Origin of the sequence: Microbacterium sp. M28 (assembly GCF_025836995.1) — a bacterium.
In the GTDB taxonomy this organism is placed as follows: domain Bacteria; phylum Actinomycetota; class Actinomycetes; order Actinomycetales; family Microbacteriaceae; genus Microbacterium.
This window is the reverse complement of the sequence record NZ_CP107546.1, coordinates 1,127,221-1,184,891: the sequence shown is the minus strand read 5'-3', so window position 1 is coordinate 1,184,891 and position 57,671 is coordinate 1,127,221. Positions and strand designations below refer to the sequence as shown.

The window sequence follows — 57,671 nt, the reverse complement described above, 5'->3', positions numbered from 1 at the left end:
ACGTGCACGCCGGTCCGGCTCTGCAGCTCGTCCGGGCGCAGCTCACCAGGGAACGTGATCGATCCGCGGCCGCGGACGATGCCGGCCCTGGTGCGGTCGTGCTCGTCCGAGACCTCGCCGACGATCTCCTCCACCAGATCCTCGAGGGTCACGACACCCGCCGTACCGCCGTACTCATCGACGACGATCGCGAGCTGGTACCCCTTGGCGCGCAGCTCCGAGATGAGGTTGTCCAGGTGAACGGTCTCCGGCACCCGCAACGGCTCGGTCGCGAGAGCACCGACGGGCACCTCGGCCCGGCGTTCGCGCGGGACGGACACTGCCGCCTTGAGATGCACGACACCGGTGATGTCGTCGAGGTCGTCGTCGTACACCGGGAAACGGCTGTGCCCGGTCCGCCGGGCCAGCTGAATCACGTCATCCGCCGAATCCCCGGCGGCGATCGCGTGCATGCTCGGTCGCGCCGTCATCACATCCGCCGCCGTCAGGCGGGCGAAGGTGAGGCTGCGATCGAGCAGGGACGCCGTGTCGGCCTCGAGCACGCCGGCCATCGCGGAGCGGCGGACCAGTGACGAGAGCTCCTCGGCGCTGCGCGCACCCGAGAGCTCCTCCTTCGGCTCGACGCCCATGCTCCGGAGCACCGCGTTCGCGCTGCCGTTGAGCAGGCTGATGACGGGCTTGAACACGGTCGTGAACGCGACCTGGAACGGGACGACGAGCTTCGCCGTCTGCCGAGGCAGCGCCAGGGCGAAGTTCTTCGGAACGAGCTCGCCGAGGATCATCGACAGCACGGTCGCCACCAGCATCCCGACGACCGTCGAGATCGGCGCGACGACGGCCTCGCTGAGTCCCCACGAGAGCAGTCCCGGTCCCAGGAGCCGCGAGATCGCCGGCTCCATGGTGTAGCCGGTGAGCAGCGTGGTCAGCGTGATGCCCAGCTGCGCGGAGGAGAGGTGGGTCGAGGTGTGCTTGAGCGCACCGATGGTCATGGCGAGGCGGGATTCGCCGCGCGCCTGACGCGCTTCGAGTTCCGCACGATCGAGATTCACGAGCGCGAACTCGCTGGCCACGAACAGGCCGGTACCGATTGTGAGCAGGAGCCCCACGCCCAGCAGGACGAAGTCCATCAGCTGTCCCCTTCCTCAGATCGGAAGGTCGGGCGGTGGGGCGAGATACTGCAACTGGGAGGGTCGTCCATAGTGCGACGATTCTATCGGTTCCTTCCCGAGCGCGCGTCGGGAACTCACCAACTGACCGGCAGCGCCTTGCCCTCCTCATAGCCGGCGGCCGACTGCAGCCCGACCAGGGCCCGATCGTGGAACTCCGGCACGCTCGCCGCGCCGGCGTACGTGAACGAGGACCGTACGCCGGAGGTGATCATGTCCAGCAGATCCTCCACGCCGGGGCGCAGCGGGTCCAGATAGATCTTCGACGAGGAGATGCCCTCGGCGAACAGCTCCTTGCGTGCTCGCTCGTATGCGTCCAGCCGACCGAAGCGCGCCTGCACCGCCTTGGTCGACGCCATCCCCCACGACTCCTTGTAGATCCGCCCCTGCGCATCCGTCTGCAGCTGCCCAGGCGCCTCGATCGTGCCGGCGAACCAGGACCCGATCATGACCGACGCCGCACCGGCGGCGAGCGCCAGCGCGACGTCGCGCGGGTAGCGCACTCCCCCGTCCGCCCAGACGTGCGCGCCGGCCGCGCGGGCGGCCTCCGCCGTCTCGAGCACGGCGGAGAACTGCGGCCTGCCGACCGCTGTCATCATGCGGGTCGTGCACATCGCGCCGGGTCCGACGCCCACCTTGAGGATCGTCGCGCCAGCGGTCACGAGGTCGCTGACCCCGTCGGCCGTGACGATGTTGCCTGCCACGATCGGGATGCCCAGGTTCAACGAGGCCACGGCCGACAGTGCGGCGAGCATCCCCTCCTGGTGCCCGTGCGCGGTGTCGACGACGAGCACGTCGACACCGGCCGCGGCGAGCGCCTTGGCCTTGGTCGCCACGTCGCCGTTGATCCCGACCGCTGCGGCGACGGCCAGGCGTCCGTCGGCGTCGACGGCGGGGCGATACAGCGTCGACCGCAGGGCGCTGCGGGCGCTGAGGGTTCCGACCAGGTGTCCGTGGTCGATGATGCTCACCGTCTCCACGCCGGCCTGCGTGATGAGGTCGAAGGCCTGTCGACCGTCGGTGACGTCCTCGGCGTCCAGAGCCGGAGTGCCGGCGTGCACGAGATCGCCGAGCTGGGCATCCGGCAGCGCAGTGGCCAGACGGGTCGCGGGAAGGATGCCGCGGACGGCCGCCGCGTCGATGCGGCCCTCCCCATCGGCGACGACGATGCCGCGGCCTTCGGTGGCCGGCAGCAGGGCGAGCGCGTCGGCGACGGACGAGCTCGGCGGCAGGACCAGCGGCGTGTCCCACGCGACGGGCTGCGCCTTGACGTCGCGGATCGCGGCGTCCAGCTCCTGCAGCGGCATGTCCTGCGGCAGCACGCCGAGGCCGCCGCGCCTGGCGAGCACCGCAGCCAGACGGGGACCGGTCACCGAGTTCATGTTCGAGGCGACCAGCGGCAGCGTCGCCGGTGTCCCGTCGTGCGGGGCGAGATCCACCTGCAGACGACTCGTGATCCCCGATCTGCGCGGCACCAGGAACACATCCGAGTAGGTGAGATCGACTGTGGGGTGCGCGCCGAGGAAGTCCATACCTCCACGGTAGCTTTCCGCACGTGCCCCGGTCATGCCGTGTCGACTATTCGGGGGACAAAACACGTTAGGCTTGATCTTCGAGAATGCATGGGCGCAGGGGACATCCTGACGCCGTGCATGGCACAGTGCTTCAGCGATGAAAGAGGGCGATCGAGCGTGTCGAGCCAAGGGACCGGCGTCGGATCGGGCGACGGGGGGTTCGGAGCCAATTCATGGCTCGTCGACGAGCTCTACGAGCAGTTCACAGCGGATCGGAACTCCGTCGACAAGGAGTGGTGGCCGATCCTCGAGAACTACCAGCCGGATGCCGCGGCGAAGGCCGCGCCGGCGGAGGCAGCCCAGACGCATCCCGTCACGGCACCCATCCCCGTGATCGGCTCGCAGCCGGTCGCGCGCACCACGGCGAAGCCGGCCGCGCCGGCTCCCATCCCCGCCCAGGCGCCGAAACCGGCCGCCAAGGCCACCGATGAGCCCTCCTCCGAGCAGGACAAGGTCACGACGCTGCGCGGCATGACCAAGACCCTCGCGGCCAACATGGACGAGTCGCTCACCGTCCCCACGGCCACGAGCGTGCGCACGATCCCGGCCAAGCTGATGATCGACAACCGCATCGTCATCAACAACCACATGTCCCGCACCCGCGGCGGCAAGATCAGCTTCACGCACCTCATCGGCTGGGCTCTGATCCAGACGCTGAAGGAGTTCCCGAGCCAGAACGTCTTCTACGCCGAGATCGACGGCAAGCCGTCGGTGGTCGCGCCGGCGCACGTGAACCTCGGCATCGCGATCGACCTGCCCAAGCCGGACGGTACGCGCGCGCTCATGGTTCCCAGCATCAAGCGCGCCGACACGCTGACGTTCAGCGAGTACCTCTCCGCGTACGAGGACCTCGTGACGCGCGCCCGCGGCAACAAGCTCACCGCGGCGGACTTCCAGGGCACGACCGTGTCGCTGACGAACCCCGGCGGCATCGGCACCGTGCACTCCGTGCCGCGCCTGATGAAGGGGCAGGGCTGCATCATCGGCGCCGGCGCCCTCGACTACCCGGCCGAGTTCCAGGGCGCGAGCGCCAAGACGCTGAACGAGCTGGCGATCGGCAAGACGATCACGCTCACCAGCACCTACGACCACCGCGTCATCCAGGGCGCGGGCTCCGGCGAGTTCCTCAAGAAGGTGCACGAGCTGCTGCTCGGGCAGCGCGGGTTCTACGACGACATCTTCGCCGCCCTGCGCATCCCGTACGCGCCGATCCGCTGGAACCCGGACATCGCCGTCGACCTCGCTGAGCGCGTCGACAAGCAGTCCCGTGTACAGGAGCTGATCAACTCCTACCGCGTACGCGGCCACCTGATGGCCGACATCGACCCGCTGGAGTACGTCCAGCGCTCCCACCCCGACCTCGAGATCGAGAGCCACGGCCTGACCTTCTGGGACCTGGACCGCGAGTTCGTGACCGGAGGCTTCGGCGGCAAGCGCGTCATGAAGCTCCGCGACATCCTCGGTGTGCTCCGCGACTCGTACTGCCGCACGCTCGGCATCGAGTACATGCACATCCAGGACCCGGAGCAGCGCCGGTGGTTCCAGGAGAAGGTCGAGATCAAGTACCAGAAGCCCGGCCACGACGAGCAGCTGCGCGTGCTGCGCAAGCTCAACGAGGCCGAGGCGTTCGAGACCTTCCTGCAGACGAAGTTCGTCGGGCAGAAGCGCTTCTCGCTTGAGGGCGGCGAATCGCTCATCCCGCTGCTGGACGAGATCCTGCAGGGCGCGGCGACCGCCGGTCTCGACGGCGCCGCGATCGGCATGGCGCACCGCGGCCGTCTCAACGTGCTCACCAACATCGCCGGCAAGACCTACGGCCAGGTGTTCCGCGAGTTCGAGGGCACGCAGACCCCCGGCAACCAGCGCGGTTCGGGTGATGTCAAGTACCACCTCGGCACGCAGGGCACGTTCGTGGCCGACGACCGCTCCGAACTCCCGGTGTACCTCGCCGCGAACCCCTCGCATCTGGAGACCGTCGACGGCGTCCTCGAGGGCATCGTCCGCGCGAAGCAGGACCGCAAGCCCATCGGCACCTTCTCGTGGCTGCCGATCCTCGTGCACGGCGACGCGGCGTTCGCCGGTCAGGGCGTCGTCGTCGAGACGCTGCAGATGTCGCAGTTGCGGGGCTACCGCACCGGCGGCACCGTGCACGTCGTCGTGAACAACCAGGTCGGCTTCACCACGACGCCCACCGACGCACGCACGTCGGTGTACGCCACGGACGTCGCCAAGACGATCCAGGCGCCCATCTTCCACGTGAACGGCGACGACCCCGAGGCCGTCATCCACGTCGCGCAGCTCGCGTTCGAGTACCGCGAGCGGTTCCACCGCGATGTCGTGATCGACCTGATCTGCTACCGCCGACGCGGACACAACGAGGGCGACGACCCGTCGATGACGCAGCCGCTCATGACGGACCTGATCCAGGCGAAGCGCTCGGTCCGCAAGCTGTACACCGAGTCGCTCGTCGGTCGCGGTGACATCACCGAGGAGGAGTACGAGCAGGCGAAGGACGACTTCCAGCGCCGCCTCGAGGTGGCGTTCGCCGAGACGCACGCGGCGGAGACGGGCGCGACGCCCATCGCCCCTGTGCTGGCCCCGGTCGAGGAGACCGTCGGCGCCCCCGAGGTGACCGGCGTCGCATCGGAGGTCATCCACCTCATCGGCGACGCGTTCAACAACAAGCCGGAGGGCTTCACGGTCCACCCGAAGATCCAGCAGCTGCTGGGCAAGCGCGTCGACATGAGCCGCAACGGCGGCATCGACTGGGGCTTCGGAGAGCTGCTCGCGTTCGGCTCGCTACTCGTGGAGGGCACGCCGGTCCGTCTCGCAGGACAGGATTCGCGCCGCGGCACGTTCGTGCAGCGCCACGCCGTGATGCACGACCGCTCGAACGGCCAGGAGTGGCTGCCGCTGGCGAACCTGTCCGACAACCAGGGCCGGGTGTGGGTGTACGACTCGCTGCTCAGCGAGTACGCCGCCATGGCGTTCGAGTACGGCTACTCGGTCGAGAACCCCGAGGCCCTCGTGCTCTGGGAGGCGCAGTTCGGCGACTTCGCGAACGGCGCCCAGTCGGTGATCGACGAGTACATCTCCGCCGCCGACCAGAAGTGGGGCCAGCAGTCCAGCGTCACGCTCCTGCTGCCGCACGGTTACGAGGGCCAGGGACCTGACCACTCGTCGGCGCGCATCGAGCGCTTCCTGCAGCTGTGCGCGCAGGAGAACATGATCGTCGCGCGGCCGTCGACGCCGGCATCCTATTTCCACCTGCTGCGCCGTCAGGCATACGCCCGCCCCCGCAAGCCGCTGATCGTCTTCACGCCGAAGGCGATGCTGCGCCTGCGCGGTGCGACCAGCCCGGTGGAGGACTTCACGCAGGGACGCTTCGAGCCGGTCGTCGACGACGCCCGCGGCCTCGACCGCTCGGCCGTCAAGCGCGTGCTGGTGCACTCCGGCAAGATCCATTGGGATCTGCGCGCCGAGCTCGACAAGAAGCCGAACCCGGAGATCGCCCTGGTCCGCCTGGAGCAGCTGTACCCGACGCCGATCGACGGGCTCAAGGCCATCACGGATTCGTACCCGAACGCCGAGCTGGTCTGGGTCCAGGACGAGCCCGAGAACCAGGGTGCGTGGCCGTTCCTCGCCCTCGCGTTCGCCGAGGTCCCCGGGCCGCGCCAGTTCCGCACGGTCGCCAGGACCGCGTCGGCATCGCCTGCCACGGGTTCGTCGAAGGTCCACGCGCAGGAGCAGGCCGAGCTCCTCAAGCGCGCCCTCACGGTCTGACATCACGACGAAGCCCACCCGCACGCGCATGGCGTCCGGGTGGGCTTCGTCGTCGTGCGGTGGCGGAGATCAGTACCAGATCGCCAGCAGCGGCGCCTCGGCCGTGCGGAAGGCGTCGTCCAGGGCTGCCGCGGTCCTCGCGGATGCCGTGAGCCGGCCGGCCGCACGCAGCTGGACGGCGTCCACTCCCCCGGCGTACAGCGCCGCGAGTGCGACCGCATCGAGCGATACGTCGGCTGTCGCGTCATCCGCGACGGGCGCGACCGCGGCCCGGCCGTCCGCATCGACGGACAGCCGCCACGAACCGGCGGCGAACCCGAGCGGGTCCTCGACCCGAAGGACGAGGTCCAGCGGGGCGCGATAGCTCCGTGCGCCCAGTGCCTTCGGTACGTCCAGCACGCGCAGCCAGCCGTGATCGTGCACCGTGACCTCGACCGCGCGCTGGTCGGCCACGAGCCAGACGATCGGATCGTCGATCGGGCGCAGCGAGGCGGACACCGAGTTGACGAGGTCGTGCTGCACCGCGAACCGCCACAGCGCGATGAGCGCGTCCGCCGTCACGGCCGAGAGATGCTGGACCTCGAGGTCGAATCGGAAGGAGCCGGGGATCTCCGTGAGCCGGTACGCCATGACGCCGCGAACCGCGCCCTCGGCGTCGCGGTAGCGCACCCCGCGGATCGCCGTGGCGTTCGGGTGCCCGACGGACAGGCCGGCCATGCGGCGCCAGCGGCCCTGCCATCCGGCGATCTGTCCCGTGCGCTGCGTCCTGGCGACCTCGTGCACGGTCCCGAGGTTCTCCTGCAGCGTCTCGCGGTCGACGTATTCCACCCGTCCCGCGACGTCCGGACCGACCCATCCTGCCCGGCGCGTGTCGATCCTGATCCTGGCCACCGGGATCGCCGGTGCGAACCCGTAGCGGCCGTAGATCGTCGCCTCCGATGCCGTGAGTCCCGCGATCGGAACGCCGGCGGCGGCCGCGGCACGCAGCTCGCCCTCGAGCAGTGCGCGCGCGACGCCGCGTCGTCGGTGGGTTCCGGAGACCGTCACCGAGCTGATCGCCCACATGTCGATCTCGCCGTCGGGCACCGTCAACGGCGTGACCCATGAGTTGACGGTCGCGATCGGCCAGGCGCCGACCGGGACATCGGCCTCGAAGACCCCGATGTTGCGGCGCTCGGCGAGAAGCGAGCGGTCGGCGCCCACCTGCTCGGCGGTCGGATCGGAATCGAGGAATCCGCGCGCATCCGCACGGAGGAAAGCCTCGGTGTCGGCATCCGATGCGGTGTCGATGAAACGGTAGGTCAGGCCCTGGGCCGCCAGCCGCTCGGCGGACGCGGAATCGACGGGAACACTGCGTGCGTCAGTCATGGCACCAGCCTATGGGTACCATGCGACGTCGATGCCGTCAGTGGGCGGTGGCCTGCACAGCACGGAGCCTGGCGAACACCTGGTCGCGCAGCTCCTCGGGTGCGGACTCCTTGCAGGCGCGGGCGAGCACCTCGGTCAGGGTCGTCGCCACCAGCGCCTCGTCACGGCACCCCGGGCAGTTCTCCAGGTGCTCGCGGATCTCGGCGTGCTCGGTCTTGCACACCTCGTTGCGGAGGTACTCCTCCAGATCCTGACGCGCCTTCTCGCAGCCGCAGTCGCTCATTTCCTGCTCCTCGTCGTGGCCGCGGCGATCCCTCGCTCGGCGGCGTAATCTGCCAGCAGCTCCCGCAGCATCCGTCTGCCACGGTGCAGACGGCTCATCACGGTGCCGATGGGGGTCTTCATGATGTCGGCGATCTCCTGATACGCGAATCCCTCGACGTCGGCGAGGTACACCGCGAGCCGGAAGTCCTCCGGGAGCTCCTGCAGGGCGTCCTTGACGACGGATGCCGGCATCCGGTCGATCGCCTCCGCTTCGGCCGAGCGGCTGTGCGACGCCGTGGTCGACTCCGCCCCGCCCAGCTGCCAGTCCTCGAGCTCGTCGATCGTGCCCTGGAACGGCTCGCGCTGCTTCTTGCGATAGATGTTGATGTACGTGTTCGTGAGAATCCGGTACAGCCACGCCTTCAGGTTCGTCCCCTGCGAGAACGACGACCACGAGCCGAAGGCCTTCACGAAGGTCTCCTGCACGAGATCGGCCGCGTCGGCGGGGTTGCGTGTCATGCGCATCGCCGCGGCATACAGCTGATCCATGTACGGGATCGCCTGTTCCTCGAACTCGCGCCGAGCGTCGCCGACCGTGTCGGCAGGTGCGGTGTCATCCATCACCGGCCAGTCTAGGCCGACGATGTCCGCGAATTCCTGATCGACCGTCGCGATCATCACCACTCCTTCTCGGTGTAGCCACCACCGTTCACTACAGTGGGAACCGATGAGAGACAATCGGTATTCCCCCGCCACCGCTCCCGAACGCGGCGCCTACGCCGCGCCCAGCGCCGACGGCCCGGTGCGCGCCGCGGTGACCGTTCCCGGTTCCAAGTCCCTGACCAACCGCGAGCTCATCATCGCCGCGATCGCGGACGGCCCCGGACGGCTCGTCTCCCCGCTGCACTCGGACGACTCGCGCCGCATGATCGAAGCGCTGCGGGCCCTGGGCATCGGCATCGAGGAGGTGGATGCCGGAGGGGAATTCGGCCCGGACCTCGTCGTCACCCCTGCTCCGCTCGACGGAGGCGTCACGATCGACTGCGGACAGGCGGGAACCGTGATGCGGTTCATCGCCCCGCTCGCCGGTCTCGCCCGCGAGGACGTGCACCTCACCGCGCACGAGACCGCTCTGCACCGTCCGATGGGTGCCATGATCACGGCCCTTCGTGACCTCGGCGTCGACGTCGACGACGAGGGGACATGGTCGCTTCCGTTCACGATCCGCGGCCACGGCCGCATCCGCGGCGGGCGCATCGAGATCGACGCCTCCGCCTCCAGCCAGTTCGTCTCCGGCCTCCTGCTGGCCGCTCCCCGCTTCGACGTCGGGTTGCACCTCGTGCACACAGGCGAGCACCTCCCGAGCCTGCCGCACATCGACATGACGATCGAGTCGCTCAGCCGCCGTGGCATCCGCATCGAGCGCCCCGCCACCGGCGAGTGGCTGGTCGAGGCCGGCGTTCCCCGCGCCAAGGAGATCGCGATCGAGCCCGATCTGTCCAACGCCGCGCCGTTCCTCGGTGCAGCCCTCGTCACCGGCGGCGAGGTCACCGTCAGGAACTGGCCCCTGCATTCGACGCAGCCGGGCGCGCTCCTGCCGGACATCCTCCAGTCCATGGGCGCCCACGCCAGCCGCCAGCACGGCGACCTGACCGTACGCGCCGGCTCCGGGATCAGGGGTGTGGATCTGGACCTGTCCGCGGCGAGCGAGCTCACGCCCACCATCGTCGGTCTCGCCCTCTTCGCCGATTCCCCGTCCACGATCCGCGGGATCGGCCACATCCGCCTGCACGAGACCGACCGCATCGCGGCCCTCGTGCGCAACATCCGCGCGCTCGGCGGCGAGGCGGAGGAGCTCTCCGACGGCCTGCGCATCGTTCCGCGCGAGCTCTCAGGCGGAACCTGGGCCGCGCACCACGACCACCGCATGGCGACCACCGGTGCACTGGTCGGGCTGCGGGTGCCCGGCGTGGAGATCGACGACATCGGCACGACCGCCAAGACCCTTCCCGAGTTCACCCTGCTGTGGGAACGGATGCTGGGGGCGCTGTGAGCTGGCTCGATCCCGACGACGACCTCGACGACGAGTTCGAGGACTTCGACGAGTCGAGCATCCGGGTCCGCCCGAATCCGAAGGCCAACCGCCCTCGCACCAAGCGCAGGCCGGCCCACGAGGACGCCGAGATCGGCCGGGTCCTCGGCGTCGACCGCGGCCGTTACGCGGTCATGATCGACGAGGGGACCCCGGACGAGCGCACCATCACCACCACCAGGGCCCGAGAGCTGCGCCGCACGCCCATCGTGACCGGCGATCGGGCGAGGGTCGTCGGAGACACCAGCGGCGACGAGGGCACGCTCGCCCGCATCGTCGGCATCGTGGAGCGCACCTCGCTCCTGCGCCGCAGTGCGGATGACACCGACCTCGTCGAGCGGGTCGTCGTGGCCAATGCGGATCAGATGCTCATCGTCGTCGCCGCGGCGGACCCGGAGCCCCGCCCCCGCCTGGTCGATCGATACCTGGTCGCGGCGCTGGATGCCGGCATCCGCCCCCTGCTGGTCGTCACGAAGACGGATCTGCAGGATCCGACGTCCTTCCTCGCGCACTTCGAGGGTCTGGACCTGCGCGTGTTCACCAGCGCGAGAGACGGCATGCCGGTGGACGAGATCGGCGAGGCCCTGGTCGGGCACTCCACGGTGTTCGTCGGGCACTCCGGGGTCGGGAAGTCGACCCTCGTGAACGCCCTCGTGCCGTCAGCCGACCGTGCCACCGGACATGTGAACCAGGTCACCGGCCGCGGCCGGCACACGTCTTCCTCCACGGTCTCGCTGCGCTACGAGGGCGCGGACGGGACCGGTTGGGTCATCGACACCCCCGGCGTGCGGTCCTTCGGACTCGGCCACGTGGACCCTGCGAACATCCTGGCCGCATTCACCGAGCTGGCCGAGATCGCCGAGGACTGCCCCCGCGGCTGCACGCACCTCACCGATGCCCCGGACTGCGCGCTCATCGAGGCCGCAGAGCGCGGCGAACTCAGCCCCGCCGAGTTGTCGCGACTGGACTCGCTGCAGCGCCTGCTGCAGACCTTCGCGGACAAGGCCGAGCAGACGCCGGGCAGATAGTCTGGGTGCGTGACTGAACTGCGCCTCGCCCCCGGATCGACCGCCCCCGACTTCACGCTGCTCGACCAGGACGGCTCACCCGTCAGCCTGGCGGACCTTCGCGGCGAGCGCGTCGTGCTGTACTTCTACCCGGCGGCGATGACCCCGGGGTGCACCACCCAGGCGTGCGACTTCCGCGACAGCATCTCGTCGCTGCAGGGTGCGGGGTATCGCGTCGTCGGGATCTCGCGCGATGAGCCGGCCAAGCTCGCGGAGTTCCGTGACCGCGACGCTCTCACCTTCACGCTTCTGAGCGACCCCGACCACGCCGTGCACACCGCCTACGGTGTGTGGGGCGAGAAGATGAACTACGGCAAGGTCGTCGAGGGCGTCATCCGGTCGACCTTCGTGATCGACGAACAGGGCGTGATCACCCACGCGCTGTACAACGTCAAGGCCACCGGCCACGTCGCACGGCTCCGCAAGGTTCTCGGCGTCGACGCCTGAACGCGCGCGGTCAGCTCTCGTCGGCCGGTGCGTCGCCTGTCGACGCTTCGCGGCGGGCGCTCGAGAGCAGCAGGACGAATCCGAGGATGCCCGGAGCTCCGACGGCGATCACGAACAGCCACGGCACGGGCTGCAGCGTGAGCGCAGCGAGCGCGAGGACAACGGCGAGGACCTGCAGCACCACTGCCCCTGACCGCGCCCAGGATCGCCCTCGGAGCGTCCCGACCGCGAACGCGATGAGGGCGCCGGCACCGATCAGCGTCAGCACGATGAGCGCCACGGCGGTCGTCGTGCTGGCGGCGCCCCCCGCACCGAGTCCGAAGGTCTCGATGAGGGCGATCACGACGAGCGCTGCACCCTCCAGGGCGAGGACGGCGGCCGCCGCGCGGGCGAGGCCGGGAGCGTGCACGTTTTCTCCTGAGAATCGGATTTGAATGCACAAAACCCTTGATTTCGTGCGGATGCTGTAACACAATGTTAACAGTCATGTGCTCCCACAGCGGCGTGGGGCGAGCGTTCGCTCGCATCACTTCACCAGGGTAGCGGAACCCGATATCTCCGCCGCCCGAATCAGAGCCATCGAAAATCCGCTGGTTCATCAAGAATCCACACCGAGGAGCCCCCATGGACTGGCGCGATAAGGCCGCCTGCTTGACCGTCGACCCCGAGTTGTTCTTCCCCGTGGGGAACACCGGACCGGCCGTCGACCAGATCGAGAAGGCGAAGGCCGTCTGCGCCACCTGCACTGTCACCGAGATCTGCCTGCAGTACGCTCTCGAGACGAGCCAGGACTCGGGCGTCTGGGGCGGCCTGAGCGAAGACGAGCGTCGCGCCCTCAAGCGCCGCGCCGCCCGCGCCCGCCGCGCCAGCTGATCGCAACGTCTACAGGAAATGCCCCTCCTCGGAGGGGCATTTCTCGTTGGTCGGCTTCGACGAGTTCAGCGGTGCCTGTCCACCAGGACCCGACTCACTTCTTGATCCAGCGCAGCGGGATGTCGATGGTCACCTCGGTGCCTTCGCCGTCGGTGCCCTTCCACTCGATCGTTCCCCCCAGTTCGCCCTGGATGAGGGTGCGGATGATCTGCGTACCCAGCCCCTGACCGATCCGGCCCTCCGGCAGCCCGTGGCCGTTGTCGGCCACCGTCACGCGCAGGTTCTCGTCCGTGCGGGTCGCATCGATCGTGACGAAGCCCTCCTGGCCGGCCAGACCGTGCTCGACCGCGTTCGTGACGACCTCGGTGAGCGCCAGGGCGAGCGGAGTCGCGTATTCGCTCGGCAGGACGCCGAAGTGTCCGGTGGACTTCGTGCGGGCACGCGTGTTGGGCGCTGCGGCGACCTCCGCCACGAGCTTGAGGACGCGGTCGAACACCTCGTCGAAGTCGACCTGCTGGGTGAGTCCCTGCGCGAGGGTGTCGTGCACGACCGCGATCGAGTCCACGCGTCGCATGGCCTGGGTGAGCGCTTCGCGTGCTTCTTCGGAGTGGGTGCGCCGCGCCTGGATGCGCAGCAGTGACGCGACCGTCTGCAGGTTGTTCTTGACCCGGTGGTGGATCTCGCGGATCGTCGCGTCCTTGGTGATGAGCTCCTGCTCCTGGTGGCGCAGCTCGGTCACGTCGCGGCACAGCACGATCGCGCCGATGCGGGTGCCGTGATCGCGCAGCGGGATCGCGCGCAGAGACACCGTGACGCCGCGCGCCTCGATGTCGGTGCGCCACGGAGCACGCCCGGTCACGACGACGGGCAGCGACTCGTCGACCTGGCGCGTCACCGGGAGGATCCGGGTGGTCACCTCGGCGAGCGACTCCCCCTCGAGTTCGTCGTCGAAGCCCATCCGGTTGAACGCCGACAGCGCGTTCGGGCTCGCGAAGGTGGTGACGCCGTCGACATCGATGCGGATGAGCCCGTCGGAGGCACGCGGAGCGCCGCGACGAGGGGAGGTCGGGGCGGCGAGGTCGGGGAACTCGCCTGAAGCGATCATCCGGAACAGGTCGTTCGCGCATTCGTCGAACGTGATCTGCTGGCGCGACGGCGTCCTGGCCTCGCCGAGGTTCGTGTGCCGTGTCACGACCCCGATCACCCGCATCGGATCGTTCTTCGATCGGTTGGCGAGGATCGGGACGGCCCGCACCCTGGTCGGAGTCTCCTCGAACCAGTCCGGCGACGACGAATCGACGATCTCGCCGGATTCGAACGCCCCCTGGACCTGGGTCCGCCACTGCGGCCTGACCCGCTCCCCCACGATGTCGCGGTAGAAGAGCGTCGCGGCGCCGCTCGGGCGGGTGTGCGCGACGGCGATGAACGAGGCATCCTCGGTTCGGACCCACACGACGATGTCGGCGGATGCGAGGTCGGCGAGGAGCTGTCCATCCCCCGCCAGGCGATGCAGCCATTCGACATCACTGTCGGTCAGGCACCCCTGCGCGTGGACGAGATCACTGAGCGTAGACACCCCTCAAGCCTAGGGCTCGAGGACGCGGGACCCGCGCAGTCAGGACACCTTGATCGCGGAGATCTCGAACTCGAGGGTGATCTTCTCCGAGACGAGCACCCCGCCGGAATCCAGCGGAACGTTCCACTCCAGCCCGTAGTCGCGACGCTGCAGACGGCGCGTGCCCTCGAAGCCGGCACGCAGCTTGCCGTCAGCATCCGTCTCGATGCCGATGAGCGCGAGCGGGATGACGACCTGCTGCGTGACATCGCGGATGGTCAGGTCGCCCGTCACGGCGAACGCATTGTCGTCGACCTCTTCGATGTGCGAGCTGACGAAGGTGATCTCCGGCCAGCGCTCGGCGTCGAAGAAGTCGGGCCCGCGCAGGTGGTCGTCACGCTGCTTGTTGCGCGTATCGATGCTGGCCACACGCAGGATCACCCGAGCCGACGAGTTCGACGGGGTGCCGGTGTCGACGTGCAGGTTGCCCGCGATGTCGTTGAAGGAGCCGCGCACGGTCGTGACCATGGCGTGCCGCGCCGAGAATCCGATGCGCGTGTGCGCGGCGTCGAACTCCCAGTCGCCGTTGACTCTGTCGAGGTCGTTCATCAGGCTCCAACCCAATCACGGTGCGGATGCAACCGGTCGAGCATACCAAGCCGGATGGTCACGACCCGGCGCCGCGATCACAGCACGGCGAGCGACGTCGCCCGCCAACGGCGATCGAGACCCTCGAGCCGCATGGCGACGGCGCGCGTGCGCCCCGGACCCGCCACGATCACCACCGCCTCGACGACGCCGTCCGCGGGGGCCGTCTGATGCACGGAGAGGATCGCGAACACCGGCCGACTGGGACGCACGCCCCTGGCGCTGCGGGCACGGGCAGAGAGGTTCGCGCGCGTCACCAGCTTGCTGTACGCCTCCTCGCTGAACCAGCGGGCGAGCTGATCGACCTCCCGCACACCGGCGAAGACCTCGAGCGCGCCCTGCGTGAGACTGCGCAGCAGTGGTTCGGGGTCGGGCAGCTCGGCCGCGGGTGTCGGCTGATAGGAGAAGTACTCATGCAGTGTCATGTCCGGCCGTTCTCGTACGTCTGGTGCCGAAAGTAGACCACGTCGGCGGCGCCGCGTGCGGATCTCGGGGGCCCATTGTGGATAACTCGTACATGGCGGGTGCCGCGTCCTCTACGCTCGATGCCGTGCATTGGGATGGGCTGTTCGAGGACCTCGAGGGTCAGCTCGCTTCCGAGTGGGAAGCCGAGCGCGCGGCGCTGGATGCCGAGTCCGAGCGCCTGCGGATCTCGCGCATAGAACTGCGCGCCCGCCTGCGCACGTTGGCGGCGATGACGTCATCGGTCACCGTCGAGCTGCCGATCGGACAGGCTCTCACCGGTCGGATCGACGAGATCGGTGCGGACTGGATCGGCATGACGCCGCTCGCCGGTCGAGGGATGTCGCTGGTGCCGCTGACGGCCGTCCGCGGCATCCGGATGGACCACGGCGCGATGCTGGCGAGTCTCGACCCTGCGCTCCCCGCCTCCGACCTCCGCGAACGCATGACCCTGGGTTTCGTGCTGCGTGATCTCGCCCGCCGCCGCATTCCCGTGGCGATCGAGAACGTGGACGGACACCGACGGCACGGGACGATCGACCGCGCGGGGGCCGACCACCTCGACCTGGCCGTGCACGATGCGGGATCCCCGCGAAGAGCGCAGGACGTCCGCGCCTATGCCGTGATCGCGTTCGCCGCCGTCACCAGGATCGATCTCGAGCGGCGATGATGCGCCGAGGCCGTGAGCGGTTCACGGCCGGTGCGGAGTCGTACCCCACACCTCCGGGAAGCTGGCCTCGTTCGCCTGCCGCCACAGCGCCATGCGGCGCGCGTGCTCCGACTGCTCGGCGAGGTATTCGGCCAGGCTGCTCTCCTCGACGCGCCAACGCGCTGGAGACCCGAGCTGCGATCCGCGCAGTCGCCCCTCCTGAACGAGGGCGATGACTTCATCGACCTCCAGGCTCAGCAGCTCGGCGACCTCGGACGGGGCGAGGAAGCGCGGAGCGCGCGACGATGATTCGGGCATACCCCCTATTGTCCACGCTGCGCGGCTCGCGCGCCTGGGGCCGGCACCCCTGTGGATAACTTCCGCGGCATCGGGTCGATTTCTGTGACGATGTCGATCATGACCACGCACACGCGCATCCGCCGCACGCCATGGGGCGACGCCCGCTTCTGGATCGGCGTCGCCCTGGTCGTGCTCTCGGTCGTCGGAGTCTGGCTGATCGTGAACGCGTCGCGGTCGACCACGCCCGTGCTCCAGGCCGACCGCACGATCATTACCGGGGAGGCACTCAGCTCATCCGATTTCCGCGTCGTCGAAGTGTCGCTGGGCGCTGCGGCCGACGCGTACCTCGCGCCGCAGGATCTCACGGCCGATCAGATCGCGACGCGTGCACTGTCCGAGGGAGAGCTGCTGTCGTCGGCGGCCGTGGGCGACGCCGCCGACGCCCGCACGACGACGATCGTCGTGGAGAGCAGTGTCGGCCTCCCCGCCCGCGTGGCCCCAGGCACCGTCGTCGAGCTCTGGCAGGCGCCGCCGTTGGAAGAGGGGTTCGAGGAACCGCGCATCCTGGTCGCCGACGTCACCGTCGCTTCGCTCGTCGAGGAGGAGGGCATGATGGCGCAGGATCGACCGGCGGTCGAGATCGTGATCGATCGGGCGGACGTCTCCGCGGTGCTGTCGGCCATCACCGGCGGCGCCGCGCTGTCGATCGTTCCGATGGGCTCGCGATGAGCGCCGTCGTGATCGCGCTGGACCAGCCGCGAGCATCGGCGCTCGCGGAGGAACTCGCCGACCTCGGCGTGACCGTGATCGATGTGCTGCCCGTCGGCGCCGTGCCGGGCGCGGCTTTCGGCGAGATCGACGCGCTGATCATGCCCGCGACGCGGAACGCGCTGTCCGCCGAGGTCGTCGCCGCCTGCGACAGGGCCGGCATCCGCATCATCGCGCTCGGCGACGGCGACTCGCGACTTCTCAGCCGGTTCGGCATCACCGGTGCTCTCCCGGCCGATGCCGCGGCCACCGTCATCGCATCCGCCCTGGCGGACGACGCTCCCCCGGCGCCGATGCCCGCACGCACGGGCCGCACGCGCGTCGTGGCGGTCTGGGGACCGCACGGAGCGCCCGGCCGATCCACCGTCGCGATCCAACTGGCTGTCGAGCTCGCGCGTGCGGGGCATCGCACGGCCCTGTTGGACGCCGACACGGTGGCGCCGTCCCTCGCCCTGCTGCTCGGGCTGAGCGATGAGGCGCCCGGCCTCGCGGCCGCATGCCGACGGGCCGAGCTCGGCGGACTCGACCAGGCCGAGCTGAGCAGGCTCGCGGCGAGTGTCGAGACCTCGGGCGGCAGCGTGGAGGTGCTGGGCGGCCTGAACCGTCCGAGCCGTTGGCCGGAGCTCTCGGCCGATCGGCTGCGCGGGACCCTCGCCGCCTGCCGCGACTGGGTCGACCGGTGCGTGGTCGACACGTCCGCCGCGTTCGAAGCCGACGACGAGGTCACCTGGGATCTCGAAGGCCCGCGGCGGCATGCGGCGACGGCCGCCGTCCTCGCCGACGCGGACGAGATCGTCGCCGTCGCCTCGGCCGATCCGCTCGGCGTGGCGCGGTTCCTCCGCGACCACGCCGAGCTGCGCGGCATCGTCGGCGACACCCCGGTTCGGGTCGTGGTGAACCGGGTCCGGCCGGGTCCGCTCGGAATCGACGCGCGCGGTCAGGTCCGCCGAACGCTGGAGCGATTCGCCGGCATCACGGACGTCGGCTTCCTCCCGTACGATCAGCGCGCGACGGACGCCGCACTGCTGCATGCGCGCCCCGTCGCCGATGTGAGCCCGCGTTCGCCGCTCGTCGCCGGCATCCGTCGCCTCGCGCACGCCGGCGGCGAGACGACGGATGCCGCTGTCACTGCCGGTAGTCGGCGAGGAAGTTCCCCAGGCGTTCGATCGCGTCGCCGAGCACGCGCGGTTCCGGCAGGGTCACGACGCGGAAGTGATCCGGGGTGGGCCAGTTGAACCCGGTCCCCTGCACGAGCAGGATCCGCTCGGCCACCAGCAGGTCGTAGACGAACTTCTCGTCGTCGTGGATGTCGTGCACGTTCGGGTCGAGACGCGGGAACGCGTAGAGCGCGCCCTGCGGCTTCACGCACGAGACGCCGGGGATGGCTTCCAGCCCTTCCCACGCGACATCGCGCTGCTCATGCAGACGCCCGGACGGAGCGATCAGCGCGTCGATCGACTGCACGCCCGACAGCGCCGCCTGAACGGCGTGCTGCGCGGGGACGTTCGGGCACAGCCGTGTCGATGCCAGCAAGGTGATGCCCTCGATGAAGCCCTTGGCGTGCGCCTGCGGCCCGGTGATCACCAACCATCCCGAGCGGTATCCGGCGACGCGGTACGTCTTGGACAGGCCGTTGAAGGTCAGGCAGAGCAGGTCGGGAGCGAGCGTCGCGGTCGGGATGTGCACAGCGTCGTCGAAGAGGATGCGGTCGTAGATCTCGTCGGACAGCAGCAGCAGCTCGTTCTCACGGGCGATCTGGACGATGCCCTCCAGAACGGCCTTGGAGTAGACCACGCCGGTCGGGTTGTTCGGGTTGATGATCACGATGGCCTTGGTGCGAGGCGTCACCTTCGCCCGGATGTCCTCGAGGTCGGGCTCCCATCCGGCATCCTCATCGCAGAGGTAGTGCACGGGGGTGCCGCCGGCGAGACTGGTCATGGCCGTCCACAGCGGGTAGTCCGGTGCCGGGATCAGCACCTCGTCGCCCTCGTCCAGGAGCGCCTGCATCGTCATGGTGATGAGCTCGGAGACGCCGTTGCCGAGGTAGACGTCGTCCGGGTCGACCGCGGGGAAGCCCTCGATCTGCTCGTAGCGGCTCACCACGGCGCGCCGCGCCGAGATGATGCCCTTGCTGTCGCTGTAGCCATGAGCCGTCGGCATCGCCGCGAGCATGTCGTGAACGATCTGGTGCGGCGCCTCGAAGCCGAAAACCGCCGGATTGCCCGTGTTCAGCTTGAGGATGCTGTGCCCCTCGGCCTCCAGTCGCGCCGCCTCTGCGGGGACCCGTCCACGGATCTCGTACAGGACGTTCTTGAGCTTCGACGACTGGTCGAACTGGCGCGAGTGGGTCATTGAGAAAGCCTATCGCCGCGCAGACGGTGCTTCTCGCCCGGCGGCCAATGCGTGATCCACCGGCACCGGATCGGCTCGGACCCGCCGGCCGACCGAACGGTCAGCCGGCGGAATCCGTCACTTCTTCTTGCCTGCGCGGCGCTGTGCGCGGTTCTGCGCTGGAGCGTTCTGGTCGCCGGAGGTGGGCTGACCGAACGCACCGCGCTCGGCGGGGGCATCCTCGGCGGGGGCCGCTGCGGCCGCGGCCGCTGCGCGGCGCACCCGCTCGGTCGCCGCCTGCTGCACCTGGCCGCGCTCGTTGCGCACCTCGACATCGCCGGAGTCGCTCGGCGCGGAGTACTCCAGCCGCTGCTCAGGTGCGCCGTCCACCAGGCCCTTGGCCTCGACGGAGGCCGTCTCGGAATCGCCGGCGCGGCGTACCTCGACCTCGAGGTTGTAGAGGTAGCCGACCGACTCCTCCTTGATCTGGCCCATCATGGCCTGGAACATGGCGTAGCCCTCGCGCTGGTACTCGATCAGCGGGTCGCGCTGGGCCATGGCGCGCAGGCCGATGCCGTCCTTGAGGTAGTCCATCTCGTAGAGGTGGTCGCGCCAGCGGCGGTCCAGGACCTGCAGCACGACGCGGCGCTCGAGCTCACGGGTCGCCGGGGTGCCCAGCGTCGCCTCGCGGTTCTCGTAGGCGATCTTCGCGTCGGAGAGCAGCTCGCGGATGAGCCCCTCGGAGGTGATGCCGCCCTTGCGGCCCTGCGCCTCGGAGACGACCTCGTCGATCGTGACGCCGACCGGGTAGAGCGTCTTGAGCTCGGTCCAGAGCGCATCGAAGTCCCAGCTCTCGTTGTGCCCCTCGGCCGTGTGGTCCTTGACCACGCCGGTGATGGCATCCTCGATGAAGTGCTGCACGCGGTCGGCGATGTCGTCGCCGTGCAGGATCTGACGGCGGTCGGCGTAGATCGCCTCGCGCTGACGGTTGAGGACGTCGTCGTACTTCAGCACGTTCTTGCGCATCTCGGCGTTGCGCGCCTCGACCTGCGACTGCGCGCTGCGGATCGCACGGGAGACGAGCCCCGACTCGATCGGCACGTCGTCGGGGAAGTTCGTCCTAGCGAGGATCGCCTCGGCGGCGCCGGACTGGAACAGCCGCATGAGGTCATCGGTGAGGCTCAGGTAGAAGCGGCTCTCACCCGGGTCGCCCTGACGTCCCGAACGTCCGCGCAGCTGGTTGTCGATGCGGCGCGACTCGTGCCGTTCGGTGCCGAGGACGTAGAGACCGCCCGCCTCGACGACCTTCGCGCTCTCCTCCGCGACGATCGCCTTCATGGCCTCGTAGGTCTCATCCCAGGCGGACTCGTACTCCTCCGGCGTCTCGGCCGGGTCCAGCCCCTTGCCCTTGAGCTCCTGCACGGCGAGGAACTCGGCGTTTCCACCGAGCATGATGTCGGTTCCTCGGCCGGCCATGTTGGTGGCGACGGTCACCGCGCCCAGCCGACCGGCGCGCGCGACGATCTCGGCCTCGCGCGCGTGGTTCTTCGCGTTGAGGACCTCGTGCTTGATGCCCTTCTTCGCGAGCAGTCGCGAGAGGTATTCGCTCTTCTCGACGCTGACCGTTCCGACGAGCACGGGCTGGCCGTTGGCGTGGCGCTCGGCGATGTCCTCGACGACCTGGGCGAACTTCGCGGTCTCGTTCTTGTAGACCAGGTCCGCCTGGTCCTTGCGGATCATCGGGCGGTTGGTGGGGATCGGAACGACACCGAGCTGGTAGGTCGACATGAACTCGGCCGCCTCGGTCTCGGCGGTACCGGTCATGCCGGCGAGCTTGTCGTAGAGGCGGAAGTAGTTCTGCAGCGTGACGGTGGCGAGGGTCTGGTTCTCGGCCTTCACCGGAACGCCCTCCTTGGCCTCGATGGCCTGGTGGATGCCCTCGTTGTAGCGGCGTCCGACGAGGATGCGTCCGGTGTGCTCGTCGACGATCATCACCTCATCGTTCATGACGACGTAGTCGGTGTCCTTCTTGAACAGCGCGAGCGCCTTGATCGAGTTGTTCAGGAACGAGATGAGCGGCGTGTTCGCCGACTCATAGAGGTTGTCGATGCCGAGGTAGTCCTCGACCTTCTCGATACCGGGCTCGAGCACACCGACTGTGCGCTTCTTCTCGTCGACCTCGTAGTCCTCGCCCTCGACGAGGGTGCGGGCGATCTTGGCGAACTCGGCGAACCACCGGTTGGCCTCGCCGGAGGACGGACCGGAGATGATCAGCGGCGTCCGGGCCTCGTCGATGAGGATCGAGTCGACCTCGTCGACGATCGCGAAGAAGTGGTCCCGCTGGACGAGGTCCTCCTTGCGCCACGCCATGTTGTCGCGCAGGTAGTCGAAGCCGAACTCGTTGTTGGTGCCGTAGGTGATGTCCGCGGCGTACTGCTCGCGGCGAACCGCCGGCGTCTGGCCGGAGACGATGATGCCGGTGGTCATGCCCAGGGCGCGGTAGACGCGGCCCATGAGCTCCGCCTGGTACGACGCCAGGAAGTCGTTCACCGTGATGACGTGCACGCCCTTGCCTGCGATCGCGTTGAGGTACGTCGGGAAGGTGGCGACCAGCGTCTTGCCCTCACCGGTCTTCATCTCGGCGATGTTGCCCATGTGCAGCGCGGCGCCGCCCATGATCTGCACGTCGTACGCGCGCATGCCCAGGGTGCGCTTGGCAGCCTCCCGGACGGCGGCGAAGGCCTCGGCCATGAGCTGGTCGAGGGTCTCGCCCTTCTCGAACCGGGCCCGCAGCTCGATCGTCTCGTTCGCGAGCTCCTCATCGGTGAGCTTCTCGAAGTCCGCCTCCAGCGCACCGACCGCCTTCACGACCTGGTTGAGCCGGCGAAGGATGCGACCTTCACCCGCGCGCAGCAGCTTCTCAAGAGGATTCGCCACTTAAGTCATCTCCCTGTTCTGGGTCAGATCCCGGCCGCCCCGATGGGGCCGGTGCCGGGCATACTGTGCCATGTTACCGGCCTGTGACCTGCGCGTCGCCTGCATGGGATCGTCCGCGACCTTTCCGCGTATCCATATACTCGGTATGGCTTTCGCACTCCACCCGAAGGGGCCCGCATGTCCGTACGTCAGAGCCTGCTCGCGATCCTCGATCAGGGGCCGTGCTACGGCTACCAGCTGCGCGCCGAGTTCGATCGGCGGACAGGGTCGACCTGGCCGCTGAACGTGGGTCAGATCTACAACACCCTCGAGCGTCTCGAGCGCGACGGACTGGTCGCGCGCGGCGACGCCGACGACCAGGGACACGTCTACTGGCGGATCACGGATGCCGGATCCGCCGAGGTCGCGTCGTGGCTCTCCTCCCCCGTCGAACGCGGCAGGGCCCCGCGCGACGAGCTGGCGATCAAGCTCGCGGTCGCCGCGACGCTCCCGGGGATCGACGTGTCCGCCGTCATCGAGAACCAGCGCTTCGCATCCCAGCACCGGTTGCAGCAGCTCCACCGCGCCGCGGTCGCAGCTGGAGACCGCACTCCCGAGGAGCTCGCGCTGTCCCTCGTCGTCGATTCGATGATCTTCGCCGCCGAGGCCGAGCTGCGCTGGCTCGATCACGCCGAGCAGCGTCTGGCCGCGCATCCGCAGCACGCGATGGCTCTCGAGCTCGCCACTGAGCGCCCCAAGCGCGGGCGCCCGGCCAAGGTCGCGAGCGCGGGCGCACTCGCGTGATGCGCCCTCCCGCGATGCCGGGCCGACCGTGCGACCAGCACACCGTTCGCCTCAAGCGGATGCACAGCCGAACAATCGCCGAAGGAAAGTAGGATCGGCTCATGGCTGGATTCTGGGGCAGACGCAAGCGCGAAGAAGAAGCGGCGCAGTCCGCGCAGGATGCCGACCTCGCACGCAGGGCCGAGCAGGCGCTGGTCGCCGCCGATGAGCGCATCCGCACCGCGAGCGACGAACTGGTCTTCGCCGAGGCCGAGCTCGGGGCGTCCCTGACGTCGGACCTCAAGGCCGCGCTCGACGCCGTCCGCACGCACCTGCGCGAGGCGTTCCAGTTGCACCAGCTCAATCATGACGAGATCCCGGACACCGCGGAGGAACTGCGCACGCGCAACGCCCGCATCGCCCAGCTGTGCGAGTGGGCCGAGCAGCTGCTGGACGAGAAGACCGCGGCGCTGGCCCAGCAGATCGCCAAGGTCCGCCAGGCTCCGCAGATCATCGCGCAGCTGCGGCAGGATGCCGAGACGCTGACCGCTCGCCTCCCCCACGCCCGCACGACGATCGAACGCCTCTCGGCGCGATACTCGGAATCGGCGATGGATCAGATCTCCAACGCGGCCGATGAGGCCGAACAGCTCATCGCGTTCGCCACGCACGGCGCCGACGTGTCCGAGCGTCGCCGGGCCGCCAGGCAGAACGAAGAGGCCAATCTCGCTCTGGAGACGGCATCCGAGGCCGTCCGCCGCGCCGGTGTCGTGCTCGATGCCGTCGAGGACTTCGAGATCGAGGCGCTGCGGGCGGAATCCACGCTCGCCGAGGTCGTGGCCGACTCCCGCGGCGACATCATCGCCGCCCGTACTGCTCCTCAGGTCCCCGCGGTCGCGTCCGCGGTATCCGAACTCGAGAAGGCGCTCGCCTCCCTCGCGCCGTCGGGCAGCCGCAACGACCCGTTCGCGGAGCTCAGCCGGCTCCGCACGGCGAACACCGCGCTCGACGAGGCCATCGCGACAGCGCGCCACCGCATCGACAACCCGCTGCCTCCCCTGGAGCACGTGCAGCACGCGCTCGACGACGCCGACCGTCAGCTCGGCGTCGCCCGGAGTCTGATCGCGGGGCACCGCGGCTGGATCGGCGCGGACGCCCGCACGCGACTGGCCGAGGCAGAGCGTCTCCGGACGGACGTGCCGACCCTCCTGCCTGCGGAGGAGACCAGGGAGCAGGCACTCGCCGCGGCCCGTCGGGTCGCACAGCTCGCCTCCGAGGCCCTCCAGCTCGCCCAGCGCGACATCGACTCGGCCCGGCCGCAGCAGCAGGTCGACGGATGGGGCGGCGCACCGGGCTGGGGCGGCGGCGGACGTCGCGGCGGCGGAGGCGGCGACCTCGCCTCCGGTATCCTCGGCGGCCTCGTGATCGGCAGCATCCTCGACGGCATCTTCGACTGACGCCGCCGCGAGGCCTCGACTTTCACGAGACCTCCCGGCGACGACGAAACCTCCTCGTATTCGCGTGAATACGAGGAGGTTTCGTCATTCGGACGGGGTCTCGATGCCCCGACAGGTCAGGACGCCAGCGCCTCCTCAGGCGACGCCTGGGTCGTGAGCGAGATCACGCCGTAGTCCCATCCCTTGCGCCGGTACACGACGCTCGGGTGGTCGCTGCGGACGTCGACGAACAGGAAGAAGTCGTGTCCGACCAGCTCCATGCGGTCGACAGCCTCCTCCACGGTCATCCACTCCGCGTCGAAGTTCTTCGTACGGATGACGACCGGCGAATACGCTTCCTCCTCCTGCGGCTGCACGGGGACGGATCCCGTCGCGACCGCGTGCAGGACGTCGGCGGATGCCGGCTGCACGTCGATTCCCTCCAGGGCTCCGCTGCCCTTCTCGAAATGGGCACCTCTGGGGTGCTGGCGGCCGTCGACGCGCTTCTCCTTGGCGCGCCGCAACTGCTCCGACATCTTGTCGAGGGCGAGATCCAGGGCGACGAACTTGTCGCCGTCCGTGGCCTCCGCGCGCACGACGGGCCCCTTGCTCACGAGCGTGAGCTCGACGGTCTCGTCGGGAATGCGACCGCCTCGATACGCACGATGGGTGACCTTGACATCCAAGCGCTGCGCACGGGCCGCGAGCGTGGAGATCCGGGCGATCTTCTCCTCGACAACGGTGCGAAAGCGATCTGAGATGCTCACTCCCACGCCGACGATGCTCGTTTCCATTCCTGCCTCCTTGTCCCGGTCCTCCCGGCCAAGGGCGGACCGTGGTCGCCTTGTGAACCCCTACCGTAGTCCCCGTTCCGATGGATGTCACGGCCCATTTGCGCTGTGTCGGCCGGGTGTTCACCTCCGTCGCGGCGTGGCGGCGAGCGCGAGCGCTCCGCGGACCCGGAATCCCGCCTCGGCGAGCACGCCGCACGCCTCGGTGAGGGTCGCGCCGGTGGTGATCACATCGTCCACGACGACCACTTCCTCGCCTCGTCCGGAGCGCCGCGCGCGCATGCTCCCCTCGACGTTGCGCGCCCGCTGCGCACGTCCGAGCCCGCGCTGATCGTCCGTGCGGCGTCCTGGGACGAGCAACCGGGTCGGAGCGCGTCCGCACGCGTGCACCAGCAGCTCCGGCACGCGGAAACCGCGGCGTCGGAACGCCGTTCGAGAGGTCGGCACCGGCACGAGCAGCACACCGGGGTCCGACGGCACGATCGCCTGCAGTGCAGCGGCGAGGGGCTTCACGAGGCGGGTGCTCCCGTCGGCCTTCACCGCCCGGATGCAGCGCGCCGCGGTGCCGTCGAAGGACAGCGCGGCCGTGGCCGTCAGCGTCCCGGTCAGCGCACGGCGAAGCGGCGCAGGGCGCAGCAGGTCACGGCATCCGTCGCACAGCACGCGGCCCGGTGCGTCGCAGCCCGCGCACGAGGCCCCCAGCAGCACGCTGAGGACCTCGTCGAGCAGCCGTGGCCCTGAGTCCTGGATCGTCACCCGGCCAGTGTGCAGGGCCCGCAGCCACGCGCGCACACGCCAGGGCGGCCATCCCCGGCATCCGTGGAGAATCCGACGATGCCCGCTTCTGTGCAGAGCGGCCGCGCTCAATATCCGGCGCGGGTGCCGAGCACGAGCACGCCCTCGTAGAACTCCTGCCACGCCGAGGCGCGCGGCGCGAACAGGGTGCCTCCGGCCCCGAGCATCCGCACACCGGCCTGCGACTTCGCACCCGCGAACGCGATGCTTCCCGCGGGAGCGGTCCGCTCGCTGCCCGGCCCGCCGACGATCTGAGTCGTCAGGGTGGCATTCTCCCCCTCGACCAGGATGCCGAGGCTGTCGGATCCCAACCACACGACGCCCTGCGCCGGCGTGCTCAGCTCGACCACCTCGTGCGTGGGCCCGAGCCCGGTGGGGACGTTGTTGTCGTCACGCAGGATCACAGCCGTCACGACGCTCTGGCGTCCGCCGATGGTCACCAGCGCGGCGATGCGCACGCCGTCGGTCGAGACGCGCAGCGCCGAGACGGCGGATGCCTCCGGCCACGCGTCCGCGATGCTGTAAGGGGTGACGTCCTCCGTCCATGCGTACAACCGTTGCGGCGCCCCGGCCTGCGCCGACCAGATGTATCCGTACGGATCGATCGACGGGCGCACCAGACCGGCCCCGGCGGGGAGCTCGTTCAGCTTGCCGTCGGTGATCGCGTACACCGCGCCCGTGCTCAGCTGCACGGCGGCCAGCCCCTCGCCCTGGGCCAGATCGATCGCCGAGATCGGCTGTTCGATCTGCGCGAGCGCGTCGCTGATGCCGGCGATCGGCGTGACCTCGCCACCGACCAGGCTGCCGAATCCGTCCTCGGTGAGCACCACGGTGCTCACGTCTGCTCCGTCCGGGGCCAAGCCTGCCTCATCGGCATCCAGTTCGCTGCCGTTCACGGTGAAGCGCACCTCGCTGACGCCGGTCGCGACCAGGCTCTTCTCCAGCTGCGTGCGCATGCGCGCGAGCGTGCCGGCGTCCAGCGACAGCGCGGCGTCGGTGAGCGCGACGCTCGCGATCTGCTCGGAGACCGGGACGGAGTTGCCGTCGAGCAGGACGTCGGCCGGGAACGCGCTGTGCACGGCCGGCTGGAGCCAGTCGCTCGGGGTGCCCTCGATCGCCGCCTGCGTGATCGACGTCGCGACGTTGGAGCCGCGCGGATACCACCGCACGTCCGGCACGAGGTGGCGCCAGCTCTGGTCGTAGTACTGCAACGCGTAGCGGCTGAACACCTGCTGGAACGAGCCGTCGTCGAGCACGATTCCGTCCGGGGCGCTCGTGATGCGCCACTCGCCGTCGTCGTCTCGGGCCAGCTGGAACGCCAGTTCCGTGTTGCCCGTCGCCTCGGTGTAGCGTCCGTCGGCATCCACGCTCGCGCGCTGATCCAGATCGACCGTGACATCGGCGGTCTCGGCCTCCTCGATCTCCTCGGCGCTGTCGGCGCTCGAGGCGTACGCCCGGGAACCGGCGACGTCGATCGTGACGCCGGCACCGGGGCGCCACGTCTCCGCGAACTCGGGCGCGAGGAACTCCTTCGCGATCGACCAGTTGTCGGTGGGCGTGATGGAGGCCTCCAGGAACCCGGCCACGATCACCTCGGGTCCCGCGCCGGCGATCGGGCTGGACGCGCGCTCGGTGAACGGCGAGTCCGCTTCGACGTCGCCGACCGGAAGCCCCGGCAGCACGGGACCGGACGTCGGGAGTCCGGCGCATCCGGTCAGGACGGCGGCGAGTGCCACCACGACGACGCCACGCAGCACGGTCGAGAGCCTCATGATCCATCCTCCCGCTCTCGGTCGGTCTCCGGGTCGACCGCACCGTTCGCCTCAGCATCCAGTTCGTAGCGCACATGCGCTATGTGCAGGGGCTGGGTCGCGTCGGAGAGATCGCCCAGCACGTCCTCGGGTTCCAGCGACACGGGTGACGGGCCCTGGAGCAGCCCCGGCTGGCGAGGGATCGTGAGGACGAAGTGGGATCCCACGGCGAGCTCGGACCACACCGCAAGCGTGCCGCCGTGCAGACGCGCATCACCGAGCGCGATGGAGAGCCCGAGGCCGGTGCCGCCGATCGTGCGCTGCCGGGATGGGTCCGCGCGCCAGAACCGATCGAACACGCGCTCGGCGTCGGCCGGAGACATCCCGAGCCCGAAATCGCGGACGCCGACTGCGACGGCGTGCTGGTTGCTGTCCACGGTCACCACCACCGGACGCCCCTCGCCGTGCTCGATCGCATTGCCGATGAGGTTGCGCAGCACCCGGCGCACGCGGCGCGCATCCATGTCCACCGGCGAGTAGCCGCCCGGTGCGACCAGACGCAGTTCGGTGCCGTGGCCGTCGGCCAGCGGACGCATCTGGTCGATGACGTCCTCGGCGAGATGGGCGAGGCTGGTCGCCTCCAGCTCGAGCTGCACCGAGCCGGCGTCGTAGCGGCTGATCTCCAGCAGGTCGTTGAGGAGCGTCTCGAAGCGCTGCACCTGGGTGTGCAGGAGTTCGGCCGTGCGCGCCGTGGTCGGGTCGAAGTCGCCGCGCTGGTCGTTGAGCATGTCCGCGGCGAGACGGATCGTCGTCAGTGGGGTCCGGAGCTCGTGGGACACGTCGGACACGAACCGCTGCTGCACGAGCGAGAGCTCGCCCAGTTCTTTGATCTGCGCCTCGATGCTGTCCGCCATGGCGTTGAACGAGCTGCCCAGCGTGGCCAGCTCGTCTTCGCCGTGCACCGGGATGCGCACGCCGAGATCGCCGGCGGCGAACCGCGCACTGGTCTCCGCCGTCTCGACGATCGGGACCGACATCGATCGCAGCACGATCCACGAGATCGCCGCGATGATCGCGACGAGCGAGAGCCCGGCGACCCACAGAGTGCGCTGGACGAACTGCAGCGTCTGCTCCGAATCGGCCAGGTCGTAGGCGATGTACACCTCGTACGGCCCGACGCCCGGTACGAACATCTGCTGCCCGACGATGATGCCCGGCACCTCGGAGCCGTCCTCGGTGAGCGCCACGGACTGCCAGGACTGCACGTCGTCGAGCTTCTCGACGCGCGTGCGCAGGGTCTGGCTGACGAGGCCGTCATCGAGAAGCTCGATCGAACCGAAGGTCGGCGGTGCGTATCCGCCAGGGTCGATGTCGCCCTGGAAGACGGCGATGCGATCCGACGACGACGTGCCGCGGAGGTCGCGCTGCACCACGCGCCACAGGGCGACGAACGCGGCGCGGTCATCGCCGACCTCGGCCGCGTCCAGTGTGGTCTGCGCGGCGGCGACCGCGCGGCGGGCATCGGCCAGCGCCTGATCCTTGCGGGATTCGAACAGATCGTTGGCGATCACGAGCGCCATCGTGCCGCACGTGACGAAGACGGCGGATGCCGTCAGCAGCAGCGTGATCGTGAGAGTGCGGAAGCGCAGCGACCGCCGCCACAGCGCACTCGTGTTCGCCGGCCAGCTGCGCCAGTCGCGCCAGAGCCCGACCTGCGTGACCGTCGCGGTCGTCGCGATCACGCGGACTCCTAGACGACGGTGCCGGCGCGATAGCCGACGCCGCGGACCGTCATCACGATCTTGGGGTTGTCCGGGTCGAGCTCGACCTTGGCGCGCAGGCGCTGGACGTGCACGTTCACCAGACGCGTGTCCGCCTTGTAGTGATAGCCCCACACCTGTTCGAGCAGCATCTCCCGCGAGAAGACCTGTTGCGGCTTCGACGCCAGCGCCACCAGGAGCTGGAACTCCAGCGGGGTCAACGCGATCGAAGCCGTCCCCCGGCGCACCTCGTGCGCGTCGACGTCGACCACGAGGTCACCGATGCGCAGCACCTCGCTGGCCGCCTGGGTCGACGGCCGCAGGCGCGTGCGGATGCGCGCGACGAGCTCCTTCGGGTTGAACGGCTTGACGATGTAGTCATCGGCTCCGACCTCGAGCCCGCGCACCACGTCCGCCGTGTCGCTGCGGGCGGTGAGCATGATGATCGGGATGCCGGATTCGGCTCGGATCCGCGTGCAGATCTCGATGCCGTCCATACCGGGGAGCATCAGGTCGAGCAGGATCAGGTCGGGGCGCTGGGTGCGCCATTCCTCGACGGCACGTGCGCCGTCGGCGCAGAACACCGGCTCGAATCCCTCGGTGCGCAACACGATCCCGATCATCTCGGCGAGTGCGGTGTCGTCGTCGACAACGAGGATGCGTGAGGTCATGTGTGCCCAGCTCCGACTTTCTCCCAGGGCGACCGTCGGGAACACACCGACCGGTCGCAGATTTTCCCAGCGTACTTCACGACACGCCGGGATTCACGGAACCCTCGCCACCCCGTCGAGCGTCGTCAGGGGTATGACACGATGGGAACAGCACTGTCGGAGGGAGCGCCGTGAGCGGACAGACGTGGACACCCGCCCCGAAGCGGGGCATCGTCCCCCTTCACCCGTTCACCTTCGGGATGCTGCTCGGCAGGGCGTTCGCGGTGCTGCGCCACAACCCCAAGGTCGTGTTCGGCTTCGCCGTCGTGATGCAGCTGCTGATGACGATCGTGGCGAGCGCGATCATGGTCACGGTGCTGATCGTCACCATCCTGCGGCTCCAGAACGTGCGCCCCGGCTCCCCCGACTTCGAGCCGCTGCTGGTCGGTTCGCTCGCGATCAACGGCCTCGTCGCGTTCGGCGTCGGACTGCTCTCGCTCGGGTTCACCGCACTCGTGCAGGGCATCGTGGCCGCCGAAGTGCGCTTCGCCGCCGTCGGCGAGAAGGCGCGACTCGGACAGCTGTGGACGCAGGTGCGTCCGGTCTTCTGGCGCCTGGTCGGTTTCGCCCTGCTGCAGATGCTGTTCACGCTCGGCGTCATCGCGGTCGCCGGTGGCATCATCGTCGGACTCGTGCTCGGCGCCGTCGGTGGCTCCTCCGACTTCCTCGGGCTCGGGATCGGACTGATCCTGCTGGTCATCGCCGCCAGCATCCCCCTCTCGGTGTGGTTGTGGACCAAGCTGCTGCTCGTGCCGAGTGCGCTCGTGTTCGAGCACGCCACCCTGCGCGAGGCGCTCGTGCGCAGCTGGCGCCTCACCCGCGGCCGGTTCTGGGTCGCGTTCGGCGTGATGTTCCTGATCAACCTGATCATGGGATTCGCCGCGCAGCTGGTGAGCGTCCCGCTGTCGCTGCTGTCGAGCTTGCTGATCCCGATCATCGCGCCGACGGGCGCGTCATCGGACCCGGGGACCGTGATCGTGGCCGCCGTCCTGGCCACCGCCCTGCCGCAGATGCTCGTCCTCGTGATCCAGGCCGTCGCGCTGGTCGTGCAGGGCACCGGAGCCGCGTTCGTGTACATCGACTGCCGGTACCGCTACGAAGGGCTCGATCAGACGCTGATCGCGTTCCTCGAGCGGCGAGATCTCGGCTGGTCGCGCGAGCAGCTCGGCGATCCCTTCGCCGTCGATCCGACCCGTGCGGTCACGAACGCGCCACCGCCGAAGCAGGTCCCCGATCATCTCCTGACGCAGGCCGGCTGGGCGCAGGCTCCCGGGTACGCGCAGGCCCCGGGGTACGCGCCGTATCCCCCGCAGTACGGGGCGGGCCAGACGCCTCGCTCTCCCACCCCGGTCGCCGGTCCCGCCGCCGCTCCGAATCCGGTACCCGCCGCGCCGCCCTACGCTCAGCCGGTTCCGCCGCCCGCTCGCCCGCAGCATCCGGCCCCCGGACAGGACGCGGGCGCCGTGCAGCCGCAACCGCCCTCCGACAGCCCGTGGGCGCCACCGGGCGGCCGAGGATGACGCTGCCGTTCGAGCGCTTCGTGCCGGACGGCGACGAGGCACGGCGATGGGCGGAGCAGGAGCTCGCCGAGCCCCGCTACGACGAGGCGAGGCCGACCTGGTTCGACCTGCTCGCGCGCGACGTGCTGCGTTATCTCACCGACCTGTTCACGCCGGACGGCGGCGGGCAGGTCGGCCCGCTCGCGCTGGTGATCGTGTGCGTCGTCATCGTCTCCGCACTGATCGCGGCCCTCATCGTCTGGGGGCGGCCGAGGGGCTCGCGCGCCGTGCGTGCGGCCGGGCGCAGCCTTCTCGGCGAGCGCGACGATCGATCGGCGACGCAGCTGCGGTCGGACGCCGACCGGGCCGCGCGGGCCGGCGATTGGGATGCCGCGACGATCCTCCGCTTCCGCGCACTGGCGCGGGGGCTTCTGGAGCGCGATCTGATCGACCCTGCACCGGGAGCGACGGCGCAGGCGATCGCGCGCGACACCGCGCATGTCTTCCCGGATGAGCACGCCGCCCTCCGCGACGCCGCTGGGGCGTTCGACGATGTCCGCTATCTCGAGCATCCGTCCTCCGAGGCGCGCTACCGCGCGCTGTCCGCTCTCGACGAGCGACTCGCCGCGCGGCATCCGGAGGCGGTGCCGGCATGAGCACCCCCGCGACGAAGCCGACCGAACCGGCCGCATCCACGGCGGTCGCGCGGCCGCGCCGCATGCGCCGCGGACTGGGCTGGGTCGTCATCGCACTGCTGGTCGTCGGGGCGGCGCTGCTGATCATGCAGATCAGCGCGTCGACGACGGTGCCTTTCCGCGGCGGCGGGGACCCAGACGGCACGGGCGACAACGGCATGCTCGCGCTCACCGAGATCCTGCGCGAGCAGGACATCGAAGTCGAGGTGGTTCGGACGCGTGCGGACGCCGTCGCGGCCATCCACGACGACACCACGCTGGCGATGACGGATCCGTTCGCGCTGTCCGACGAGGCGGTCACGGACCTGCTGGAGCCGGCCGACCGGGTGGTGCTGCTCTCGACCAGCACGCGCATGCTGGACCTCCTCGAACTCGGCGAGCCCACGTCGGCGAGCACCTCGGCAGCTGTGACGGCATCCTGTGACCTCCCCGAGCTCGCCAGGGTCGGAGAGATCCGCCCCGGTCGTATGTTCGTCCCGGCCGCCGGTGTCACGGGCTGCTATCCGGATGCCGAGGGCAATGCAGCTCTCCTCGTCGACGACACCGACGGACGACGCGTCGCCATGATCGACGGCACGCGCCTGTTCGGCAACAGCTACCTCGCCGAGGACGGCAACGCCGCGCTGGGACTTGCCCTGCTGGGGCAGACCGGCCACGTCGTCTGGTACGTGCCGTCGATCGCCGACGGCGACGTCGAGGCTCAGACCGAGCCATCGCTGGGCGAGCTCACCCCGCAGTGGGTCACACCCGCGATCGTCATGCTGATGCTCGCCGGCATCGCCGCGGCCGTCTGGCGGGGGCGCCGCTTCGGTCCGCTGGTGGCCGAGACCCTGCCCGTCACCGTGCGGGCCTCCGAGACCATGCACGGTCGCGCGCGGCTGACCGCGAAGGCGGCCGATGCCGGCCATGCGGGGGCTGCTCTGCGCGACGGCGCCGTGCGTCGGCTCGCCCGTCGGCTCGGCCTGCACGATCGCGCGGGCGCCGCTGAGGTCGCCGACGCCGTCGCCGACCGGCTCCGGATCCCCCGGACGGGCGTCCAGAACCTGCTGAACGGCGCGCTCCCGGTGACGGACGACGCCCTGATCGACCACGCACGACGGCTCGCCGACCTGGAATCCGCCGTCGACCACGCCCTCCGCACCGAACGGGGAACACGATGACCCGCGCCGGCGCGATGATCGCCACCGAACCTCTGCCCGTGGAAGGGAAACCATGACGACCCCATTGACGAACCCCTCGGATGACGCGGCACTGCGTCAGGCGATGCACCGTGTGCGCCAGGAGGTCGACAAGGCGGTGATCGGTCAGGCGGGGACGGTGACCGGTCTGCTGGTCTCCCTGTTGGCGCGCGGCCATGTGCTGCTGGAAGGCGTCCCCGGCGTGGCGAAGACGCTCGTGGTGCGGTCCTTCGCGCGAGCGCTCGGCCTGGACACCAAGCGCGTGCAGTTCACGCCCGACCTCATGCCCGGTGACGTGACGGGATCGCTGGTCTACGACGCACGCACCGGCGAGTTCGAGTTCCGCGAGGGTCCGGTGTTCACCAACCTGCTGCTCGCCGACGAGGTCAACCGCACTCCCCCGAAGACGCAGGCCGCCCTGCTGGAGGCGATGGAGGAACGCCAGATCTCCGCCGACGGTGTGAGCCGCCCGCTGCCGGATCCGTTCCTCGTTGCCGCCACCCAGAACCCGATCGAGCACGAGGGAACGTACTCTCTGCCCGAGGCGCAGCTGGACCGCTTCCTCATGAAGCTCGTCGTGGCCATGCCGGAGCGCGACGCCGAGGTCGACGTCCTGCGTCTGCACGCCGGCGGCTTCTCGCCGCGGGCGCTCACCGGCATCCAGCCGGTCGTCACGCCGGAGGAGATCCGCGCCGCGCAGGATGCCGCCGGGCGTGTCGACGTCACGGACGACGTCCTGGGCTACGTCGTCGACCTCGCGCGCGCGAGCCGGCAGTCGCCGTCCGTCCAGCTCGGCGCGAGCCCCCGCGCCTCCACCGCGCTGCTCGCGGCGGCCAAGGCATGGGCATGGCTCAACGAGTCCTCCGCCGTAACGCCCGACCACGTGCAGACGATGCTGGTGCCGGTCTGGCGCCATCGTCTGCAACTGCGTCCGGATGCCGAGATGGAGGGCGTCTCGGCGGATGCCGTGCTCACCGCCGTCGTGCAGCAGACCAGGGTGCCGATCTAAGTGTTCGTCACCGGCCGCTTCCCCCTGCTCATCGGGTTGGGGATCATCCCCGTCGTCGTGCTCTCGTCGACGACGGGAACCGCGGCGTGGGCGGTCGTGGGCGGCTGGCTCCTGCTGTGCCTCGTGCTGCTCGCGGTGGACGTGCTCGCCGCCGCATCTGCGCGGGCAGTCGTCGTGACGCGGCGGGTTCCGCCGCGGGCCCGCCTGAACGAGCCCGTTCCGGTCAGCATCGCGCTGCACAACACCGGATCGCGGACACTGCATGCGCGCATCCGGGACGCCTGGCAGCCGACCGCCGGCGCCGGTGCGGACCGGCCTCGGCTGGTGGTGCCGGCCGGTGAGCGGCGCAGGATCGACGTCCCGCTGCATCCACGTCGCCGAGGGGAACTGGTCAGCGACTTCGTGATGATCCGGTCCATCGGCCCACTCGGCGTCGGTGGGCGACAGGCTCGGCATGATATCCGCGGCGCCGTGCGGGTGCTGCCCGCGTTCACGTCGCGCAAGCACCTGCCCTCCCGTCTCGCCCGGTTGAAGGAGCTCGACGGTAACACCAGCATCCAGGTCCGTGGGCAGGGGACGGAGTTCGACTCGCTGCGCGAATACGTCCGCGGCGACGACGTGCGATCGATCGACTGGCGCGCCACCGCCCGTGCGGGCACCACGATGCTGCGCACGTGGCGCCCGGAGCGCGACCGTCACGTCGTGATCCTCATCGACACCGGACGGACCGCGGCGGCGCGCGTCGGCGACGGCACCCGGCTGGAAGCCTCCCTGGAAGCCGCACTGCTGCTGGGCGCGCTGGCCTCCCGCGCGGGCGACCACGTGCATCTGGAGCTGTTCGACCGCGTCGTCCGGGGGCGCGTGACCGGTGTGGACGGCGCCGGTCTGCTGCCTGCGATGACGGATGCGATGGCGCCGGTGCACGCGGGTCTGGTCGACACCGACTGGCCGGCCGCGTTCGCGTCGTTGCGGTCGCTGACGACCCGTCCGTCGTTGATCGTGGTGCTGACCGCGCAGGATGCCGCCGAGTCGGCCCGAGGCTTCCTCGGCGCCTTCCCAGACCCCGGACGCGCCACCACGGTGCTCGTCGGCTCTGTGACCGACACGTCGATCGCGGAGATCTCCCGCGGCCGCGGGTCGCGGGAGGAGATCTACCTGGCGGCGGCCGCCGAACGCACGCTCCGCGATGCGGAGAACGTCGCCGATGCGGTGCGCCGTGCAGGCGGTGAGGCGATCGCCGCCGACCCCGAAGCCCTCCCCCCGCGGATCGCGGACCGCTATCTGGAGCTGAAGGCCGCCGGGCGGCTGTAGTCGGCGGCGAGCGATCGCTTCGGATGCGGTCTCGGCCCCGGCCGCGGTGTCGTTCTCGGTCTCGGCGTCCTGTCCGCCCACCGCCTCTCCCGCGTGTCCGGGTTGATGCGGGTGCGCGGGCTTCGCACTCTTCTCAACCCGGACATCTCCTCAGGGCGTGTCCGGGTTGATGTCGGCTGTCTCGCCGATCACCCGCGCGATCCCGGACACGCACTCGCCCTGCCCCGATCGGCACCGCGCACGAACTCTCCACCATTTCCGTGGAGACCGTCCATCCACAGGCACGATCACTCCGGCCCTTCGGTGGAATGTGGCGATGACCGCAAAACGTCCGCTTCCTCCGGCCCTCCAGAATCGTCCGTTCTCGGTGCGCGAAGCACGCGATGCAGGGGTTTCACGATCGCGATTGCGCGCCGGTGACCTCGAGATTCCGACGAGAGGCGCGCGGCGATTGATCCTCCCAACCGGAACACGAGCATCCGACGCCGGCTTGGAAGACCCCTCCTCGCACGCTGTCCGGCTTTCCCGGATGAGGGCCGATCTCATCGATCGCGCAACCTCTTTCGCACCCATGCTGACGGACGACCAGTTCGTCAGCCATTCGTCCGGCCTGGCGCTGATGGGCGCACCGCTGCCGTTCACGCATGATCGCGAGTACATCCTGCACATCTCCGCCCGACGACCGAGTGCCCAACCTCAACGCCGAGGAGCAGTCGGGCACCGCCTTCAGCAGCGCGACGCCGACCGTCTGATCCTGGACGGTGTCCCCATCGAGACTCCGGCGAGACTCTGGCGGCAGGCGGCCACCACCTGGAAACTCGACGATCTGATCGTCGCCGGAGACTTCCTGGTCTGCCCGAAGAACGGCCTCCTCAGCATCGACGATCTGTGGCGTGAGATCGAGGAGGCCGGCGATGTGAGACGCGGCATCCTGACCCGTGCGATGGAGGAGATCCGCGTCGGTTCGGAGAGCTCGGGAGAGACCGAGTTGCGCCTGGCCCTTGTCCGCGCGGGGCTTCCTGAGCCCGATCTCAACTGGACGCTGCTCGATGAGCGGGGCGGATTCGTCGCCCGCCTGGACATCGCGTACCGCCGGTACCGCGTGGCTCCCGAGTATGACGGGCGCGGACACGCCACCGGAGCGCAGTTCAGAAAGGATGCGGATCGATGGGACGCGATCCGCGCGCAGAACTGGGACCACGTGCGCATCCTCAGTCACCATCTGCGTCCGAATCCGCAGGTCGCGGTGGACAAAGTGGCTCGTGCCCTGATCGCCGCCGGCTGGATCCCCGGCCAGGGCTGAGAAGCATGTCCGCCTTCGTGCTGGTGTAGCCCTCCGCCACCCGCAACAGCCCTGACATGGATCCCCGGTATGTCCGGGTTCCGGCGGCCGAAACCCCTCCGCACCCGCAACAACCCGGACACGGCTCCGAGACGCGAGGTGCACCCCGCATACGGCGCACGGCTTGGGCATCGTCGCTCGGTTCGCCCGGTTCGCCCCGCATCCGCCCGCACGCCGCAACGCCGAACGGCCCCCGCCGCGAGGCGAGGGCCGTTCGGATCCGTCGGAGGGTCAGACCAGGTCGAAGCGGTCCAGCTCCGTGACCTTGCCCCAGGCGGCGACGAAGTCGCGCACGAACTTCTCCTTGGCGTCGTCGGAGGCGTACACCTCGGCGATCGCGCGCAGTTCGGAGTTCGAGCCGAACAGAAGGTCGACGCGGGTTCCGCGGCCGACGACCTCATCGGTGCCGTCAACCCGGCCCTCGAACGCGTGCGAACCCGGGTCCAGCGGCTTCCACGTGGTGCCGAGGTCGAGCAGGTTCACGAAGAAGTCGTTCGTGAGCACGCCGGGCGTCTCGGTGAAGACGCCGTACTGCGAGCCGTCCCAGTTCGCGCCGAGCACGCGCAGACCACCGACGAGAACGGTGAGCTCCGGCGCCGTCAGCGTCAGCAGGTTGGCCTTGTCCAGCAGCAGGTGCTCGGCCGGAATCGCCGCGACGTCCTTCGAGACGTAGTTGCGGAAGCCGTCCGCCGCCGGCTCCAGGAACGAGAACGAGTGGACGTCGGTCTGCTCCTGCGAGGCGTCAGTGCGCCCGGCGTGGAACGGCACGACCGTGTCGACTCCGGCATCCTTCGCCGCCTTCTCGACACCCGCGTTGCCGGCGAGCACGATCAGGTCCGCGAGCGAGACGCGCACGTCACCGGTCTGCGCGTCGTTGAACTCCGCACGGATGCCCTCGAGCACATTGAGGACACGAGCGACGCGCTGCGGGTCGTTGACCTCCCAGTCCTTCTGCGGAGCCAGGCGGATGCGGGCGCCGTTGACGCCGCCGCGCTTGTCGCTGCCGCGGAAGGTGGATGCCGCCGCCCACGTGACCGAGACGAGGTCGGCGACCGAGAGGCCGGACTCGAGGACCTTCGCCTTGAGCAGAGCAGCGTCGGTGTCCGAGATCAGCGCGTGGTCGACGGCGGGGACGTTGTCCTGCCAGATGAGCTCCTCGGCCGGAACCTCGGTGCCGACGTAGCGTGCACGCGGGCCCATGTCGCGGTGCGTCAGCTTGAACCACGCCCGTGCGAACGCATCGGCGAATGCCTCGGGGTCGTTCTTGAAGCGCTCCGAGATCGGACCGTAGATCGGGTCGAAGCGCAGCGCCAGGTCGCTGGTGAGCATGCGCGGTTCGCGACGGCCGTTCGAGTGCGCGAGCGGGACCATGTCCTCCCCTGCGCCGTTCTTCGGACGCCACTGGTTGGCACCGGCCGGGCTCTGGAACAGTTCCCAGTCGTACGCGAACAGGATGTGGAAGAACTCGTTGTCCCAGCGCGTCGGGTGGTAGGTCCAGGTGACCTCGAGACCACTGGTGATCTGGTCGTCGCCCTTGCCGGTGCCGTGGTTGTTCTTCCAGCCCAGACCCTGGCGCTCGAGCCCTGCCGCCTCGGGGTTCTCCTCGAGGTTCGAGTCGGGAGCCGCGCCGTGCGTCTTGCCGAACGTGTGACCGCCGGCGATCAGCGCGACCGTCTCCTCGTCATCCATCGCCATGCGCGCGAAGGTCTCGCGGATGTCGCGCGCCGACGCGAGCGGGTCGGGGTTCCCGTTGGGGCCCTCGGGGTTGACGTAGATGAGACCCATCTGCACGGCCGCGAGCGGACGCTCGAGGTCGCGGTCGCCCGAGTAGCGTTCGTCGCCGAGCCACGTCGTCTCCGGGCCCCAGTACACGTCGTCGTCCGGCTCCCACGCGTCGATGCGACCACCGGCGAAACCGAAGGTCTCGAAGCCCATCGACTCCAGCGCGACGTTGCCCGCGAGGATCATGAGGTCGCCCCAGCTCAGCGACTGGCCGTACTTCTTCTTCACGGGCCACAGGATGCGGCGCGCCTTGTCGAGGCCGACATTGTCGGGCCAGCTGTTCAGCGGAGCGAAGCGCTGCTGTCCGGTGCCTCCGCCACCGCGGCCGTCGGTCACACGGTAGGTGCCGGCGCTGTGCCAGGCCATGCGGATCATGAGCGGCCCGTAGTGGCCGAAGTCCGCCGGCCACCACGCCTGCGACGTCGTGATCGTCTCTTCGATGTCCTTCTTGACGGCATCCAGGTCGAGCGCCTCGAAGGCGGCCTTGTAGTCGAAGTCGACACCGAGCGGGTTCCGCTCCGCGGTGTTCTTCGCGAGGATCTTCAGGTTCAGCTGCTCGGGCCACCACACGCGGTTGGCCGAGCCCATGGTCGGATGCGGCTGGGCGTGGAAGACGGGGCAGGCGCCCGCCTCGCCGGGCTCGACGGGTTCGTCGGTGACGGTCTTCGACTGGTCGATTCCGGTGACGTCGTCACCGATACCGGGGACCTGTTCGTGAGCGGTCATGGTTGTCCTTCCGATGTGAGGGCAGATGGAGAGTGGAGGATCAGGAGTCTTCGGCCGCGCACGTCGCGCACAGGCCCCAGTAGGTGACCTCGGCGACCGCGACGCGGTAGCCATGGGTGTCACCCGGCACCAGGCAGGGGGCGTGCCCGGTGGCGCAGTCGACGTCTTCGACCGCACCGCAGCGCGTGCACACGAGGTGGTGGTGGTTGTCGTCGACGCGCAGCTCGAACAGCATCGGGTGGCCGGCCGGTTCGATGCGCCGCACGAGACCGGCGGCGGCGAAGTCGCCGAGCGCGTTGTAGACGGACTGCAGTGTGCAGTCGACGACCGGCTGCACCGCGGCGTGGATGTCATCGGCGCTCGCATGCGGATGCGAACGCAGGGCGCCGAACACGGCACGACGCGATTCCGTCACCCGCAGACCGGCGGCGCGGATCGCGTCGTCGATGTCGGAGGCGAGGAGAGGCATGTGTCGATCCTACTTGTTTTGAGTCATTCAAGAAAGCCGCCGCGCGTCGATCGCGCGGCGCGCCTTCTGAGAGTTCTCTGTGAACAGCGGAATCATGTGGTTCGCCGGGCCAGCTGGGCCGGTCTTGCGAAAGGACACAGATCATGAGTGATTCCACGTCGGCTGTGCCCACTCTCGGCGCGAAACTCGCCGCCGAGGGATTCGGCACCTTCCTTCTCGTCTTCGGTGGCGTCGGCACCGCGCTGTTCGCCTCCAACCTGTACACGGAGCCCGCTCCGAACGCCGCCGTCTACAGCGCGGTCGCTCTCGCCTTCGGCCTCACGGTCGTCGTCGGCGCGTACGCGTTCGGTCCGATCTCCGGCGGTCACTTCAACCCGGCTGTCACGCTGGGCGCCGCCGCGGCCGGTCGCATCGGCTGGAAAGACGTCCTGCCGTACATCGTGGCGCAGGTCGTGGGTGGCGCGGTGGCGAGCACCCTGCTGTTCCTCATCGGACAGTTCGGCCCCGAGGGGTGGCTGACCGGTGCGCAGAACGCCGGCTTCGCCAGCAACGGCTTCGACGAGCTCTCCCCCGGCGGTTTCGGGCTCGGCTCCGCGATCATCGCCGAAGTCATCCTGACCGCGATCTTCCTGTTCGTGATCCTCGGCACCACGCACTCCAAGCGCGGCACGCCGCTCGCGGGTCTGGCGATCGGTCTCACGCTGACGCTCATCCACCTCATCAGCATCCCGGTCGACAACACCTCGGTGAACCCGGCGCGTTCCATCGCCGCGGCGATCTACGGCGGTGTCGGGCCGCTGTCGCAGCTGTGGGTGTTCCTCGTGTTCCCGATCGTCGGCGCTCTCATCGCGGGCTACGCCTACAAGGCGCTGTTCGACAGCACCAAGCAGGCCTGACGTTCCCGAAAGGGCCGGTGCCATGGCACCGGCCCTTTCGCATGTCCGGATGCCTGTGCGCTCGGGCGCTCAGCCGGCGACGAGTCTCGGTGTGCCCGCTTCGTACTCCAGCAGGTCGCCCGTCTGCCCTCGACGGTGGGCGCGTCCGCCGATGACGAGCATGTAGATGAGGAAGACCGCCAGGGCCGCGGCGCCGATGCCGATCTTCACCGGCCACGGCAGGGACCAGCCGGTCACGAAGCCCTCGACGAGGCCGGACAGGAACAGCGCGAAGATGAGTCCGATCGCGACCGTCGCGAGCGACCGTCCCTCCTGGGCGAGGGCTTCGCCGCGGCTGCGGTGCCCTGGAGCGACCCAGGCCCAGAACACGTGCAGTCCGGCGGCGGCCGCGACGAAGAGGCACGTCATCTCCAGCATCCCGTGCGGGAGGACGTACAGCAGCATGACGTCCGCGCGGTCGTGCGCCGCCATCACGGCTCCGGAGACGCCGAGGCCGATCGCGTTCTGCGTCATGATGTAGATCGGCCAGATGCCTGTCACGCCGAACAGCACGCACTGCGCCGCGAGCCAGGCGTTGTTCGTCCAGACCATACCGGCGAACACCGCCGCGGGGTTCTCGGTGTAGTACTGCGTGAACTCCTCCTCGGCGTACTGTTCGAGGAAGTCGGGTGTCCCGAGCGTCGCGACGAGGTTCGGGTCGGCCGAGATCCACGCCGCCGTACCGACGGAGATGAGGATGAAGACGACGGCGATGACGAGCGTCGTCCAGCGCACGCGATAGAGCGCCGCCGGCAGCTGGTCGACGAAGAAGCGCCTGATCTGCGTCAGCACGTTGTCGCCGGCGCCGGTGAGGCGAAGTCTCGCCCTGGCCAGGATCGTCGAGAGGTACGCGCTCTGGGGGGACTCCCCCACGGACGTCTTCAGCTCCGCCAGATCCGCGGATGCCGCCCGGTACCGCACGATCAGTTCGTCGACGTGGTCGCCGTCATCGAGCCGCGCGCGACTGAGCTCGTCCAGACGCGCCCACTCCGCGCGGCGTGCGTCACTCAGAGCGTCGGCATCCACCTGATTTACTGTACTCATGTCCACGTCGATCGAGCTGAGCGAAGAGGTCCTCTCCGGCGAGGCCGTCGCGATCGACGTGCAGCCGATCGGATTCTTCCTGCGTGTTCTGGGCGCCGTCATCGACATGGTGCTGTCCTTCGCGCTCTACATCCTGTTCATGTTCCTGCGGATCTGGATGCTGGATGCCGGGATCATCGACGAGGCGATCGACCGGATCCTCAACGTCACGTCCCTGGTCGTGTGCTTCGTGGTCGTACCGGTGGCGCTCGAGGTGTCGCTGCGCGGTCGGAGCCTCGGCAAGCTCGCCGTCGGCGGACGGATCGTGCGGTTGGACGGCGGGGCCACCGGGTTCCGGCACGCGTTCATCCGGGCACTCCTTGGCGTCCTCGAGATCTACATGACCTTCGGCTCCGTCGCGTTGCTGACCGGTGCCTTCACGGCCCGTTCGCAGCGGCTAGGCGACCTCGTCGCCGGCACGTACAGTCAGCGCGTCCGGACGCCCAAGCTCACTCCGCACGAGCCTGTGGTGCCTGCGGCACTCGCGGAATGGTCGGCGATCGCAGATGTCGCGCGTCTTCCGGATCGACTGGCCAGGCGCATCTCGCAGTTCCTGCAGACCGCGCCGCAGATGATGCCGCAGGCGCGGTTCCGGATCGCGGAGCAGCTCGTGGCGGAGGCCGACGCGTTCGTGTCCCCGCGCCCCGTCGCGCCACCGGAGCAGATCCTGGCGGCGATCACCGTGATCCGCCGACGGCGCGAACTGCGAGGCCTGCAGATCGCGGACGCCCGCGCCGAGAAGCTCACCGGACGCTCGATCGGCGCCTGAGTCTCGCGTCCACCGTTCCTGCGATCGGTCGGAATCGCGTCAGGCGCGGAGGGCCTCGTGGCGGATGACGATCCATCCGCTCGGGACGGACAGCCGGTCGGCGTGCTGGGCGCACAGATCGTGCGCGTTCGGATGCCGTGATCCGCCGAGCGGACCGAGCGCCGCCATCTGATCCCCGTAGTCATAGGTCAGCGTCGCGACGGCTTCGCGCGCGCAGCCGACTTTCGAGCAGAGTCGTTCGTCCATCTCCGTCAGGTTATGCCTCTGTCGACGGGTCGGAGCGGATGCCGCGCCCAGCGACCGGGAACGCGTCCTAGACTTTCGTCATGCCCCGTCGTCGTCTTCCCCGGACCGCGCCTCGCCGTGGTGCCAGGCACGGCCGGCATGGCCGCCTCGGACGCAGCGAGGTCGTGCGGCCGCCGTTGCCGCCGCTTGACGGTCGGATCGACCGATTCGATCTGGCGGTGGGCACCGCGGTGGAATTCCTGCGCGGAACCTGGCCGGAGCTCGAGGACGTCCGTTTCGAGATCGGCGCCATGCCGATCAGCGAGGACGGCACCGGAGAAGTCCCGCGCTGGACGATCGATCAGGGCGCCCGTCGCATCGTGCTCTACCGCATCCCGATCGAACGGCTCCTCCCCCCGGGCCACGACGACGCCGCGCACCGGCGCATCTCCATCGAGAGCGCCGTGTTCCGCGCGGCCGCCGAGTTCGTCGGCCGCGATCCGTGGGAACTCGGCCCCGAGAACTGACCGGTTCCGCGCGGACGACCGCTAGGGATAGACCGTGATCTCGCGCTGCTCGGTAGCGCCCGACACCACGGGCCATCCCGCCAGCGCGCCCTGCTGCGTCATCGTCACGGCCGCCGTCACTGCGTCGTCGGCCACCAATCGGTACACGGTCGAACTGCGCAGCGGCGCCGTCACCGAGGCGCCGGCCGGGACCGTCACCTCGCGCGTGGAGCGGCCCGCGGCCGACAACTGCACGGAGACGTCTTCGTCGGCGCCGTTCACGAGATGCAGCATCGGCGTCGGCCCGGCCGGCACGGCGAAGAGGGCCTCCGTCAGCGCCGGCGCCGGCGTCATCCACGCGAAGTCGGCGCCCGCGCCGGCGCCCTCGCTCTGCCAGGTCGCGCCCACCATCGGCGTCGTCGCGGTCACCTCCACGCTGTACGTCCCGAGTTCGAGGTCCGTGAGCGCGACGTCGATCGGCGTGCCTGCGGTCAGCGGAACGGCGAACTCCGCGGCGTCGGCTCCGTCCTGATCCCGCACGACGACGCGCGCTTCGGCGTCCGCATCGGGGGCCAGCAGCCTCACGGCATTCGTCGCCGTCCCCTCGGCGGGCGCGACCACCTGGACTCCGGCGAAGCGGAGCGTGTCGGATGCTTCGATCGCCGCGCCCTGCAGATCGGCGCCCGCCGGATCGAGCGTGCGCGTCAGCGCGGACTGCAGAACAGCGCGTACTCGAGCGCCCTCGGCGGTGATCCGCACGACCGGGTCGGTGGCGTTCGCGGCGATGGAGGCGAACGGCAGCGCGATCTGCGTCGCCGCGGGGATGACCTGTGTCGTCGGGTTCGGCGAGCCGCCGTACACCTGGATCGTCACGGTCGCCGGAACCGAACCGGGGTTGGAAAGCACGAGCACGTCGTTGGCGCCCGTCTCGACCGAGCCGCCGATGATCCAGGACTGCGTGGTTGCCGGTGCGCAGGGTGCCGCGGCGAGACCGGTGAGGTCGTCTTCGGCCAGGGTGAGCGATTCGGATGCCGCGATCTCGGCGCTCTCGCGGCCCTCGACGGATCCGGTGAACACGGAGGCGCCGTCGCCGCCCACCAGGTCCGGCGTGGCGATCGTGCTCTCGACGGGCGAGGTGGGCTCGCCGTCGACCGTGATGCGTCCCTCACCGGCGACCTGCATCTGGTCCGCGTCGCGCGAGTCCCTTCCCAGCGCACGGAACGGACCGCTGCACACCAGAACCGGGTCGCCCGGAACCGTGGTGACCTGCGTGGACGCCGCGGTGTGCTCGATGACGGGCCAGGGCGCCACGACGGCGGCGGCAACGCCTGCCACGACACCCACAGCGACCACTGCTCCCACGACCAGTCGTGCGCTCGTGGCGACGACGGTGATCGCCCGTGTGCTCGTCGGCATCAGCGGTCCTCCTCCGGCTTGCGGGAATCTTCATCGGACGACGGCTCGTCGTCGGTGACGGTCTCGGCCACCGCGTCGTGGGGCGTCTCGTCCTCGGACGCGGTCGAGAGTCCCGACGAGCCTTCGCCACTCCGCTCGGCGGGTTCCGACGCATCGGCATCCTCGGCGGCGGGATCGACGGCATCGTCCGACACCTCGTCGTGCCGAGCCTCGTCGTCCCGAGCATCATCGCTCGTCTCGGCATCCGGATGGGCGTCGAGCACGGCCTCCGCCTCATCCTGCGCGGCGTCGCCGCCGTGACGGCGCACCGGCGTCAGCGGCTCCTCCGGCGCCTTCCCGACGACCCGCGAGATCGCCCTGGCCGCACGACGGGACGCCCTGGTCGGTACCGCTAGGAGCAGCGCCGCGAGCACCACGAGCAGCTGCAGGGTCATCAACCACCGGGCGACGCCCTGATCGTCCTCGCCGGCGGACCGAGCGGCGTCGTCCGCCTCGGGGGCTTCCAGCCGCCACAGCACGCCGATGCCGGTCACATCGCCGCCACGGACGAATCCCGCACGCTGATCGAGGGCGATGACCGCATCGAGGCGGAAGCCCTCGGCGCCGTCATCCGACGCGGGCGGCAGCTCGTCGAGCAGAACGTAATCGATTCCCAGGTCGGCCAGTTCGCCTGCGGCGTCGAAGTCGCGCAGGGAGATGAGGTCGACCGCCAGCGCGCTCACATCGGTGCCCTGGACCTCGGTCGCCGTGCTCAGCATCGTCGTCTGCGCGCCGAGCGTGTCGCTGGCGCCCCACACCACACGGGTTGCGGCGCTGTTCTCGCCCAGGGGTGTGATGACGAGGGTTCCGAGGTCGCGGTCGCCGCGTGCATTGGCCGCGATCAGTGCGGGAAGAGTGCTCCCCGTCCCCTCCATGAGCACGCTGCGGCCGGTGTGCACAGCGGTGAGAGCAGGGACGGCGCAGACCCCGAGCGCGAGTCCGGCGACGACGGCGGCGATCGTGCGCAGGCGCGGCAGGGCGATCAGGGTGTCGAGAGCGACGGCCGCGGCGCCGACGACGCCGACCCACGCGAGGCTCAGCGCGGCGCCGGGCCAGATCGGCACCGCTTCGCCCTGCGAGAAGCTGATCGCGATGCCCACCACGAGCATGGCCGTCGCCACGCCGACGGCCGCGACCGCGAGCAGCACGAAACCGGCGCGCCACCGCGGGGCGAAAGCGGATGCCAGCGCGAGCAGCACCAGCGGAACGAGCAGCAGCGGCGTCCATGCGGCGATCGTGGGATCCAGCAGCTGCGCCCAGCCGGCCAGGTCTCCGGTCGGGAACCCGCTCGCCAGGAGCAGGCGCCCTGCGGCATCCGCGGTCGCCTGCGGGGACTGCCAGACGAGACCGGGGTCGGCGACGATCGCCATGAGGTCGCCCTCGCCCAGGCGCCACAGGGCGAGCGGCAGGAACATCACCACGGTCGGGATCAGCAGCCAGGCGATGCGCACAGCGCCGCGCAGCCGACGCTGCGCCAGAACGACAATCAACGCGATGGCCCAGATCACGACCATCGCGGGGGCGAGCGACGGCGATGCCGCGACGACGCCGACCAGCAGAATCGACGCGGCCCCGGCGGCTCCCCAGGAGCGGTGCGCGACCGCCGCGGTGTGGAACAGCCACGGCAGCAGGAGATGCACGATCACCGCGGCGGGGCGTCCCTCGATGAGCGCGGTGAGGAACGTGGGCGCGAGCGCCCACGCCACGCCGACGAAGATCCGCAGCCCGGAGCGGTCGGTGACCCGCGTGGCGGCGAACCAGCCGCCGAGCACGGCCAGCGGCAGAGCGAGCAGCCAGAGCAGCACGAGGGAGAACGACGGCCCGGCCGGCCACAGCGTGCCCAGAACGGCGAGGACCGCGGCGAACGGATCGGCAGGTCCGGTGACGTCGACACCGAGTCCCCGAAGGCCCCAGGCCGCGTCCTCCCACAGTCCGACGACCGTGTCGCGCATCGGGAGCAGTCCGCCGCCGGCGATGTTCTGCCAGGCCAGCAACGAGGTGAACGCCGCGACGCTGACGATCGCCGCGCCCAGCACGGCCCAGGCGCCACCGCCGGAGAAGAAGCGCAGCTCGCTGACGGCACCGCGTTCGCTGCCGTGCCCGTCGTCCAGGCGGCGGCGCAGCTGCGAACCCGTCATCCGCAACGGCGCGATACTGGACCAGCCGGCGGAGCGGAACGCGCGGATCCGCCCCCGCGCACGCGCCACCGCGCCGAAGCGCACCATCGCCGTGGCCGCCGCCGCCCACTCGGGCAGCACCTCGGCCGGTCGTTTGCCGATGAGATGGACGATCGTCCGCCACAGGGCGAGCGGGAGGAACGAGAGCCAGTGCAACGGCACGACGGGAGCGGGCGCGTATGCGAGTCTGCGGTGCAGCTGCGCGAGGCGCGTCACGTACGCACGCTGGGTCGGTCGCTGCGGCAGAGCGGCCGGCCCGTCCGGCTCGACGCGGATCATCGCGCCGGAGGTCAGAACCACCCGTCCGCCGCCGAGCCGCGCCCGCACACCGAGGTCGAGTCCTTCATCGGCGCCCGCGAGGGCGTCGTCGATCGTCAGATGCTCGCGGACCTCGGATCGCACCAGGATGCCGCGGATGTCGGAGCCCAGCGCCTCATCGGAACCGTCGTGCTGGCCCTGGTCGAGCTCATGAGCGGCGAGCTCCACCGACCGGCCGAACGTCGTCATGGTCACGCCGAACGACACGATCTCGCGGGCGTCGTCCGAGCGCACGAGCTTCGGTGCGGCGATGGCCGCGGACGGCGAGCGCTCCAGTGCACCGGCGAGCTGTTCGAGAGCCCGAGGAGCGGGAACGCTGTCGTGCGTCAGCAGCCAGAGGGCGCTGCCCTCCGGGACCCGCGGTGCGGCGAGTGCGACCGCATCGGCGAAGGAGGTGGCCGGTCGTGCTTCGACGATCGTGTCCGTGATCGCAGCGACGGCCGGACTCTCCCGCGCCGTGGTGACGTCGCCGCACACCACGAGCGTGACCGCGTCAGGGCGGCGGGTCTGTGAGGCGAGCGCGTCGATCGTTCGAAGCAGCTGCGCGCGGGCGGTCGCGCCGGAGCGCGCGACGATGACGGCGTGAAGTCGGGCTGGCATGGCGTGGCCAGCCTAAGCGTCCGGTGGCATCGTCGTGCTCACCGTGACCGGCGCGCCCGAGAAGCTGTGGATCAGCTCGCGCGGCGCTTGAGCTTGCGGCGCTCACGCTCGGAGAGCCCGCCCCAGATGCCGAAGCGCTCGTCGTTGCTAAGCGCGTACTCGAGGCATTCACCGCGGACATCGCACGATGTGCAGATGCGCTTGGCATCGCGGGTCGAGCCGCCCTTCTCGGGGAAGAACGCCTCGGGGTCCGTCTGCGCGCACAGCGCGTCGGTCTGCCAGGCGAGCGCGTTCTCCTCGTCGGCGTCCACGCGCCTGACCCCGGGAACCCCGAGGTTGACTGGATCGACGAACCAGTTCTCGGGAACGTCGGAACGGTAACCCGTCATGTCGCTCTCCTTGCCCTGTCAGTTGCCCCCCACCGGGCCGTGCTCAACTAATTACACCCGTGTCATTCGCTCCGGTCAAGTCGCGAAGAATAAAGCCTCAAGCCGCTCTTGAAGGTTCTTGAAGCCTCGTCGGCGTGTCGCGCCGGGCGCGTCGCAGGCGCAGTCCTCGACCGGGCGGCTCAGCCGGGCTGGGCGATGAAGGCTTCGCCGGTTCCCGACAGCGTGAGGGTGGTCTCGTCGGTGGCGAGCAGCGCCGTGCCGACCGCGACGGCGTGCGCCACGGCATCCGCGCCGGCGACCGTGACAGAACCCGCAGTCGCGAGGACCATCGCCGGGGTCACCACGTCGACCACGACGGGCTGACCGTCGAGGGTGACGCGACGCAGGGCGAAGTCGTCCACGTCGACCGGGTATGCGGTCACGGCGGTGTCGCCCGGCTGCAGCACGGGCACGATGCCCGGCGTGGCATCCAGGATGCTCAGCAGCTCGGGCACGTCGATGTGCTTGGGTGTGAGTCCACCGCGCAGGACGTTGTCGCTGGCGGCCATGATCTCGACGCCGAGACCGGACAGGTACGCGTGCAGAAGACCGGCCCGCAGGAAGATCCCCTCCCCGCGGCGCAGCACGATGTGGTTCATCAGCAGCGCGACGACGACGCCGGGGTCACCCGGGTTTCGCTCCGCCACCGTGCGGATGGCGCTGAGCGTGTCGTCGAACTCGAGCGCGGATGCCGTGGCGAGCGCCGCGGAGATCTCCTCGACCTCGGCGTCGGCGTCTCCGGACAGCAGCCAGGCGATCGTGCTTCGCAGCCCGCCCTCGCCCGTAAGATGCGCGCGCAGCGCGTTCACCGCTGGGCCGTCGCCCAGCGCGCCGAGCAGCCGCAGCGTGTCGTCGATCGGGCGCAGTCCGCCGAGCGCCTCGAAGCGATCGCTGAGGGCGACGATGAGCTCGGGCTTGTGGTTGTCGTCGCGATAGTTGCGCGTGGGGTCGTCCGCGGCGAGTCCCGCCTCGCGCGCCCAGCCGTCCTTGGCCTGCGCGATGGTCGGGTGCACCTGGATCGAGAGCGGATCGGCGGCGGCCAGGATCTTCAACAGGTACGGCAGGGAGCCGCCGGTGACGGCATCCAGCGTCCGCCCGTCCGCCAGATCGGCGGGATCGCCGGAGTGGTCGCCGAACCAGACTTCGGCTTCCGGCGCGCCGGAGGGCGAGCGACCCTCCAGGTCGGCGATGAGAGTGGTCGATCCCCACGCGTAGTCGCGCGGCACGTTCGAGAGACCCAGCAGCATGCCTCCAGCGTAGAGCCACGCACCGGGCACAGCGGATGCCGGAGCACGCGCGGTAGCCTGATTCCGATGGCGCAGTACACGAAGCATCCCGTGGCAGCCCCGCCCACCGCGCCGGAGCGCGAGTCGACGGGGCATCTGCTGTTGCGCGGCTACATCGTCGTCGTCCTGATCGCCGCGTTCGCCCACTCCGCCGTGTACAACCTGATCGGCCAGATCGGCGCGGGAATCGCGATCGCGGTCCTCACGCTGGCGACGCTCGCGATCGGGATTCCGATGCTCGCCCGGTCGCGTCCGGCGCCGTTCCTCTGGCGACGCCTGCCCTGGGCGGCGCTGGGGTACACGGCTTTCGCCCTGCTCTCGGTCGCCTGGTCGGGGTGGCGCGTCCCGACGCTGGTGACGTGGGTGCTCCTGGCCGCCGTGACGGTGAATGCGCTGTTCATCGCTCATGCGCTGAGCTGGCAGGAGATCGTCCGCGCGCTCGCGTCGGCGTTCAAGTGGATCCTGGGACTGTCGCTCGCGATCGAACTGTGGGCGGCGCTGGTCGTCCACGGCCCGATCCTGCCGAACTTCGTCGACGTGCCAGAGGGGAAGCCCGATCCGCAGTGGTACTGGGTGCGGGACAACCTGTTCGACGGCGGTCGGCTGCAGGGCATCGTCGGCAACGCGAACCTGCTGGCGTTCCTGTCGCTGTTCGCGATCATCGCCTTCGGCATCCGCTTCGCCCTCGGCGCGCGGTGGCGCACGACCCTGGCGATGTGGATGCTGCTGGCGGCCTACTTCTTCGTGCGCGCCTCCTCCGCGACCGCCTGGATCTGCGCGTTCGCCGCGGCGGCGGTGCTGGTGGTGGCGCTGCTGATCCGACGCACCAGGACCTCGCGCGGACGCGCCAAGGTGTACGCGTGGTGCATCGGCATCCTTGTCGTGGCGGTCACGGCGGCGCTGCTGCTGTATCGACCGATCCTCGCAGCGCTCGGCCGTTCGGCGGATCTGACCGGTCGCAGCGACCTGATCTGGGCCGTCGTGCTCGACAAGGCGGCGACCAGCCCGATCATCGGGCTCGGTTTCTCAAGTCCGTGGGTGCCGACGCATCCCGCGTTCGACGGCTGGATCACCGATCACGGCATCACGGTGTTCCATGCGCACAACATGTGGATCGATGTGCTGTTCCAGCTCGGCGTCGTCGGCCTCGTGCTGATGGCCGTGGCGTACGGCGCGCTGCTGTGGCGGTCGTGGTTCTTCGCCGTCGACCGGCCGCGGTGGGACCTGCGGGCCGACCGGCCGTTCTCCCCCGTGACGCTGCTGCCGATCCTCTACACGACCGTGCTGCTCGTGCAGGGCCTCAGCGAATCGACGCCGATCATGCTATGGGGCTGGCTGCTGCTGGTGCTGCTGTCGTTCAAGATGAAATCCGTCCCGCTGGTGGGCGTCGGTCTGAGCGAGCAGGTCAGGATCACCGAACGCGGACGCGGCTCGCGGCGGGTGCCATGAGCGCACGCCAGGGCATGGCACGCCTGCTCGGCTCCGTCGAGATGGCGCGGGCGTTCACGCTGACGGCCCTGCTCGCGGTGTTCGGATCGTTCGCGATCGAGCGGCTGACGTCGACGGCGACGCTGGCGACGATCGTCCTCGCGCTGTGCGTGATCGGCACGGCGATCCTCATCGTGCGACGCGAGGAGCTGTCGCTGCTGCGACTGGCGCCCTCGTCGCTGCTCGCCTTCCTCGCTCTCGCGCTGGTCAGCGTGATCTGGACGACCGATCGCGGCGACACGGTGTTCGCGTGGCTGGCGCTGCTCGGCTACGCCGTTCTCGCGATCACCATCGGCCACATCCGCGACACCTTGCAGACGGTGCGGGCGATCGGGGACACGCTACGAGTTCTGCTGGCGCTGTCGCTCGGGCTCGAGATCGTGTCCGGCATCCTGCTCGATCTGCCCATCGCGTTCCTCGGCATCGACGGAGCGCTCGCCTCCGGCGGCCCGATCCAGGGCATCTTCGGCACCCGCAACATGCTCGGCTTCATCACCGTGATCGCGCTCATCACATTCGTGATCGAGTGGCGGACGCAGTCGGTGACGGCGCCGGTCGCGGTGCCGTCGATCGCCCTCGCGGGCTTCCTCGCGCTGCTGTCGGCCTCGCCGACCGTGCTCGTGCTGGCGGTGGGTGTCGGGGCCGCCACGGCCGCCCTGACCATCGTCCGACACACAGCGCCGGCGAGACGGGTCGTCGTGCAGTGGGTGCTCGCGAGCCTGACCACGGTCACTCTGGCGGTCGCACTGGTGCTGCGGCATCCGATCATCGCGTGGCTGGGCGCGGGTTCCGACTTCTCGATGCGGGCCGACCTGTGGAATCGAATCCTCGACTTCGTGGCGCTCAAGCCACTGCAGGGGTGGGGCTGGTTCGGTCCGTGGCGGCGGGGCGAGTATCCGTTCAACTACCTCAACTATCTGCTCGATCAGCAGCACGCGACAGCACTGAACGCCTACTTCGACGTACTGCTCCAACTCGGCGCGGTGGGTCTCGTGCTGTTCCTGCTGCTGGGCGGTGTCGCGCTGGTGCGGTCATGGCTGGTCGCCAGCTCCCGCCGGTCGGTCGTGTACGCCTGGACACCGCTGATCCTCGTCACTTTGGCGGTCGACTCGATGTTCGAGAGCTTCACCCTGTCGGACGTCGGCTGGTTCATGCTCGTGCTCTGCGCGCTGCGAGCCGGCCAATCGCGATCGTGGCGCGAGAACATCGACGCCGCGCAGACGGGTGCGATTCCGACGCTGCGGCCGCAGGACTGATCACCTCGGGGCACCGCCCGGGTCCGGGCGTCCCGGGAACGGGAAGGTAGGCTGGGTCTGCTCGCCTGAGCCGCCAGCCGGCATCTCGTGTCGGCGCACGTCGCCCCACCCGGAGAGATCCCACGTGACCCACGTCCTGCAGAATGTCGTCTTCCCGCTCGACCGCGACCCCGACCTGCTGCCGCTGTACGCCGACCCCGAGACGTGGTCGACGATCGAGGGCGAAGCCGTCCGGGTGTCTTCCCGGGCGCACCTCGGCAACATCCTCGGCCGCACCCGCGCTCGCATCGTCGCAGGGCGACGTGTGTCGCTCGGCACGTACTTCAACGCCTTCCCCGCCTCGTACTGGCAGCACTGGACGAGCGTCAGGGATGTGCGCCTCACGGTGCACACCAACGGGCCGGCGACGATCCTCGTCTACCGTTCGAACGGTGCAGGTGTCCACCAGCGGGTGGCCACGCAGGAGGTCACCGGTGTCGCCACCACCAGTTTCGAGCTCTCGCTCACGCAGTTCAGCGACGGTGGCTGGATCTGGTTCGATGTCGTGGCCGACGAGAAGCACGCAGTCCTCGAGGGCGCGGAGTGGACCACCGAGCAGGAGCCCGCGCGCACCGGTAAGGCATCGATCGGCATCACCACGTACAACAAGCCGGACTACTGCGTCTCGACGTTGACCGCGCTCGCCGACGCGCCGGAAGTCCTCGAGCTCGTCGACCGGATCTTCCTCGTCGACCAGGGCACGCAGCTCGTCGCCGACGAGGACGGTTTCGACGCCGTCGCCGAGAGGCTCGGTGACGCGCTCGACGTCATCCGTCAGCCGAACCTCGGTGGATCGGGCGGATTCGCTCGGGCAATGCACGAGACGCTCCAGCGCCCGGAGAGCGACTTCGTCCAGCTCCTCGACGACGATGTCCGCATCGAACCGGAGTCGCTGCGCCGCTCGATCATGTTCGCCCGTTTCGCGACGAACCCGATCCTCGTCGGCGGGCACATGTTCGATCTGCTCGATCGCCCGAAGCTGCACGGCTGGGCGGAGGTCGTCGACGAGGTGCCCTTCATGTGGCGCAATCACTACCAGGACAAGATGCCGCACGACTTCGGCGCCGCCAATCTGCGTCAGACGCCTCTGTTGCACATGCGCATGGACGCGGACTACAACGGCTGGTGGATGTGCCTGATCCCGCTCGACGCCATCCGGGCGGTCGGCCTCTCGCTGCCCGCGTTCATCAAGTGGGATGACGCCGAGTTCTGCCTGCGGGCCGGAGAGGCAGGATTCCCCACTGTGTCGATGCCCGGTGTCGCGCTGTGGCACGTGTCCTGGGTGAACAAGGACGATTCGATCGACTGGCAGGCGTACTTCCATGCGCGGAACCGCATCGTCGCGGGGCTGCTGCATTCGAACACTCCGCGCGGAGGGCTGCTCATCCGGCACAGCCGACGTGTCGACCTCAAGCACCTGATGATGATGCAGTACTACCCCGTCGCCTTGCGCGCTCAGGCGCTGCGAGACGTCCTGGCCGGGCCCGACCATATGCGCCGCAATCTGGCCACGTCCATGCCGGCCGCGCGTGCACTCGCGGCGCAGCACCCCGAGACGATCGTGCACAAGGACCCGTCGACAGTGCTGCACTCGCGACGCGGCCGCCAGGTGTACAAGCAGCTGAAGAAGAACGAGTTCGACAGTCCCACCGGGCTGAAGCTGCGCTGGTTCACCCTGTCCACGCTCGTCTCGCACTGGGTGCACCGGCCGGACCCGGCCAACGTCGCTCAGCCCGAGGTCGAGTTCGGCAAGGGTGATGCGCACTGGTGGCGCCTGCCGCACTTCGACAGTGCGCTCGTGAGTGCGGCCGATGGGTCGGGAAAGAACATCTACACGCGTGATCGTGCCCGATTCCGTCGCATGCTCCTCGACTCGATCAGACTGCACCGCCAATTGCGCCGTCGCTGGCCCGAACTGCAGCAGCAGTACCGTGGGGCTCTCCCGGACCTGGTGTCCGACGCCTCCTGGCAGCAGATCTTCGAGGAGAAGGCATGACCTCCGCCGTGTTCGATCCGGCCACGGCGACGATCGTCATCGTCACGTTCAACCGCTCGCACCTCTTGACCGGCCTGCTGAACAGCATCGCCGGCATGGATCCGCAGCCCGGGCACGTCGTCATCATCGACAACGCCTCGTCGGATGACACCACGGAGGTCGTCGAGTCCTTCCGTCAGACGATCGGCACCGAGATCGTCTACCGCCGACTCGAGGAGAACACGGGCGGCTCCGGCGGATTCAGCGAGGGCATGCGTACGGCATACGAGCTCGGGTCCGAATGGATCTGGATGATGGATGACGACGTCGAGGTCGTCCCTGACGGTCTCGCCCGGATGGGCGCCTGGACGCCGAGGTTCAAGAGCATCCAGGGCCGACGCTTCGACTACGACGGCAGCGAGTTCTACTGGCAGTACAGGATCGCCGAGCGCATGGGCATCCCGATCCCCTTCGCGCCCGCCGGTTTCGACGCCACCGGCTTCAAGGAGATGAACAGCGGTTGCTTCGAAGGCATGTTCATCCATCGCTCGATCGTGCAGCAGATCGGCCTGCCCGATCCTCGGTTCTTCATCTACTGGGACGACCAGACGTACGGCTGGCTCGCTTCGCGCCGGACGACGGCGGTGATCGTGAACGAATTCGTTCTGCGCCGCACCAGGGAGATACGCCAGTGGGACATGGGCGTACGGCACCTGAACGCGTCGAGTAATGCGTACCGCTACTACATCATGCGCAACCGCGCCTTCATCAAGCAGTATTACCGCGCGAACGGGGTCTACAACCCCGTCCTGTTCGGGTTGGGCACCACCGCGACCTTCTTCAAGGAGCTGATCCGGCTCGTGTTCGTCGAACGCACTGTCCGCGGCACGAGCAATCTCTTCCGAGGCATCCGTGACGGCGGCCGGCTCGGCCGCGACCGGAGCTGGAAGCCGATGCCACCGCTGGAGGCGTGATGACCGACGGACAACAACCCGAGGTGCGCTGGGCTCCCCTGCCTCCGGCACCGAAGCGGCCCGGACGGGTGTGGTTGATCGTGGGGCTTTCTGCGTTCGCGCTCGCGATCGTCGTCGCATTCCTCGTGTTCGTCCTCCCGATCGGGTTCGCGCCCGAGCCCGGCCCGACTGCCACCCCCTCAGCGAGCAAGAGCCCGAGCCCTTCCCCCACTCAGACGCCCACGCCGACACCGACTTCGACAGCAGGTCCGACGCCGGTCCCCACGGCACCCCCGTCGCAGGACCCGGATGCCGAAGCGTTCGCCGCACGTGTCTCGCCGTGGCTCGATGACGCGGTGACCGGTTTGGAGATCGCCGCCGCGTCGAGTGGTGAGGATGCAGCGAGTGTCATCGAGCCGATGCGGCAGGATGCCGAGCGCCTGTCCGACACTCCTCCCCCGACGTCGATCGCGGCCGAGTGGTCGACGAGCGTCTCGACCTACCTCACATCGCTGAACGATCTGCAGCAGGCTTATCGCAGCGGAGCAGATGTCTCAGGCGCCGAGCGTGCGACCCTCGAAGCGCTGCAGAGCCTCCGCGATCTGGCCGGTCTGTGATCTGAGCCTCAGGCTGCGAAGTCAGCGTTGTAGCGATCGAGCACGTCGCCGATCGGCGCGTCCAGCACGAGTTCGCCCTTGTTCAGGTAGAGCCCGCGTGTGCAGAATCGGCGCAGGTCGCGCTCATTGTGGCTCACGAAGAACAGCGTGCGGCCTTCAGCGAGCAGCTCGTCGATCCGGGCATAGCACTTGTCGCGAAATCCTTTGTCGCCGACGGCGAGCACCTCATCGACGAGCAGGATCGGCTCGTCCAACTGCGAGACCACCGCGAAGGCGAGACGGACTTTCATACCGTTGGACAGATGCTTGTACGGTGTGTCCTCGAAGCCCTCGAGCTCCGAGAAGGCGATGATGCCCTCGTAGCGACGTGCGACCTCCGCGCGGGACATTCCATGCAGACCGGCGGTCATACGCACGTTCTCGCGGACTGTCAGATCGCCGACGAAGCCGCCGGTGAGCTCGATGAGCGGGGCGACTCCTCCGTTCACGCGTACCGAGCCCTCATCGGGCAGCAGGACGCCGGCGACGAGCCGAAGAAGCGTGGATTTGCCCTGTCCGTTGCGGCCGACGACACCGATCGACTCACCCGGCTGCACGTCGAATGACACGTTGCGAAGCGCCCAGAATTCGCCGGGACGCGATCGCCGGGATGCACCGGCGAAGATGTCCTTGAAGCTCCGTCTTCCCCGGCGGTTCCGCCGGAACCGGACACCCAGGTCCCGAACTTCGATCGCAGCGGCCATCACAGCTCCTTCAGCACGGGTCGCTCGAGCTTTCGGAACGCCCAGACGCCGAGGATCAGGATGCCGAAGCTCATGACGATGCTGACGACGACGGACACCGGTTCCCACTGGTCGGGGAAGAACGCCATACGGTAGAGGGTCATGATCCCGGCGAGCGGGTTGAACGCACCGAGCGTCTCGAAGACGCCCGGCAGGTCCTGGACGCCGTAGATGATGGGCGTCGCATAGAAGAGTGCGCGCAGTATGAGGGCTGTCGTTCGCTCGAGGTCGGTGTACAGAACGCACAGGGGGGCGACGAGCAGACCGAGACCGACCAGGAGCACGATCTGCAGCAGCATGGCCACGGGGAACCAGAGGATGCCCCAGCCGATGGTCACGGTCCTTGACGGATCCGTCTCCACCATCAGATTGATGACGATGAAGATCACGAGCACCGGCACGGAGAACAGGAACTCCAGCCCTTTGCTCAGCACGATCCTGTTCACCCAGATCGATCGCGGGATGTTCGTCGATCGGAC

Annotated in this window: 51 protein-coding genes (2 of these 51 only partly in view); 24 read left to right on the top strand and 27 right to left on the bottom strand. The window is 69.4% G+C overall.

Translation table 11 applies throughout. The features are described 5' to 3' along the window. Window positions 1–1,127 carry the 5' portion of a hemolysin family protein gene (locus OED01_RS05820; RefSeq protein WP_264157431.1) on the bottom strand. The gene continues 193 nt to the left of window position 1, outside the view, so the window shows 1,127 of its 1,320 coding nt (coding positions 1–1,127); it begins with the start codon at window positions 1,125–1,127; the stop codon falls past the left edge of the window. A 116-nt stretch (window positions 1,128–1,243) separates the two neighbouring features. Then, entirely contained in the window at window positions 1,244–2,698 is a 1,455-nt protein-coding gene (gene guaB1 / locus OED01_RS05815; RefSeq protein ID WP_264157430.1) for a GMP reductase, read from the bottom strand. A 159-nt stretch (window positions 2,699–2,857) separates the two neighbouring features. On the opposite strand from guaB1, the gene OED01_RS05810 reads away from it, so the two are divergent. Continuing rightward, a complete protein-coding gene (locus tag OED01_RS05810) occupies window positions 2,858–6,523 on the top strand; it encodes a multifunctional oxoglutarate decarboxylase/oxoglutarate dehydrogenase thiamine pyrophosphate-binding subunit/dihydrolipoyllysine-residue succinyltransferase subunit (protein ID WP_264157429.1) in 3,666 nt (1,221 codons plus the stop codon). A gap of 69 nt (window positions 6,524–6,592) precedes the next feature. On the opposite strand, the gene OED01_RS05805 is transcribed toward OED01_RS05810, so the two are convergent. The 3 genes from OED01_RS05805 to OED01_RS05795 are packed head-to-tail and all read right to left on the bottom strand — an operon-like array spanning window position 6,593 to window position 8,833. Beyond that, complete coding sequence (locus OED01_RS05805) at window positions 6,593–7,891, bottom strand: GNAT family N-acetyltransferase (protein ID WP_264157428.1); 1,299 nt, start codon at window positions 7,889–7,891, stop codon at window positions 6,593–6,595. Window positions 7,892–7,928: 37 nt separating this feature from the next. Further along, on the bottom strand, window positions 7,929–8,174 hold the full coding sequence (locus tag OED01_RS05800; RefSeq protein ID WP_264157427.1) for a zf-HC2 domain-containing protein: 246 nt from the start codon (window positions 8,172–8,174) through the stop codon (window positions 7,929–7,931). Further along, window positions 8,171–8,833 (bottom strand): sigma-70 family RNA polymerase sigma factor, encoded by a 663-nt coding sequence (locus tag OED01_RS05795; RefSeq protein WP_413231609.1) that lies wholly within the window; start codon window positions 8,831–8,833, stop codon window positions 8,171–8,173. Before OED01_RS05795 ends, OED01_RS05800 begins: the two co-directional genes overlap by 4 nt. Window positions 8,834–8,882: 49 nt before the next feature. On the opposite strand from OED01_RS05795, the gene aroA reads away from it, so the two are divergent. From aroA to bcp, 3 genes are read left to right on the top strand one after another with little or no spacing between them, the layout of a single operon-like run. Then, the gene (gene aroA / locus OED01_RS05790; RefSeq protein WP_264157426.1) at window positions 8,883–10,208 is read left to right on the top strand and encodes a 3-phosphoshikimate 1-carboxyvinyltransferase; all 1,326 of its coding nucleotides are present in this window, start codon (window positions 8,883–8,885) and stop codon (window positions 10,206–10,208) included. Further along, window positions 10,205–11,275, top strand: coding sequence for a ribosome small subunit-dependent GTPase A (gene rsgA / locus OED01_RS05785; RefSeq protein WP_264157425.1), 1,071 nt, complete (start codon window positions 10,205–10,207; stop codon window positions 11,273–11,275). The genes aroA and rsgA overlap by 4 nt, the downstream gene beginning before the upstream one ends. A gap of 9 nt (window positions 11,276–11,284) precedes the next feature. Continuing rightward, window positions 11,285–11,761: a thioredoxin-dependent thiol peroxidase gene (gene bcp, locus OED01_RS05780; RefSeq protein ID WP_264157424.1), complete on the top strand. Its 477-nt coding sequence runs from the start codon at window positions 11,285–11,287 to the stop codon at window positions 11,759–11,761. 10 nt (window positions 11,762–11,771) lie between these two features. On the opposite strand, the gene OED01_RS05775 is transcribed toward bcp, so the two are convergent. Beyond that, complete coding sequence (locus OED01_RS05775) at window positions 11,772–12,170, bottom strand: hypothetical protein (protein WP_264157423.1); 399 nt, start codon at window positions 12,168–12,170, stop codon at window positions 11,772–11,774. Window positions 12,171–12,385: 215 nt separating this feature from the next. Between OED01_RS05775 and OED01_RS05770 the strand changes: the two genes are divergently transcribed. Next, entirely contained in the window at window positions 12,386–12,634 is a 249-nt protein-coding gene (locus OED01_RS05770) for a WhiB family transcriptional regulator (RefSeq protein ID WP_243224897.1), read from the top strand. A gap of 94 nt (window positions 12,635–12,728) precedes the next feature. On the opposite strand, the gene OED01_RS05765 is transcribed toward OED01_RS05770, so the two are convergent. The 3 genes from OED01_RS05765 to OED01_RS05755 form a co-directional block, all read right to left on the bottom strand. Then, window positions 12,729–14,210 carry a sensor histidine kinase gene (locus OED01_RS05765; protein WP_264157422.1) on the bottom strand — a complete coding sequence of 494 codons (1,482 nt, stop codon included), beginning with the start codon at window positions 14,208–14,210 and terminating at the stop codon, window positions 12,729–12,731. 39 nt (window positions 14,211–14,249) lie between these two features. Beyond that, complete coding sequence (locus OED01_RS05760) at window positions 14,250–14,798, bottom strand: YceI family protein (protein WP_264157421.1); 549 nt, start codon at window positions 14,796–14,798, stop codon at window positions 14,250–14,252. A gap of 77 nt (window positions 14,799–14,875) precedes the next feature. Next, complete coding sequence (locus tag OED01_RS05755) at window positions 14,876–15,262, bottom strand: Rv3235 family protein (RefSeq protein WP_264157420.1); 387 nt, start codon at window positions 15,260–15,262, stop codon at window positions 14,876–14,878. 125 nt (window positions 15,263–15,387) lie between these two features. On the opposite strand from OED01_RS05755, the gene OED01_RS05750 reads away from it, so the two are divergent. Continuing rightward, complete coding sequence (locus OED01_RS05750) at window positions 15,388–15,969, top strand: hypothetical protein (RefSeq protein WP_264157419.1); 582 nt, start codon at window positions 15,388–15,390, stop codon at window positions 15,967–15,969. 21 nt (window positions 15,970–15,990) lie between these two features. Here the strand turns inward: OED01_RS05750 and OED01_RS05745 are convergent, their stop codons facing one another. Further along, complete coding sequence (locus tag OED01_RS05745; protein WP_264157418.1) at window positions 15,991–16,266, bottom strand: helix-turn-helix domain-containing protein; 276 nt, start codon at window positions 16,264–16,266, stop codon at window positions 15,991–15,993. Window positions 16,267–16,365: 99 nt separating this feature from the next. Between OED01_RS05745 and OED01_RS05740 the strand changes: the two genes are divergently transcribed. Then, window positions 16,366–16,977 (top strand): SAF domain-containing protein, encoded by a 612-nt coding sequence (locus OED01_RS05740; RefSeq protein ID WP_264157417.1) that lies wholly within the window; start codon window positions 16,366–16,368, stop codon window positions 16,975–16,977. Further along, complete coding sequence (locus OED01_RS05735) at window positions 16,974–18,251, top strand: AAA family ATPase (protein ID WP_264157416.1); 1,278 nt, start codon at window positions 16,974–16,976, stop codon at window positions 18,249–18,251. The genes OED01_RS05740 and OED01_RS05735 overlap by 4 nt, the downstream gene beginning before the upstream one ends. On the opposite strand, the gene OED01_RS05730 is transcribed toward OED01_RS05735, so the two are convergent. Beyond that, entirely contained in the window at window positions 18,142–19,368 is a 1,227-nt protein-coding gene (locus tag OED01_RS05730) for a pyridoxal phosphate-dependent aminotransferase (RefSeq protein ID WP_264157415.1), read from the bottom strand. The two genes, OED01_RS05735 and OED01_RS05730, sit on opposite strands and share 110 nt — an antisense overlap. Window positions 19,369–19,485: 117 nt before the next feature. Further along, window positions 19,486–22,284: a preprotein translocase subunit SecA gene (secA, locus tag OED01_RS05725; protein ID WP_264157414.1), complete on the bottom strand. Its 2,799-nt coding sequence runs from the start codon at window positions 22,282–22,284 to the stop codon at window positions 19,486–19,488. A 177-nt stretch (window positions 22,285–22,461) separates the two neighbouring features. Between secA and OED01_RS05720 the strand changes: the two genes are divergently transcribed. Then, window positions 22,462–23,067 carry a PadR family transcriptional regulator gene (locus OED01_RS05720; RefSeq protein WP_264157413.1) on the top strand — a complete coding sequence of 202 codons (606 nt, stop codon included), beginning with the start codon at window positions 22,462–22,464 and terminating at the stop codon, window positions 23,065–23,067. A 101-nt stretch (window positions 23,068–23,168) separates the two neighbouring features. Further along, window positions 23,169–24,503: a coiled-coil domain-containing protein gene (locus OED01_RS05715; protein WP_264157412.1), complete on the top strand. Its 1,335-nt coding sequence runs from the start codon at window positions 23,169–23,171 to the stop codon at window positions 24,501–24,503. Window positions 24,504–24,619: 116 nt separating this feature from the next. On the opposite strand, the gene hpf is transcribed toward OED01_RS05715, so the two are convergent. From hpf to mtrA, 5 genes are all read right to left on the bottom strand, one after another. Then, window positions 24,620–25,276 carry a ribosome hibernation-promoting factor, HPF/YfiA family gene (gene hpf, locus OED01_RS05710; protein WP_264157411.1) on the bottom strand — a complete coding sequence of 219 codons (657 nt, stop codon included), beginning with the start codon at window positions 25,274–25,276 and terminating at the stop codon, window positions 24,620–24,622. A gap of 120 nt (window positions 25,277–25,396) precedes the next feature. Further along, the gene (locus OED01_RS05705; protein ID WP_264157410.1) at window positions 25,397–26,029 is read right to left on the bottom strand and encodes a ComF family protein; all 633 of its coding nucleotides are present in this window, start codon (window positions 26,027–26,029) and stop codon (window positions 25,397–25,399) included. A gap of 107 nt (window positions 26,030–26,136) precedes the next feature. After that, window positions 26,137–27,840 (bottom strand): LpqB family beta-propeller domain-containing protein, encoded by a 1,704-nt coding sequence (locus OED01_RS05700; RefSeq protein WP_264157409.1) that lies wholly within the window; start codon window positions 27,838–27,840, stop codon window positions 26,137–26,139. After that, window positions 27,837–29,561, bottom strand: coding sequence for an MtrAB system histidine kinase MtrB (mtrB, locus tag OED01_RS05695; RefSeq protein WP_264157408.1), 1,725 nt, complete (start codon window positions 29,559–29,561; stop codon window positions 27,837–27,839). The genes OED01_RS05700 and mtrB overlap by 4 nt, the downstream gene beginning before the upstream one ends. Window positions 29,562–29,569: 8 nt before the next feature. Then, window positions 29,570–30,250: an MtrAB system response regulator MtrA gene (mtrA, locus tag OED01_RS05690; protein ID WP_264157407.1), complete on the bottom strand. Its 681-nt coding sequence runs from the start codon at window positions 30,248–30,250 to the stop codon at window positions 29,570–29,572. A gap of 170 nt (window positions 30,251–30,420) precedes the next feature. On the opposite strand from mtrA, the gene OED01_RS05685 reads away from it, so the two are divergent. The 6 genes from OED01_RS05685 to OED01_RS05660 all read left to right on the top strand — a co-directional run bounded on the left by OED01_RS05685 (window position 30,421) and on the right by OED01_RS05660 (window position 37,284). Next, entirely contained in the window at window positions 30,421–31,809 is a 1,389-nt protein-coding gene (locus OED01_RS05685) for a hypothetical protein (protein WP_264157406.1), read from the top strand. Further along, window positions 31,806–32,444, top strand: coding sequence for a DUF4129 domain-containing protein (locus tag OED01_RS05680; protein ID WP_264157405.1), 639 nt, complete (start codon window positions 31,806–31,808; stop codon window positions 32,442–32,444). The genes OED01_RS05685 and OED01_RS05680 overlap by 4 nt, the downstream gene beginning before the upstream one ends. Then, the gene (locus tag OED01_RS05675; RefSeq protein WP_264157404.1) at window positions 32,441–33,643 is read left to right on the top strand and encodes a DUF4350 domain-containing protein; all 1,203 of its coding nucleotides are present in this window, start codon (window positions 32,441–32,443) and stop codon (window positions 33,641–33,643) included. The genes OED01_RS05680 and OED01_RS05675 overlap by 4 nt, the downstream gene beginning before the upstream one ends. A gap of 52 nt (window positions 33,644–33,695) precedes the next feature. Further along, window positions 33,696–34,670, top strand: coding sequence for an AAA family ATPase (locus OED01_RS05670; protein WP_264157403.1), 975 nt, complete (start codon window positions 33,696–33,698; stop codon window positions 34,668–34,670). Then, window positions 34,671–35,981 carry a DUF58 domain-containing protein gene (locus OED01_RS05665; RefSeq protein ID WP_264157402.1) on the top strand — a complete coding sequence of 437 codons (1,311 nt, stop codon included), beginning with the start codon at window positions 34,671–34,673 and terminating at the stop codon, window positions 35,979–35,981. A gap of 157 nt (window positions 35,982–36,138) precedes the next feature. Next, the gene (locus OED01_RS05660; protein WP_264157401.1) at window positions 36,139–37,284 is read left to right on the top strand and encodes a hypothetical protein; all 1,146 of its coding nucleotides are present in this window, start codon (window positions 36,139–36,141) and stop codon (window positions 37,282–37,284) included. Between the two features lie 270 nt (window positions 37,285–37,554). Here OED01_RS05660 and katG read toward each other — a convergent pair whose 3' ends face one another. Both katG and OED01_RS05650 read right to left on the bottom strand, forming a co-directional pair. Continuing rightward, a complete protein-coding gene (katG, locus tag OED01_RS05655; protein ID WP_264157400.1) occupies window positions 37,555–39,831 on the bottom strand; it encodes a catalase/peroxidase HPI in 2,277 nt (758 codons plus the stop codon). Window positions 39,832–39,871: 40 nt separating this feature from the next. Then, window positions 39,872–40,300, bottom strand: a complete 429-nt coding sequence (locus tag OED01_RS05650; RefSeq protein WP_264157399.1) for a Fur family transcriptional regulator — start codon at window positions 40,298–40,300, stop codon at window positions 39,872–39,874. A 143-nt stretch (window positions 40,301–40,443) separates the two neighbouring features. Here OED01_RS05650 and aqpZ point away from each other — a divergent pair, with 143 nt between their 5' ends. Beyond that, complete coding sequence (gene aqpZ / locus OED01_RS05645) at window positions 40,444–41,196, top strand: aquaporin Z (protein WP_264157398.1); 753 nt, start codon at window positions 40,444–40,446, stop codon at window positions 41,194–41,196. A 69-nt stretch (window positions 41,197–41,265) separates the two neighbouring features. On the opposite strand, the gene OED01_RS05640 is transcribed toward aqpZ, so the two are convergent. Further along, on the bottom strand, window positions 41,266–42,261 hold the full coding sequence (locus tag OED01_RS05640; protein ID WP_264157397.1) for a stage II sporulation protein M: 996 nt from the start codon (window positions 42,259–42,261) through the stop codon (window positions 41,266–41,268). Between the two features lie 16 nt (window positions 42,262–42,277). Between OED01_RS05640 and OED01_RS05635 the strand changes: the two genes are divergently transcribed. Beyond that, a complete protein-coding gene (locus tag OED01_RS05635; RefSeq protein WP_264157396.1) occupies window positions 42,278–43,087 on the top strand; it encodes an RDD family protein in 810 nt (269 codons plus the stop codon). Between the two features lie 39 nt (window positions 43,088–43,126). Here OED01_RS05635 and OED01_RS05630 read toward each other — a convergent pair whose 3' ends face one another. Continuing rightward, a complete protein-coding gene (locus tag OED01_RS05630) occupies window positions 43,127–43,333 on the bottom strand; it encodes a DUF3499 domain-containing protein (RefSeq protein WP_264157395.1) in 207 nt (68 codons plus the stop codon). Between the two features lie 80 nt (window positions 43,334–43,413). On the opposite strand from OED01_RS05630, the gene OED01_RS05625 reads away from it, so the two are divergent. Beyond that, the gene (locus tag OED01_RS05625; RefSeq protein WP_264157394.1) at window positions 43,414–43,839 is read left to right on the top strand and encodes a hypothetical protein; all 426 of its coding nucleotides are present in this window, start codon (window positions 43,414–43,416) and stop codon (window positions 43,837–43,839) included. Window positions 43,840–43,860: 21 nt separating this feature from the next. Here OED01_RS05625 and OED01_RS05620 read toward each other — a convergent pair whose 3' ends face one another. From OED01_RS05620 to manA, 4 genes are all read right to left on the bottom strand, one after another. Continuing rightward, a complete protein-coding gene (locus tag OED01_RS05620) occupies window positions 43,861–45,234 on the bottom strand; it encodes a DUF5719 family protein (RefSeq protein WP_264157393.1) in 1,374 nt (457 codons plus the stop codon). Then, the gene (locus OED01_RS05615; protein WP_264157392.1) at window positions 45,234–48,368 is read right to left on the bottom strand and encodes a glycosyltransferase; all 3,135 of its coding nucleotides are present in this window, start codon (window positions 48,366–48,368) and stop codon (window positions 45,234–45,236) included. Before OED01_RS05615 ends, OED01_RS05620 begins: the two co-directional genes overlap by 1 nt. Window positions 48,369–48,439: 71 nt before the next feature. After that, window positions 48,440–48,757 carry a WhiB family transcriptional regulator gene (locus tag OED01_RS05610; RefSeq protein WP_264157391.1) on the bottom strand — a complete coding sequence of 106 codons (318 nt, stop codon included), beginning with the start codon at window positions 48,755–48,757 and terminating at the stop codon, window positions 48,440–48,442. Between the two features lie 179 nt (window positions 48,758–48,936). Then, window positions 48,937–50,043, bottom strand: a complete 1,107-nt coding sequence (gene manA, locus OED01_RS05605) for a mannose-6-phosphate isomerase, class I (protein ID WP_264157390.1) — start codon at window positions 50,041–50,043, stop codon at window positions 48,937–48,939. Between the two features lie 66 nt (window positions 50,044–50,109). Between manA and OED01_RS05600 the strand changes: the two genes are divergently transcribed. From OED01_RS05600 to OED01_RS05580, 5 genes are all read left to right on the top strand, one after another. After that, window positions 50,110–51,531, top strand: coding sequence for an O-antigen ligase family protein (locus OED01_RS05600; RefSeq protein ID WP_264157389.1), 1,422 nt, complete (start codon window positions 50,110–50,112; stop codon window positions 51,529–51,531). Further along, a complete protein-coding gene (locus OED01_RS05595) occupies window positions 51,528–52,826 on the top strand; it encodes an O-antigen ligase family protein (protein ID WP_264157388.1) in 1,299 nt (432 codons plus the stop codon). Before OED01_RS05600 ends, OED01_RS05595 begins: the two co-directional genes overlap by 4 nt. A 124-nt stretch (window positions 52,827–52,950) precedes the next feature. After that, window positions 52,951–54,861: a glycosyltransferase gene (locus OED01_RS05590; protein ID WP_264157387.1), complete on the top strand. Its 1,911-nt coding sequence runs from the start codon at window positions 52,951–52,953 to the stop codon at window positions 54,859–54,861. Then, window positions 54,858–55,814, top strand: coding sequence for a glycosyltransferase (locus OED01_RS05585; RefSeq protein ID WP_264157386.1), 957 nt, complete (start codon window positions 54,858–54,860; stop codon window positions 55,812–55,814). The genes OED01_RS05590 and OED01_RS05585 overlap by 4 nt, the downstream gene beginning before the upstream one ends. Continuing rightward, window positions 55,814–56,410, top strand: a complete 597-nt coding sequence (locus OED01_RS05580; RefSeq protein WP_264157385.1) for a hypothetical protein — start codon at window positions 55,814–55,816, stop codon at window positions 56,408–56,410. Before OED01_RS05585 ends, OED01_RS05580 begins: the two co-directional genes overlap by 1 nt. 8 nt (window positions 56,411–56,418) lie before the next feature. On the opposite strand, the gene OED01_RS05575 is transcribed toward OED01_RS05580, so the two are convergent. Beyond that, entirely contained in the window at window positions 56,419–57,153 is a 735-nt protein-coding gene (locus OED01_RS05575) for an ABC transporter ATP-binding protein (protein WP_264157384.1), read from the bottom strand. Further along, a protein-coding gene (locus OED01_RS05570) for an ABC transporter permease (protein WP_264157383.1) crosses the window boundary here: on the bottom strand, window positions 57,153–57,671 show its 3' portion. The gene runs 300 nt beyond the window's last position; the window shows 519 of its 819 coding nt (coding positions 301–819); its start codon lies beyond the right edge, outside the window — the gene reads right to left on this strand; the stop codon is at window positions 57,153–57,155. The genes OED01_RS05575 and OED01_RS05570 overlap by 1 nt, the downstream gene beginning before the upstream one ends.

Bases quoted from the DNA above. Each gene is read 5' to 3' on its own strand.
- OED01_RS05575 (WP_264157384.1), bottom strand. From the start codon at position 57,153: ATGGCCGCTGCGATCGAAGTTCGGGACCTGGGTGTCCGGTTCCGGCGG.
- OED01_RS05735 (WP_264157416.1), top strand. From the start codon at position 16,974: ATGAGCGCCGTCGTGATCGCGCTGGACCAGCCGCGAGCATCGGCGCTC.
- OED01_RS05580 (WP_264157385.1), top strand. From the start codon at position 55,814: ATGACCGACGGACAACAACCCGAGGTGCGCTGGGCTCCCCTGCCTCCG.
- OED01_RS05805 (WP_264157428.1), bottom strand. From the start codon at position 7,891: ATGACTGACGCACGCAGTGTTCCCGTCGATTCCGCGTCCGCCGAGCGG.
- OED01_RS05730 (WP_264157415.1), bottom strand. From the start codon at position 19,368: ATGACCCACTCGCGCCAGTTCGACCAGTCGTCGAAGCTCAAGAACGTC.
- OED01_RS05615 (WP_264157392.1), bottom strand. From the start codon at position 48,368: ATGCCAGCCCGACTTCACGCCGTCATCGTCGCGCGCTCCGGCGCGACC.
- OED01_RS05755 (WP_264157420.1), bottom strand. From the start codon at position 15,262: ATGACACTGCATGAGTACTTCTCCTATCAGCCGACACCCGCGGCCGAG.
- manA (WP_264157390.1), bottom strand. From the start codon at position 50,043: ATGCTGCTGGGTCTCTCGAACGTGCCGCGCGACTACGCGTGGGGATCG.
- OED01_RS05740 (WP_264157417.1), top strand. From the start codon at position 16,366: ATGACCACGCACACGCGCATCCGCCGCACGCCATGGGGCGACGCCCGC.
- OED01_RS05720 (WP_264157413.1), top strand. From the start codon at position 22,462: ATGTCCGTACGTCAGAGCCTGCTCGCGATCCTCGATCAGGGGCCGTGC.
- OED01_RS05770 (WP_243224897.1), top strand. From the start codon at position 12,386: ATGGACTGGCGCGATAAGGCCGCCTGCTTGACCGTCGACCCCGAGTTG.
- OED01_RS05650 (WP_264157399.1), bottom strand. From the start codon at position 40,300: ATGCCTCTCCTCGCCTCCGACATCGACGACGCGATCCGCGCCGCCGGT.
- OED01_RS05745 (WP_264157418.1), bottom strand. From the start codon at position 16,266: ATGCCCGAATCATCGTCGCGCGCTCCGCGCTTCCTCGCCCCGTCCGAG.
- OED01_RS05800 (WP_264157427.1), bottom strand. From the start codon at position 8,174: ATGAGCGACTGCGGCTGCGAGAAGGCGCGTCAGGATCTGGAGGAGTAC.
- OED01_RS05625 (WP_264157394.1), top strand. From the start codon at position 43,414: ATGCCCCGTCGTCGTCTTCCCCGGACCGCGCCTCGCCGTGGTGCCAGG.
- aroA (WP_264157426.1), top strand. From the start codon at position 8,883: ATGAGAGACAATCGGTATTCCCCCGCCACCGCTCCCGAACGCGGCGCC.
- OED01_RS05795 (WP_413231609.1), bottom strand. From the start codon at position 8,833: ATGATCGCGACGGTCGATCAGGAATTCGCGGACATCGTCGGCCTAGAC.
- OED01_RS05680 (WP_264157405.1), top strand. From the start codon at position 31,806: ATGACGCTGCCGTTCGAGCGCTTCGTGCCGGACGGCGACGAGGCACGG.
- OED01_RS05620 (WP_264157393.1), bottom strand. From the start codon at position 45,234: ATGCCGACGAGCACACGGGCGATCACCGTCGTCGCCACGAGCGCACGA.
- OED01_RS05700 (WP_264157409.1), bottom strand. From the start codon at position 27,840: ATGAGGCTCTCGACCGTGCTGCGTGGCGTCGTCGTGGTGGCACTCGCC.
- guaB1 (WP_264157430.1), bottom strand. From the start codon at position 2,698: ATGGACTTCCTCGGCGCGCACCCCACAGTCGATCTCACCTACTCGGAT.
- OED01_RS05610 (WP_264157391.1), bottom strand. From the start codon at position 48,757: ATGACGGGTTACCGTTCCGACGTTCCCGAGAACTGGTTCGTCGATCCA.
- OED01_RS05635 (WP_264157396.1), top strand. From the start codon at position 42,278: ATGTCCACGTCGATCGAGCTGAGCGAAGAGGTCCTCTCCGGCGAGGCC.
- OED01_RS05675 (WP_264157404.1), top strand. From the start codon at position 32,441: ATGAGCACCCCCGCGACGAAGCCGACCGAACCGGCCGCATCCACGGCG.
- OED01_RS05595 (WP_264157388.1), top strand. From the start codon at position 51,528: ATGAGCGCACGCCAGGGCATGGCACGCCTGCTCGGCTCCGTCGAGATG.
- OED01_RS05585 (WP_264157386.1), top strand. From the start codon at position 54,858: ATGACCTCCGCCGTGTTCGATCCGGCCACGGCGACGATCGTCATCGTC.
- OED01_RS05600 (WP_264157389.1), top strand. From the start codon at position 50,110: ATGGCGCAGTACACGAAGCATCCCGTGGCAGCCCCGCCCACCGCGCCG.
- OED01_RS05760 (WP_264157421.1), bottom strand. From the start codon at position 14,798: ATGAACGACCTCGACAGAGTCAACGGCGACTGGGAGTTCGACGCCGCG.
- OED01_RS05670 (WP_264157403.1), top strand. From the start codon at position 33,696: ATGACGACCCCATTGACGAACCCCTCGGATGACGCGGCACTGCGTCAG.
- aqpZ (WP_264157398.1), top strand. From the start codon at position 40,444: ATGAGTGATTCCACGTCGGCTGTGCCCACTCTCGGCGCGAAACTCGCC.
- katG (WP_264157400.1), bottom strand. From the start codon at position 39,831: ATGACCGCTCACGAACAGGTCCCCGGTATCGGTGACGACGTCACCGGA.
- OED01_RS05630 (WP_264157395.1), bottom strand. From the start codon at position 43,333: ATGGACGAACGACTCTGCTCGAAAGTCGGCTGCGCGCGCGAAGCCGTC.
- hpf (WP_264157411.1), bottom strand. From the start codon at position 25,276: ATGGAAACGAGCATCGTCGGCGTGGGAGTGAGCATCTCAGATCGCTTT.
- OED01_RS05715 (WP_264157412.1), top strand. From the start codon at position 23,169: ATGGCTGGATTCTGGGGCAGACGCAAGCGCGAAGAAGAAGCGGCGCAG.
- mtrA (WP_264157407.1), bottom strand. From the start codon at position 30,250: ATGACCTCACGCATCCTCGTTGTCGACGACGACACCGCACTCGCCGAG.